Here is a 44,098-nt window from a genome sequence, read left to right as displayed (position 1 = left end):
TCACCGCGCTGGGCCACCAGTCGGTGCGCGGCCCCCGCCAGGCCAAGGTCAAGGTCATGGCCGAGGACGGCACGATCGAAGAGCGTGACGTCACCATCGGCATCAGCAACCGGGTGCATGCCGAGGTGCTGTCGGGCCTGAAGGAAGGCGACCGCGTGATCGCCGGCGTGCGCGAACCCGAGCGCCGTCCTGCCAACCCGACACAGGGCACGGGCCTGGGGCAGCCGCAGGGCATGGGTGGTCCTGGTGGCATGCCGGGTGGCGCCGCCGGTGGGGCGCGCCGATGAGCCAGCTGCCGCAGTCGCATGAGGCCGAGGCGCTGCGCGCCGCGCCGCAGAGCGCGGGCGTGCCGCTGATCGACCTGAGCGGCATCACCAAGACCTACCACAACGGTGACCTGTCGGTCGAGGTGCTGCACGGCATCGACCTGCAGATCTACCCCGGTGAGCTGGTGGCCATCATGGGCGCGTCCGGTTCGGGCAAGTCCACCCTGATGAACATCCTGGGCTGCCTTGACAAGCCCACCACCGGCCGCTACCTCTTCATGGGCCGCGATGTCTCCGAACTGGAGCGCGACGAGCTCGCCGAGCTGCGCCGCGATGCCTTCGGCTTCGTGTTCCAGAGCTACAACCTCATCGCCACCGGCACCGCGGCGGACAACGTCGAGGTGCCCGCCGTCTACGCGGGCATCCCCCCGGCCGAGCGCCATCAGCGTGCCAGCGAATTGCTCGGCTCGCTGGGCCTGGGCGAGCGCATGCACCACCGGCCGAACCAGCTCTCGGGTGGCCAGCAGCAGCGCGTGTCGATCGCCCGCGCCTTGATGAACGGCGGCCGCGTGATCCTCGCCGACGAACCCACCGGCGCGCTGGACAGCAAGAGCGGCGCCGACGTGATGGTCCTGCTCAAGGAGCTGGCGGCGCAGGGGCACACGGTGATCCTCATCACCCACGCCGCCGAGGTCGCGCAACACGCGCAGCGCGTGATCGAGATCAAGGACGGCCACATCCTGGCCGACCCGGGCCCACGCCCGCCCGAAGGCCAGGCCGCGCTGGCGGCGCAGAACTGGACGGCGCGCGCCGGCCGCATCTCGCACCTGAGCGATGTGGTCGAGGCCGCCAAGACCGCGCTGCGCGCCCTGCGCGCCAACGTGTTCCGCGCCATCCTCACGCTGCTGGGCATCGTGATCGGCGTGGCCTCGGTGATCGCCATGCTGGCCATCGGTGACGGCGCCAAGCAGGTGGTGATCGACCGCATCAGCGCCATGGGCTCCAACCTGTTGCTGGTGCGCCCGGGCGCGCCCAACCAGCGGGGCTTCTCCAACACCGCGACGCTGGTGCTCGCCGACGTGAACGCGATCGACAAGGAAGTGCCCAACGTGCTGGCGGCCGTGCCCGAGCAGAGCAGCAACGCGACCTTGCGCTATGGCGAGTCCGACTATTCGAGCAGCATCCTGGGCACCTCATCCAAGTTCCCGCTCGCGCGCCAGTGGAAGGTGCAGCGCGGCACCTTCTTCACGGACGAGGACGAGCAGGAATACGCCACCGTGGCGGTGCTGGGCCAGACCGTGGCCAAGGCCCTGTTCCCTGGTGGCGAGGAGCCGCTGGGCAAGTTCGTGCTGGTGAACAACCTGATCTTCCAGGTGGTGGGCGTGATGAGCACGCGCGGCGCCTCGCCCAACGGGCAGGACCAGGACGACGTGGTGCTGGTGCCCTACGCCACCAGCCAGTTGCGCCTGTCGGGTCAGCGCTTCCTGCGCAACGTGACGGTGGCGGTGTCCGACGTGAGCCGCATCGACGAAACCCAGTCGGCGGTGGAATCCCTGCTGGCCGAGCGCCATGGCGTGATCGACTTCCAGATCCGCAACATGGCGTCGATCATCGACACCGCGACCGAGACGCAGAACACCATGACCATCCTGCTGGGCTCGATCGCGGCGATCTCGCTGCTGGTCGGTGGCATCGGGGTCATGAACATCATGCTGGTGAGCGTGACCGAGCGCACCCGCGAAATCGGCATCCGCATGGCCACGGGCGCGCGCATGCGCAACATCCTCCAGCAGTTCCTGATCGAGGCGCTGGTGGTCTCCGCGCTGGGCGGCCTGATCGGCGTCGTCATCGGCCTGGGCGTGGCCTTCGTGATCGGTGCCACCGGCACGGCGGTGCAGTTCTCCGTCACCCCGGTCGTGCTGGCGTTCGGCTGCGCCTTCGCCACCGGCCTGATCTTTGGCTACCTGCCCGCGCGCAAGGCCGCGCGGCTCGACCCCGTCGTGGCCCTGTCTTCCGAATGAACACCGTGATGAAACCGTCAATGTTCCCCTTGGCCAAACCGCTGCTCCTGGCCGCCGTGCTGGCCTTGCAGGCCTGTGCCAGCACCGAGCCGGCGCGTGGGCCGGTGGTCGAGATGCCCGCCGCCTTCGCGCCCGCGCTGCCCGCGACCGACGCGCCGCAGCTGACCACCGCCTGGTGGCAGTCCTTCGGCTCGCAGCCGCTGGAGCGCCTGATCGAAGAGGCGCAGGCCGGCAGCCCGGACCTGCGCATCGCGATCGAACGCATGCGCCAGGCCGACATCGCCCTGCAGCAGGCGGGCGTCTCGCGCCTGCCGTCGGTCAACGGCAGCCTGGGCAGCACGGCCGGCCGGACCGACGCGCCGGGCACCGCGTCTACCTCCCGCGAGTCGAGCAGTGCCGGGCTGTCCGTCAGCTACGAGGTTGATCTCTGGGGCCGCATCGCGGCCGGCGTGCGCGCGGGCGAGGCCTCGTTCCAGGCCAGCCAGTACGACTGGAAGACCGCGCGCCTGACGCTGCTCACGGCCGTGGCCAACAACTATTTCCTGTGGCTCAACACCGCCGAGCGCCTGCGCATCGCGCGCGAGAACCTGGCCATCGCCGAGCGCGTGCTGGCGATCGTGGAAGCGCGCCAGCGCAACGGCGTGGCCACGGCGCTGGAAGTGTCGCAACAGCGCACGACGGTGCTGTCGCAGCGCACGGCCTTGTTGCCCATCGAATTGCAGCAGCGCCAGACCGCCACCGCGCTCGCGCTGTTGCTGGGACGCGTGCCGCAAGGCTACGCGCCTGAAGCGGGTGAATTCACGCAGCTGCGTGTGCCCGCGCTGTCGCCGGGCCTGCCGTCCTCGCTGCTCACGCGCCGCCCCGATCTGGCGTCCGCGGAAGCGCAGCTGGCCGCGTCCGATGCCAACGTGGAAGTCGCGCGCAAGGCGCTGCTGCCGAGCCTGTCGCTGTCGGCGTCGGGCAGCCTGGGCACCTCGGCCCTGATCAGCCTGGCCGACCCCACGCGCAGCGTGTCGCTGGGCATTTCGCTGGCGCAATCGATCTTCGATGGCGGGCGCCAGCGCCTGCAGATCCGCAGCACCGAGTCCCAGCGCGTGGTGCTGATCGAGAACTACGGCAAGGCCATCCGCACCGCGCTCAAGGAGGTGGACGACGGCCTGGGCAACGTGGCGCGCAGCGAGCGCCAGGAAGCGCTGCAGCGCGAGGTGGTGGCGCAGGCGCGCCGCTCGCTGCAGCTGGCCGAGCTGCGGTATCGCGAGGGCAGTGGCGATCTGCTCTCGGTGCTGGACGCGCAGCGCACCCTGTTCGCCGCCCTGGACGCCCTGGCCACGCAAAGCCTCTCGCGCCTGACCGCCGCGCTGGACATGTACAAGGCCCTGGGCGGTGACTGGGCCGGTCCGCCGCCGCCGATTTCCTGAAAAACAGAAGCAGGACAGCAACTTTTTGCGGGGCTCCGAGGGCTTTTCTAAATGAGAATAGTTATAATTCTCAGGCTGATGAGCGCAGGCGGTTTCCGCCCTCGCGATGTCCCGCCTTCCGTTGGCTTCCGATCCGTTTCTGCGTTGTCTCTACTCCCGTGAAGAACCCCCCAGCCGCCCAAGCGGCGTCCAACCGTGCCTACTGGCTCAAGACCCTGCACCAGTGGCACTGGATCAGTTCGGCGCTGTGCCTGATCGGCATGCTGCTGTTCGCCTTCACGGGCATCACCCTCAACCACGCGGCCGACATCGCGGCCGCTCCCCAGGTGCAGCAGAAGCTGGTGCAATTGCCCGCCGAACTGCAGACGGCGCTCGCACCCAAGGACGACGAGCCTGACAACGCGGTGCTGCCGCCCGAGGTGCACCGCTGGCTGGCCGAGGCGCTGGACGTGCCCCTGCCCGGCACCACCGCCGAGTGGTCGCCCGAAGAGATCTACCTTTCGCTGCCGCGCCCCGGTGGCGATGCCTGGCTGCGCATCGAGCGCGAGTCGGGCAGCGTGGAGTACGAGCGCACCGACCGAGGCTGGATCTCCTACCTGAACGACCTGCACAAGGGCCGCCACACCGGCCTGGCCTGGAAGTGGTTTCTCGACATCTTCTCGGTGGCCTGCCTGGTGTTCTGCATCACCGGCCTGTTCATCCTCAAGTTCCACGCGACAAGCCGCCCCACGACCTGGCCCATGGTCGGCGCGGGCCTGGTGATTCCCTTGTTGCTCGTGATCCTGTTCATCCATTGATTGCCGAAGGAGCTGCGTTCCCATGTTGATCCGATACGCCACCGCCATTTCCGCGGCTGGGTTTGCCTTCCCCGCCCTGGCCGCCGACATGGCGCTCAAAGTCGAGATTCCGCGCTTGACCGTGGCGGAGTACCACCGCCCCTACGTGGCGATCTGGATCGAGAAGAACGACCAGTCCTTCGCGGGCAACCTCGCGGTCTGGTACGACATCAAGATGCGCAACAACGAGGGCACCAAGTGGCTCAAGGACATGCGCGCCTGGTGGCGCAAGAGCGGCCGCGAGCTCACGATGCCGGTGGACGGCATCAGTGGCGCCACGCGCGCGCCCGGCGAGCAGTCGGTGCAGTTCGCCGACAGCACCGCGCTGGGCAAGCTGGCCCCGGGTGAATACAGCCTCGTGCTCGAAGCCGCGCGCGAAGTGGGTGGCCGCGAAGTGGTGAAGGTGCCCTTCGTGTGGCCCCCCAAGGCCGCCACCACCACACAAGCGCGTGGCGAACACGAACTCGGCGCGATCAGCGTCACCGTCAAACCCTGACCCCGACTGGAGACCCTCATGAAAACCACCACCGTTCGCGCCCGCGTTCTCACCCTGGCCGCCGCGGCCGTGCTGGCCCTGCCGGCCGCCGTGCATGCGCACCGCTCCTGGCTGCTGCCCTCGGGCACCATCTACTCGGGCCAGCTGCCCTGGGTGTCGGTCGATGCCGCCGTCTCCAACGACATCTTCTATTACGAGCACAACGCCGCCGGCCTGGACAACCTCGTGGTGATCGGTCCCGATGGCCAGCCAGTGCAGGCCGAGAACCAGGCCAAGGGCCGCTACCGCAGCATGTTCGACGTGAAGCTCGACAAACCCGGCACCTACCGCCTCGCGCTGGTGAACGACGCCCTCATCGCCAGCTTCAAGGTGGGCACCGAGAGCAAGCGCCTGCGCGGCACCGCCGAGTCGCTGGCCAAGGAAATCCCTGCCAATGCGGAAGACCTGCGCGTGAGCCAGTCGCAGAACCGCGTGGAGACCTTCGTGACCTCCGGCAAGCCCACCACCGAAGCCCTCAAGCCCACGGGCCGCGGCATCGAGTTGGTGCCGGTGACGCACCCGAACGATCTGGTGGAAGGCGACACCGCCACCTTCCGTTTCATCGACAACGGCAAGCCCGCGGCCGGTTACGCGGCCACCGTCATCCTGGCCGGCCTGCGCTACCGCAGCGAGCTGGGTGAAATCCGCACCACGACCGACGACAAGGGCGAGATCAAGGTCAAGTGGCCAGCGGCCGGCATGTACTGGGTGAACATCGCGCCGCCGCGCGCGCCTGGCATGGGCGGTCCCGGCGGCGCTGGCGGTCCTGGCGCCGGTGGCCCCGCTGCGCCTGCCGCCGCGGGCGCAGCCCCTGCCGCCGACGCACCGCGTCCCGCGCCCACGGGCCCGGCAGGCACGCTGGCCGAGCCGGTCCGCCGCTCGGGCTACAGCCTGACGCTGGAAGTCCTGCCCCGTTGATGCCCCGGCGCAAGCCGGCATGCCCCAGACCATGCAGATGGCTGGGGTTGTTTTTTGGTTTTCTGACCCACGCAACATGAACCGTGTGCTGGTGCCCCTGGAGCTGGATGCTTCGATGCCCATGCTGGGTGCCCAGGCACACTGCCTGGACGGCCAGACCATGGGCACGACCTGGCAGGTGCGGTGGGTGGCGGCCGGTGCCTCGCCCAGCGAGCTGGTGCGCGTCGCCGTTCAGGACGAGCTGGATCTGGTCGTGGCCCAGATGAGCACCTGGCTGGAGAGCGCCGACCTGGAGCGCTTCAACCGCGCCCCGGCCGGCACGTGGCACACCGTGCCCGAGGCCATGGCCGAGGTGCTGGCGGCGGCCCTGTGGCTGGCCGAGATTTCCGGCGGTGCGTTCAACCCTGCTGCGGGCGCGCTGGTGAACCTCTGGGGCTTCGGCCCCAGCCCGCGCTACACCGACCCCGGCTTCACCCCTCCCACGGAGGGCGCGGTGCAGCACGCCCTGGCGCTCAACGACTGGCGCGCCCTGCAATGGCAAGCGGCCAGCCGCCAGCTTCACCAGCCCGGTGGCGTGCGGCTGGACTTCTCGGCGATCGCCAAGGGTTACGCGGTGGACCGGGTGTCGCGGCGGTTGAGCGGCATGGGCTTGCCCCACAGCCTGGTGGAGGTGGGGGGCGAGCTGCGGGGCCAGGGCTTGCGGCTGGGTGGCCAACCCTGGTGGGTGGACCTCGAATCGCCGCCCACCGCGCCTGGACAGGCACCGCTGCCCACCACACGCGTGGCCCTGCATGGGCTGTGCGTCGCCACCTCGGGCGATTACCGGCGCGTGTACACACACGATGGCGCGCGCTGGCCGCACACCATCGATCCGCGCAACGGCCGGCCGCTGGCGAATGGTCTGGCGTCCGTGAGCGTGCTGCACACCGAATGCCTGTGGGCCGATGCCTGGTCCACCGCGCTGACCGTGCTCGGAAGAGAGCAGGGCCTGGCCCTGGCCACCGCGCACGGCATCGCGGCCTTGTTCGTGCAGCGCGAGCCCGATGGCCGATTGACCGAAACCCTCACACCCGCGATGAAGGAACTCGCCGGATGACCAGCGAAAAATGGCTCTACGCCCTGGCCACGCTGCTGTGCTACGCCCTGCTGTGCGGCGCCATCGCCTGGCAGCACCGCAACCGGCAGCGCGCCGCGCAGCGCCGGGTGGATGCGCTGCTGCCGGCCACGCCAGGTGTGCCCGCGTGGTGGGTGGCGTACGCGAGCCAGACCGGCCAGGCCGAAGAGCTGGCCTTGCAGACCGCGCAGGCCTTGCACACGGCGGGCGTGCCGGTGCGCCTGGCGCCGCTGAGCCAGATCAGCCTGGCCGACCTGCAGCAGGCCGATCGCCTGCTCTGCATCGCGAGCACCTACGGCGAGGGCGATCCGCCCGACAGCGCCGTGCTGTTCGCCCGGCAGGTGATGGCCAACGCGGGTGTGACGCTGTCGCACCTGCACGTGGGCCTGCTCGCGCTGGGCGACAAGACCTACGCCCACTTCTGCGGCTTCGGCCGCCAGCTGGACCAGTGGCTGATGGACCGCGGCGCGCAGGCCCTGTTCGAGCGCATCGACGTGGACAAGAGCGATCCCGACGCGCTGCAGCGCTGGCGCCAGCACCTCGCGCACCTGGCCGGCACCAGCGACCTGCCGGATTGGGAGGCACCGGCCTTGCAGCCTTGGCGGCTGCGCGCGCGCCAGCACCTCAACCCCGGCAGCGCGGGCGAGGAGGTGCATCACCTGGAACTGGTGCCTGCTGAGGCCGGCGCGGCGTTGCCCGAGTGGCAGGCGGGCGACCTGGTGCAGGTGGAGGTGCCCACCGCGCCGGGCGAACCGCGCGACTACTCCATCGCTTCCGTGCCGCAGGACGGCGCCGTGCACCTGCTGGTGCGCCGCACGCGCCGCGCCGACGGCAGCCCCGGCCTGGCCTCGGGCTGGCTGACGCAAGCTGCGCAGACCGGCGACACCGTCACGCTGCGCGTGCGCTCGCATGGCGGTTTTCGCATTGGTGACAACGCTCAGCGTCCGTTGATCCTGATTGGCAACGGCACGGGCCTGGCGGGTTTGCGCGGGCACATGCGGGCGCGTATTGCGGCGGGGAAGGGGCAGGTGCCCATGTGGTTGTTGTTCGGCGAACGCAACGCGACGTGCGACGCGCACTACCGCGACGAGATCGACGCCTGGCAGCGCGATGGCTGGCTCCGCCGTGTGGACTGGGTGTTCTCGCGCGACCAGGCCGAGCGGCGCTATGTGCAACACGCCTTGGCCGAGGCCGCAGCGGACGTGAAGGAATGGGTCGGGCAGGGCGCTGCGGTGTACGTGTGCGGCAGCCTTGAAGGCATGGCCGGCGAAGTCAACGGCACGCTGCAGACCATCCTGGGCGAAGAGGCGCTGCAGCAGCTCACCGCCGACGGTCGCTACCGCCGCGACGTGTATTGAACCGGGTGGCGCATCCGGCGCGGGGGGATCAAGTCTCTGCCCATTGCTGCAACAGCTTGTGGTAGTGGCCGGTCAGCGCCACCACCTCGGCGGTGTCGCCCAGCTGGTTGCGCAGCTTGAGGATGGTCATGTCCAGATCGAACAGCATCGAGCGCCGCCACGCGTCGCGCACCAGACTTTGCGTCCAGAGGAACGAGGCCACGCGCACGCCGCTGGTCACCGGCTCCACGCGGTGCAGGCTGGTGGACGGATAGACGATCGCGTCGCCCGCATCGAGCTTGATCTCGTGCATGCCGAAGCTGTCCTCGGCGATCAGCTCGCCGCCTTGGTACTCGTCGGGTGAACTGAGGAACACGGTGGTGGACACGTCGGTGCGCACCTTCTGGCCGCTGAAGCGGTCGGTCTGGATCGTGTTGTCGATGTGGTTGCCATAGTGCCCACCGCCTTCGTAGCGGTTGAACATCGGCGGCAGCATGGTGGCTGGCAGCACGGCCGAGACGAACAGCGGATGGCGTTGCAGCGCCTGCGCGATGCGCTGCGAGAGCGGCGCGAACACGGGGGACGCGGTGTCGAGCTGCAGGTTGCGCTTGACGTTGGCCGCCTGCGGACCGGTGGAGCGCAGACCGTCCACCCAGCCCTGGGTGTCGAGCACCTGGCGGATCTCGGCCACTTCGGCTGGTGTGAGGACCTGGGGAATGTGCAGCAGCATGGACAGGGTTCCTGAAACGGGAAAAGGCCCGCCATGGGGCGGGCCTTTTCGATGGTAGCGTTCTGACGGGTGGTCGGGATCAGAACTTGACGTTGGCGGTCAGCGCAGCGGAGCGGGGCAGGCCCAGCGCCAGTCGGCCACCACCGTTGTTCAGGGCCATCAGGTATTCCTTGTCGAACAGGTTGTAGACGTTCAGGCGCAGGCTGACCTTGTCGGTGAGTTGGTAGGCGACCATCGCGTCGGCGACCCAGGACGAGGGGATGTTGGGCACGTTGCCCGTGCCGCCCACGGTGACGACGCGCTTTTGCTCGGAGGTGTAGCGAGCACCCAGGCCCAGCGTCAGCTTGTCCAGTTGGTACGAGCTCCACACGGTGGCGGTCAGGTCGGGCGACCAGCGCACGCCGTCGGTGACCGTGACCACGCCGGTGGTGGCGTTGCGCGAGCGCTGACTGAGCGCCTTCGTGCTGGTCTTGGCCAGGCCGGCCGTGATCTGCCAGAAGTTGGTGATCTGGCCCACGGCCGACAGCTCAAGACCTTGCACACGCGTTTTGCCGTACTGGAACACCTGGCCGGTGATGGGGTCTTGCGACGTCTGGCCATCGTTCTCGGTGCGGAACACGGCCGCGGCCACGTTCATGCGCTTGTTCAGCAGTTCCCACTTCGTGCCCAGTTCGATCGTGTCGGTCTTTTGCGGATCCAGCGTCGAATTGGCCTGGTTGCCTGCGGCGTTGCTCAACTGGAAGTTGCTGGTACCGGGCGGGGTGGCCGAGGTGGCGTACGAGGCGTAGACGCTGCCGTTTTCCGCCGGCTTGTAGACGCTGCCGACGCTCCAGCTCACGAGGCTGCGCGAATCGTCCAACAAGGTGCGAACGCCCCCTGAGGTGACGTTGTCGGTGCTCAGCTTGTAGACGTCCACACGCAGACCACCGTTGATCGACCAACGCTCGTTGAGCTTGGCGTTGTCAAACGCATAGGCGCTGATGGTGTTGGTGGTGCCGCCCGTTTCGCCTCCCGTGCGCCCGCCGAAGTTGGCCATGGTCTGGAACGGGTTCGGGTTGTACAGGTTGGCTGATGGCGTCGTGCCCACGGCGGTGCCATGGTCGAAGGAGTTCTGCTTTTCATGCAGCAACTCGACACCGGCTGCCAGGGAGTGCTCCATGCCGCCCGCCTTGAACTCGGTGTTCACGCTGGTCTGGTTGGCGAGGATGGTGTTTTCCTGATCGACGCGCTGGCGTGAGCGGGCCACCAGCCAGGTGGCCGGGTTGGCGGCCACCACGGCCGGGTTCACAGCGGTGGCGGCGGTGTTCGTGGCGGTGATGCCAATGATGCCGGTCAGCGTGCGGTCCATGTGGGTCTTGCCGAAACGCGTGATGTTGCGGATCGTCGTGCCTTGGCCCAGGTCGTGCTCGATCTTGGCCGTGATCATGTCGGCATCGACCTTTTCCTGGTCGTTGGGGCTGCCATAGAAGTTCTCGCGGCGCACCTTGGCGCCCAGCGGCGAGGTGAATCCTTCGTAGCCGATGGCGGGAATGCCGCCGTCCGGCACGTTCTTCTGGCGCAGGTGCTGGCTGAAGAGGTGCAGGCGGGTGGGCGTGCCCAGGCCGGTGACGTAGGACAGGCCCACGCCATAACCCTTGTTCTCCACATAGTCGCGGCCATCCACGCCACTGTCCTGCACCATGGCGTTCAGGCGGAAGGCGGAGGTTTCGCTCAGTTGCTTGTTCAGATCGACGGTGGCGCGCTTGCGGCTGGCGGTGCCGACCGTGCCGGAGGCGCTGCTTTCGTCACCCAGATGGGCCTGCTTGGAGATCAGGTTGATGAAGCCCGACGCAGCGCCACGGCCGGTTTCTGCACCGGCGGCGCCCTTGACGATCTCCACCTGTTCCAGGTTGAAGGTGTCGCGCGTGACGGCGCCGAGGTCGCGGATGCCGTCGACGAAGGTGTTCTGCTGCAGCGAGAAGCCGCGCAGCTGGAAGGTGTCGCCGGCCGAGGTGTTGCCGTTCTCACCCATCTGCATGGTGATGCCGGGGGTGTTGCGCAGGGCTTCCATCAGCGTGACCGCGCCTTGCTCTTCCAGCACTTCCTTCTTGATGATCTGGATGGTCTTGGGCGTGTCCACCAGCGGGGCCGTCATCTTCTCGTTGGCCGATTTGTCGGCCTTGTACGGCACCTCGGGGGCTTCCTTGACGGTCACCGTGGGCAGGGTGGTGGTCTGCTGCGCCATGCCGGCGGCAGGAACGGAGGCGGCCAGGAGGGCCAGGAGGTGGACGGGTTTGCTGTGCTTGCGGCTGCGGATATGGGCCATGGGTGAGTCCTTGCGGTGCGGGTGCGATGGTGTGTTGGCTGGCAGGCGTCCACATCACACCGGCACGGTGCAAGGGCACGGCAGGTCGTCGGGGGCTTTGGCTGGCTTCGGCCGGGATTATCACAAATAAAAATCATTCCTATTCACAATTTTTCCATTTTGTTGTGAATTGGCGTCAGGAACGACGAAAGGCGCCAGGGCCCTGAGGCCGTGGCGCGGGGTCGCTGAACGGGTCAGCGATTGAGGAAAAGCGCGTCAGAACCGCGCGTTCAGGCTGATCCAGAAATTGCGAGCCTTGGCCTTGACGTTGTAGTCGTCGCGGAAGACCGGCTGCTGGCCCCCCACGCAGGTGTTGCCGCTGGTGCAGCTCGTGAAGCTGGTGCTGTAGCTCGTGAAGTCGTGGTCCAGCAGGTTGTTGATGCGGGCGTTGAGCGTCACGTTCTTGCTGATGCGGTAGCTGCCACCGAGGTGCAGCATGTTGTAGGCCTTGTAGTACATCGCGCTGTTGGTCGGCGCGTCCCAGCCGCGGTAGCGGTCGGACACCGCCTCCAGGTTCAGGAACAGTTCCAGCGAAGGCGTGGCCGACCACGAGAGGGCAGCGTTGGCCATGTGCTTGGCGCTTTCCGACAGGGGGCGGCCGATGGCTGCACCGGTCTTCTGTTCCGAGTCGGTGTAGGTGTAGTTGGCGCGCACCATCCACGTCGGCGAGAGGCGGTAGCGGCCGGCCAGCTCCAGGCCCTTGAGTTCCGCGCGGCTGATGTTCTGCGTCTGGCTGAAGGAAGCGAAGCCCAGGTCGCGCCAGCCCAGTCCGACGTCGGCACAGGGCACGCCAGGCGCCGCGCCTTCGCAGTTGGCGATGGTCGGGCCGCCGCTGTCGATCTTGTCCTTGAAGCGGTTCTGGAACACCGTGGCGTTGAAGCTGTGGCCGTTCGTGCTGTTGAAGTAGGCCGCGAGTTCGCCGTTGACGCTGGTCTCGGGCTTCAGATCCGGATTGCCCACGAAGGGCGAGGTGCCCTGGCCACCGAAGCCGGTGATGCCTGGGAACAGCTGGCTGGTCTTGGGCGTCTTGTAGCCCGTGCTCACGCCACCCTTGAAGGTCCACGAAGGATTGGCCTCCCAGACACCGTACACGCGCGGGCTGGTCTGTCCGCCGAAGATGTTGTGGTTGTCGTGGCGCAGGCCCGTGGTGAGCGTGAAGCCGGGGCGCAGCTGCCAGTTGCCTTCGGCGAACACCGAGGTCATCTCGTGCTTCTGCACGGTGCCCGGCTGCGGGTTGTTGCCGAACATGCCGAAGGTGCCGTCCTCCATTTCGCCGTCGATGTACTGGCCGCCCACCACGACGAGGTGGTTGCCCAGCGGGATGTCGAGCTTGCCGTCCAGCGTGTACTGGCGGGTCTCCATCACGCGCGCGGGGCGCGGCAGGAAGGACTCCAGCGTGGCGCGTTGCGCGGGCGTCATGTTGTTGAGCTTGGCCGTGGCGTTGGCGCCGGGCACCGCGGCCCACAGGGCCTGCAGGCGCGCCCGCTCCTCGGGGGAGAAGGGCAGGGTGCGGCCCTTGTTGGCCGTGTCCACGTAGGACAGCGAGATCTCGCTGTTGCCGATGTCCCACTTGCCCTTGTGCGTCAGCGACCACTGGTCGCGCGTGAACTTCTGTTCAGGCAGGTAGCCCACCTGGGGTGCTGCGAACGTGGCGTTGTTCGAGCGCCAGATCGTGGCGATGCTGTCCACCGTGCCCAGAGGGAAGCTGCCGTCGGCTTCGGGGCGGTTGTTGTAGGTCTGGCGTGAAGTGTCGACGTCGAACAGGAATTCGTGGCGGGCGCTGGGCGTGAGCGCCAGGCGCATGCCCAGGCTCTGGTTCTTGTTGTCCACCGTCTTGCCGCCGCCGCCGAAGCCCAGGGCGCGCGGGCGCACGGCGCCGTTGGGATACACCACGTCCGCGTACTCGGGGCGTGATGCGTCCCGGTCGTACAGGCTGCCGCGCAGCTGGAAGCCGAGCACGCCGGGCTTGATCGGGCCCATGAGGTTGAAGTCGGTGGTCTTGTCGTCACCGAAGTCGCTGTTGCCCTGCACGGTGAAGGACTGCGTGACCGAGCCGGTCCATTGGTCGGGGATCTTGCGCGTGATGATGTTGATCACGCCGCCCAGCGCGTCCGCGCCGTACAGCGTGGACATGGGGCCGCGGATGACTTCGATGCGCTCGATCGTCTCGATCGGCGGGATGTGGTTGAACTGGTTGCCGCCGAAGGAGTTGGGGTACAGGTCGCCGTTGTTGTTCTGGCGCTTGCCGTCGATCAGGATCAGCGTGTAGTCGGCGCCCATGCCCCGGATGCTGATGGTGCCCTGACCGGTTTTGTCCGTGGTCTCGCCCACGTCCACGCCCTCGATGTCGCGCACGGCATCCAGCAGGGTGGTGTAGGGGCGCTTCGCGAGCTCTTCGCGCGTCACCACCGAAATGCTGGCGGGCGCATCGGCAATCTTCTGTTCGACGCCAGAGGCGGACACCACGACTTCGGACAGCGAGCCCTCGGCTTGCTGGGCGTGGGCCGCGCCCAGGCTCAGCGCGTACAGGCTGCAGGCCACGGCGGTGGCTTGCAAGGGGAAGCGGTAGCCCGACGAAACGCCGCGCTGGCCAGCCGACGGGGTGGATGCTCTCGACATCGAAAATCCTTACGTATGCATGCGTTGATGGAGTTGGCTGGCATGCATCCACTCGGTATCGCGCGCATCACACAAGGGACGGGGGCTGGGGAGGGGCTGGCTGGCTACTTTTCTTATTATTACAAATGAAAACCATTCTTGTTAAGTTTTTGATAATTTTTTTGTGATAGCTCGTTCGGTGCCTGCCGTAAAGCTTCCGGCGGGAACGCGGTTTGCCCTCTGAAATCTCGCCAAAACGCTGCTGTCGCCGGAATGTGGTAAACACGAACGGCCCTCATCGGGCGAGTTGCTGCACAGCAACAAGAAAAGCTATCGGGTGGATAAACACTATCAATCCCGAAGATTGGTAGTTATTTGCTATCATTCACCCCATGGCGATACGGAAAACCCTTTCTGATCGCCGCCTCTTTCTCAACCCCAACCCAAGGAAAACCATGTCCCTGATCAATACCACCGTCCAGCCTTTCAAGACCACGGCCTTTCTGAACGGCAAGTTCATCGACGTCAGCGACGAGACGCTGAAGGGCAAGTGGTCGGTGCTGATCTTCATGCCCGCTGCCTTCACCTTCAACTGCCCCACCGAAGTGGAAGACGCGGCCGAGAACTACGCCGAATTCCAGAAGGCCGGTGCCGAGGTCTACATCGTCACGACCGACACGCACTTCTCGCACAAGGTGTGGCACGAAACCTCGCCCGCCGTGGGCAAGGCCAAGTTCCCGCTGGTGGGCGACCCGACCCACGTGCTGACCAACGCTTTCGGCGTGCACATCCCTGAAGAAGGCCTGGCGCTGCGCGGCACCTTCATCATCAACCCCGAAGGCACGATCAAGACCGCCGAGATCCACTCCAACGAGATCGCCCGTGACGTGAAGGAAACGCTGCGCAAGCTCAAGGCCGCCCAGTACACCGCCGCCCACCCCGGCGAAGTGTGCCCGGCCAAGTGGAACGAAGGCGCCAAGACCATCGCTCCTTCGCTGGACCTGGTCGGCAAGATCTGATCCTCCGTTCCATCCGCGATGAGGCCCAGCCTCTCCGGTTGCACGTCGAAGAACCCGCGGGCCCAGAAGGCCCGCCGGGTGGACCCCTGGCCGCCTTTCAATCCCTGAGGAGGCCGGTTCTCAAAGTCGCTTAGATAAAGGAAATACAACATGTTGGACGACACCCTCAAGGCTCAACTCGGCGCTTACCTCGAGCGCGTGACACAACCTTTCGAGATCGTCGCCTCCTTGAGCGACTCTGAGAGCTCCCGGGAAATGCTTGATCTGCTGCAGACCATCCAGGCGCTGCGCAGCGACAAGATCACCCTGAAGACCGACGGCCAGGATGCGCGCCGGCCTTCGTTCACCCTGCAGCGCGCGGGCAGCGACACTTCGCTGCGCTTCGCCGGACTGCCGCTGGGCCACGAGTTCACCTCGCTGGTGCTGGCCCTGCTGTGGACCGGCGGCCACCCGCCCAAGGTCGAGCAGGACGTGCTCGAACAGATCCAGGCGCTGGACGGTGACTTCAATTTCGAGGTCTACATGTCCCTGACCTGCCACAACTGCCCGGACGTGGTGCAGGCACTGAGCCTGATGGCGATCCGGAACCCGAAGATCAAGACCACGGTCATCGAAGGCGGTGCCTTCCAGGACGAGGTGACGGCGCGCGAGATCATGGCCGTACCCATCGTGTTCCTCAACGGCCAGGTGTTCGGTTCGGGTCGCATGACGGTGGAAGAGATCGTCGGCAAGCTGGACGTGAACGCCGATGCGCGCGAAGCCGCGAAGCTCAACGCCAAGGACCCGTTCGACGTGCTGATCGTCGGCGGCGGCCCGGCTGGTGCCGCGGCGGCGGTGTACGCCGCCCGCAAGGGCATCCGCGTGGGCGTGGCGGCCGAGCGTTTCGGCGGCCAGGTCAATGACACGATGGCGATCGAGAACTACATCAGCGTGCTCGAAACCGACGGCCCGAAGTTCGCCGCCGCGCTCGAAGCGCAGGTGCGCCACTACGACGTGGACATCATGAACCTGCAGCGCGCCGACAAGCTGATCCCGGCGAGCGAGCCCAACGGCCTGGTGCAGGTGCAGATGGCCAATGGCGCGGTGCTGAGCGCGCGCAGCGTGATCCTGTCCACCGGCGCGCGCTGGCGCAATGTCAACGTGCCCGGCGAGGCCGAGTACCGCAACAAGGGTGTGGCTTACTGCCCGCACTGCGACGGTCCGCTGTTCAAGGGCAAGCGCGTGGCGGTGATCGGTGGCGGCAACTCGGGTGTCGAGGCCGCGATCGACCTGGCCGGCATCGTGCAGCACGTGACGCTGATCGAGTTCGCCGATGCGCTCAAGGCCGACGCCGTGCTGGTGAGCAAGCTCAAGAGTCTGCGCAACGTGGACATCCACGTGAATGCGCAGACGACCGAGATCACCGGCGCCGACGGCAAGGTGAATGGCCTGAGCTACAAGGACCGCGCGAGCGGCGACGTGAAGCACGTCGAACTCGAAGGCGTGTTCGTGCAGATCGGCCTGGTGCCCAACACCGAGTTCCTCAAGGGCACGGTGGAGCTGAGCCGCTTCGGCGAGATCGTGGTGGACGCCAAGGGCCACACCAACGTGCCCGGCGTGTTCGCGGCGGGTGACTGCACGACGGTGCCGTACAAGCAGATCGTGATTGCCGCCGGTGAGGGTTCGAAGGCCGCGCTCAGCGCCTTCGACCACCTGATCCGCCAGCCGGTGGTGGCACCGGCCGAGGCCGTCGCGGCCTGATGCGACGAAGCCAGAGCCGAGGCGGCGCCTCGGCCTGGCTTCTGCCCCTCAATGCGCGGCGGCCGCCGCAGCGCCGATGCCCGTCTCCGAGCGCACCTGCTGGGCCAGGAAACCGGCGCGGTCCACCCGCGCGCGCTGGCTCTTGTCCAGCACCGAGAACAGCCAGATGCCGATGAAACCGATCGCCATCGAGAACAGCGCCGGCGAGGTGTAGGGGAACAGCGCCGAACCCTTGGGGTTGCCCAGCGTGGCTTCCCACACCGAGGGCGAGACCACGGTGAGGGCCACCGAGGACACCAGACCCAGGAAACCGCCGATGACCGCGCCCTTGGTGGTGCAGTCTTTCCACAGCACGCTCATGAAGAGCACGGGGAAGTTGGCCGAGGCCGCGATGGCGAAAGCCAGCGAGACCATGAAGGCGATGTTCTGCTTTTCGAAGGCGATGCCCAGCACCACCGCGACAACGCCCAGGCAGAGCGTGGTGATCTTGGACACCCGCAGCTCGGCGGCCGAGTCGGCCTTGCCTTTCTTCAGCACGGTGGCATAGAGGTCGTGCGACACGGCCGAGGCGCCCGAGAGCGTGAGGCCGGCCACCACGGCCAGGATGGTGGCGAAGGCCACGGCCGAGATGAAGCCCAGGAACACGTTGCCGCCCACGGCGCTGGCCAGGTGCACAGCGGCCATGTTGTTGCCGCCGAGCAGGCCGCCCTTGGCATCGAGGAACTGCGGGTTGGTCAGCACGAAGGTGATGGCGCCGAAGCCGATGATGAAGGTCAGCAGGTAGAAGTAGCCGATCCAGCCGGTGGCCCACATCACGGACTTGCGCGCTTCCTTGGCGCTGGGCACGGTGAAGAAACGCATCAGGATGTGGGGCAGGCCGGCGGTGCCGAACATCAGCGCCATGCCGAAGCTGATGGCCGAAATCGGGTCCTTGACGAAGTTGCCCGGGCCCATGATGGACTGCCCGATGGAGGCCGCGGCCTCGGCCACCTTGCCGTCCTTGAGCGCGAGTTCGGTCTTGATCTTCACCGCACCGGCGAACATGGCTTCGGGGCTGAAGCCGAAGTGCAGCAGCACCATGAAGGCCATGAAGGACGCGCCGCCGAGCAGCAGGCAGGCCTTGATGATCTGCACCCAGGTGGTGGCGGTCATGCCGCCGAAGAGCACGTAGACCATCATCAGCGCGCCCACGATCACCACGGCGATCCAGTACTCCAGGCCGAACAGCAGCTTGATCAGTTGCCCCGCACCCACCATTTGCGCGATCAGGTAGAACGCGACCACCACCAGCGTGCCCGAGGCCGCGAAGATGCGGATGGGCGCCTGCTGGAAGCGGAACGCGGCCACGTCGGCGAAGGTGAACTTGCCCAGGTTGCGCAGGCGCTCTGCCATCAGGAAGGTGATGACGGGCCAGCCCACCAGGAAGCCGATGGAGTAGATCAGGCCGTCGAAGCCCGAGGCCATCACCGCCGCGGAGATGCCGAGGAACGAAGCCGCCGACATGTAGTCGCCCGCGATGGCCAGGCCGTTCTGGAAGCCCGTGATGCAGCCGCCGGCGGTGTAGAAGTCGGACGCGGAGCGGGTCTTGGCGGCCGCCCATTTGGTGATGTACAGCGTGCCCAGCACGAAGAGGCCGAACATGCCGATGGCGGTCCAGTTGGTGGCCTGTTTGTCGGCCTGGCCGAGGTCGGCGCCGGCGGCCCAGGCCGCGACGGACACGCTGGCCAGGGCCAGCAGGGTGAGCACGCGCCTCATTTCCGCACCGCCTTGGCCACGGCCGCGGAGAGTTCGTCGAACTCGGTGTTGGCGCGCTTGACGTAGACCGCCGTGATGACGATCGTGAAGACGATGACGCCAAAGCCCAGCGGGATGCCGACGGTCATGACGCCATCGCCCGTGAGCCGCGACAGCAAGGCCTTGTCAAAGGCCACCAGCAGGATGAAGCCGTAGTACACGACCATCATCGCCAGCGTCAGCCACCAGCCGAAGCGCGATCGTTTGGCCTTGAGTTGAAGGTAGGCGGGGTTGCTCGCGATCTGTTGAACCAGACTCTCGTCCATGCATGTCTCTCGGGTTGATTTCGGGTGACATGGAGCGTAGGACCTGGCACTTACGGAGCACTGACCCCGGGCTGACGCGGGGCTGACCCGCGCCTTGTTCCTGGCTTACTTCGGCTGTTCGGCCGGCGCGGGTGCGGCGGGGGTGGCAGGTGCCGCTGCCGGTGCGGCAGGCGCCGCCTGCTCGGTGTGCGGTGCATCCATGCCGTGCTTCTCACCGCCCATGTCGATGTCGCCACCCTTCATGAGTGCAAAGAGGGCGACGGCGGCGAAGATGACGAAGGCGATGAAGATCTTGATCATGTCTCGAATAGGTGTTGGCGTCTGCCGTGAAGGCAGGGGAGGGCGGGAACGGGCAGGGCCCGCCAGCCCATTTTTCGGGCACTGGCTGACGTCTTTCTGACAGCGCCCGAGCCGAGCCCTCAGTACTCCAGGCGCTCGGGCCGGATCTCCTGCAGGATCGTGGTGGCGATTTCCTCGATCGACTTCGTGGTGGTCGAGAGCCAGCGGATGCCTTCGCGGCGCATCATGGCCTCGGCCTCGGCCACTTCCATGCGGCAGTTGTCGAGTTGCGCATAGCGCGAGTTGGGCCGGCGCTCGTTGCGGATCTCGCTCAGCCGCTCGGGCGCGATCGTCAGACCGAAGATCTTCTTGCGGTGCGGCACCAGGGCAGGGGGCAGCTGGCGGCGCTCGAAGTCTTCCGGGATCAGCGGGTAGTTCGACGCCTTCAGGCCGTACTGCATCGCCAGGTAGAGCGAGGTCGGGGTCTTGCCGCTGCGGCTCACGCCGACCAGGATCACGTCCGAGCCCTCCAGGTCCTTGTGGCTCTGGCCGTCGTCGTGGGCCAGCGAGAAATTGATGGCCTCAATTCGGTCGTGGTAGGCCTGGCTCTTGGAGGCGTCCGAGAAACGGCCCACGCGGTGGTTGGACTTGATGCCGAGCTCGTGCTCCAGGGGGGCGACGAAGGTGCCGAACATGTCCAGCAGCACGCCCTTGCACTGGGTTCGGAACACCGACAGCACGTCCATGTCGACCACCGTCGTGAACACCAGCGGTCGCTTGCCTTCGACGTCGGCGACGTGGTTGATCTGGCGCACCGCCTGGTGCGCCTTGTCCACGCTGTCCAGGAAAGGCAGCCGGACCCGGCGCATGGTGGCCTCGAACTGGTTCAGGATGGCGTTGCCGAAGGTTTCGGCCGTGATGCCGGTGCCGTCCGAGATGAAGAAGACCGTTCGATTGGGCATGTGGGCCGCGTCCTTACAATGCTGGGTGTTGTGTCTGCGCCAGCCATTATCCTGCCGCAGGCGCCCCCGTATCTGCTTCCCTGCCCGGCGTCGGACCCACAACAGAACAACAGGTCGCCCCGCTGGCGCTTGGAACCCCGGTTTTTCAACCTTAGGAGCTTTCCCATGTCCCAGCTGTTTGGAGCGACCGATCTGGTCGTGCCGTTCGAAAAACTGCGAATGAGCGATGTCGAGTCCGTCGGCGGCAAAAATGCCAGCCTCGGCGAGATGATTTCGCAACTGCCCACCGGCGTGAAGGTGCCGACCGGCTTTGCCACCACGGCGCACGCCTTCCGCGAATTCCTCAAGCACGACGGCCTGACCGAGCGCATCAACGCCCGGCTGGACCAGCTGGACACCGAAGACGTGCGGGCTCTGGCTCAGGCCGGTGCCGAGATCCGCGCCATGGTCGAAAACCAGCCGTTCCCGGCCGACCTGGAAAAAGCGATCCGCGACGCCTTCGTGACCCTGAGCGCCGGCAACGCCAAGGCCTCGTTCGCGGTGCGCTCCTCGGCCACGGCCGAAGACCTGCCCGACGCCTCGTTCGCCGGCCAGCAGGAAACCTTCCTCAACGTGGTGGGCATCGAAGAGGTGCTGCACAAGATGAAGGAGGTGTTCGCCTCGCTGTACAACGACCGCGCCATCAGCTACCGCGTGCACAAGGGCTTCGCCCATGCCGACGTGGCGCTCTCCGCCGGCGTGCAGCGCATGGTGCGCTCCGACACCGGCGCGGCCGGCGTCATGTTCACCATCGACACCGAGAGCGGCTTCGAGGACGTGGTCTTCATCACCTCCAGCTACGGCCTGGGCGAAACGGTGGTGCAGGGCGCGGTGAACCCGGACGAGTTCTACGTGCACAAGCCCATGCTCAAGGCGGGCAAGCGCGCGCTGATCCGCCGCAACCTGGGCTCCAAGCTGATCCAGATGGTGTTCAGCACGCCCGAGGAAAAGGCCGGCAGCGGCAAGCTGGTGAAGACCATCGATGTGCCGGTGGAGCAGCGCAACCGCTACAGCCTGTCCGATGCCGACGTCGAACAGCTGGCGAAATACGCGCTGGTGATCGAGCAGCACTATGGCCGCCCGATGGACATCGAGTGGGGCAAGGACGGCACCGACGGCCAGATCTACATCCTGCAGGCCCGGCCCGAGACGGTGAAGAGCCAGAGCGCCGGCAAGACCGAGGTGCGCTACAAGCTCAAGGGCAAGGGTGCCGTGCTGGCCAGCGGTCGCGCGATCGGCCAGAAGGTGGGCACCGGCCCCGTGCGCCTGGTGCACAACATCAGCGAGATGGACAAGGTGCAGCCCGGCGACGTGCTGGTGACCGACATGACCGACCCGAACTGGGAACCGGTGATGAAGCGCGCCAGCGCCATCGTGACCAACCGGGGCGGGCGCACCTGCCACGCCGCCATCATCGCGCGCGAGCTGGGCATCCCGGCCGTGGTGGGCTGCGGCGACGCGACCGACCTGCTCAAGGACGGCACGCTGGTCACCGTGAGCTGCGCCGAGGGCGACACCGGCAACATCTACGACGGCCTGCTGGAGACCGAAATCACCGAGGTGCAGCGCGGTGACATGCCGCCGCTGGACGTGAAGATCATGATGAACGTGGGCAACCCCCAGCTGGCCTTCGACTTCGCCCAGATCCCCAACGGCGGGGTGGGCCTGGCGCGGCTGGAGTTCATCATCAACAACAACATCGGCGTGCACCCCAAGGCCATCCTCGACTACCCGAACATCGATGCCGACCTGAAGAAGGCGGTGGAGTCCGTCGCGCGGGGACATGCCTCGCCGCGCGCGTTCTACGTCGACAAGGTGGCCGAAGGCGTGGCCACGATCGCGGCGGCTTTCTGGCCCAAGCCCGTCATCGTTCGCCTGTCCGACTTCAAGAGCAACGAGTACCGCAAGCTGGTGGGCGGCTCGCGCTACGAACCCGAGGAAGAGAACCCCATGCTGGGTTTCCGGGGTGCGGCGCGCTACGTCAGCCACGAGTTCCGCGAAGCCTTCGCCATGGAGTGCGAGGCGCTCAAGCGCGTGCGCGAGGACATGGGCCTGAGCAACGTGCAGGTGATGGTGCCCTTCGTGCGCACTCTGGCCCAGGCCGAGCGCGTGACCGGGCTGCTGGCCGAAAAGGGCCTGGCGCGCGGCGTGAACGACCTCAAGGTCATCATGATGTGCGAGATCCCTAGCAACGCGGTGCTGGCCAAGCAGTTCCTGCAGTTCTTCGACGGCTTCTCGATCGGCTCCAACGACCTGACGCAGCTCACGCTGGGCCTGGACCGCGATTCGGGCCTGGAGCTGCTGGCGCACGACTTCGACGAGCGCGACCCGGCCGTCAAGGCCATGCTGACCATGGCCATCGGCGCCTGCAAGGCCGAAGGCAAGTACGTGGGCATCTGCGGCCAGGGCCCCAGCGACCACCCCGATTTCGCCGAGTGGCTGCGCGACGAGGGCATCAGCTCGATCTCGCTCAACCCGGACAGCGTGATCGACACCTGGAAGCAGCTGGCCAAGGAGTGATCGCCTCGCTGCTGCGAGCAAATACCTAGGCGGCGCGAGCCGCCCGGGTGCGATGATCCGGTGATGTCCGAGCGCCCCACGACCGACGAACACGACCGCCGCGCCCTGGCGCTCAAGGCGGTGCTGTTGTCGGTCATGGTGCTGGCCTCGTTCGGGGTCTGCTTCTTCGCGCGTGAGCTGAGCGTCGTCGTCATGGGCTGGCCGTTGCACTTCTGGATGGCGGCCCAGGGCGCGGTCCTGGTGTTCATCGTCATCGTGGTGGTCTATGCCAGCGTCATGAGCCGTCTGGAAGCCGAGGAGGCGCGCGGCGAGGCGAGCGAGGCCAGTGATGCCTGACAGCCCGGCCTACGCGGCCTACAAGCGCCGGCTGCACCGCATCCTGGCGTTCTACATCCTCGCCCTGATCGCTTTCCTGCTGCTGATGGCCTGGGCCGAGCAGAGCGGCCTGTCCCGGCGCTGGCTGGGCCCCATCTTCCTGTTCTCCACGGTGATGATGTACGGCGGCATCGGCATCTATGGTCGCACCGCCGACCCCGAGGAGTACTACGTGGCCGGGCGGCGCATTCCGCCGGTCTACAACGGCATGGCCGCCGCCGCCGACTGGATGAGCGCGGCCTCCTTCATCAGCCTGGCGGGTGGGCTCTACCTGCAGGGCTTCGGGGGCACCGAAACGCAGGCCGGCGGGCTGGCCTATGTGCTGGGCTGGACGGGTGGCTTCTGCCTCGTGGCACTGCTCATCGCGCCCCATCTGCGCAAGCTCAACCTGTACACGGTGCCGGACTATTTCAAGGAACGGTTCGGTGGGCGCTGGCCCCGGCGCATCGCGGCGTTTTCGGCCGTGCTGTGCTCCTTCACCTACGTGGTCGCGCAGATCTACGGCATTGGCCTGGTGGCCTCGCGGCTGACCGGTGTGCAGTTCGAGATCGGGATCATGCTGGGCCTGGGTGGGGTGGTGCTGTGCTCGTTCCTGGGCGGCATGCGGGCCATCACCTGGACCCAGGTGGCGCAGTACATCATCCTGCTGCTGGCCTTCCTCATCCCTGTGTCCTGGCTGGCCTACAAGCAGCTAGGCAACCCGCTGGCGCCCCTGGTGTACGGCGAGCAACTCGAGAAGATCGCCCAGCTCGAGCACGATCTGATGGCCTCGCCGGCCGAGAAGCAGGTGCAGGACGAGTTCGCACGGCGTGCTCGCGAGTACGCCGTGTGGCTGCAGGACGTGGAGGGCACGCTCAAGCGCGAGCGCGCCGCCAAGCAGGAGCGTGTCCGCGCGCTCAAGTCCCAGAACGCCGGCATGGAGCTGGTGGTCGCGGCCACGCGCGAACTGGCGGCCTTGCCCCATGACGTGGCGACGGCGCGGGAACGGTGGACGCGCGCCATGCAGGAAAGCGAGGAGCGGTCCCGGCCGCTGGGTGGGCTCATGCCGCACAGCCAGGCCTTCGCGGGCGATCCGGACGGCACGCCGGCCGAGCGCGAGACCTTCCAGTCCTCGCGCGCGAACTTCCTGGCCCTCATGTTCTGCCTGATGGTGGGCACGGCGGGGCTGCCGCATTTGCTCACGCGCTACTACACCACGCCATCGGTGGCGACCGCGCGTTCCTCGGTGGCGTGGTCGCTGTTCTTCATCACCCTGCTGTACCTGAGCGCGCCCGCGCTGGCGGTGCTGGTGAAGTACGAGGTGATGCAGAACGTGGTGGGCAGCAGTTTCGATGCCTTGCCGCCCTGGATCGCGCAGTGGTCGCGCATGGACGGTTCGCTGGTCTCGGTGAGCGACATCAATGGCGACGGCATCCTGCAGTTCAGCGAACTCCGCCTTGGCGCCGACGTGATCATGCTGGCCACCCCCGAGCTCGGTGGCATGCCCTATGTGGTCTCGGGCCTGGTGGCCGCCGGGGGGCTCGCGGCCGCGCTGTCGACCGCCGATGGCCTGCTGCTGACGATCAGCAATTCGCTGGTGCGCGACACCTACTGCCACGAGGTCAAACGCATCGTCACGCCCGAGCAGCGCGTGATCCTCTCCAAGTTCGCCTTGCTCAGTGTGGCCACGGTGGCGGCCTTCGTCGCGGCGCTCAAGCCCGCCGAAATCCTGCCCCTGGTGGCGTCCTCGTTCTCGCTGGCCGCCTCCGCCTTCGTGCCCGCCATGATCATGGGCATCTTCTGGTCCCGCACCACGGGCCCGGCCGCGGTGGCCGGCATGTTGATCGGCCTGGGCACCACGGTGCTCTACATGATGATCAACGCCCCCTCCGTGCGCGCCTTTTTCGCCATGCCTGCGGGGCAAGACCTCTGGTTCGGCATCCAACCTCTGTCGGCGGGGGTCTTCGGTGTGCCGGTGGGCTTTGTGGTGATCGGTCTTCTGAGCTTGTTGCAGCGCCGCAAGGGCGCCAGCGCTTAGGGGTTTACACCAGTTCCGAGGGTGCTGGCGTGCCCAGGACACCCTCTGTCAGTTTCTTGTCAGACGCTCCTAAAACACTGCGATGGCATCTTGTGCCAGCCATCTAACTTAGGAGACTTCAACATCATGGCAACTTCGACGGCCAGTGCTTCTGCACCGATGACCAAGGAGGAGAGAAAGGTGATCTTCGCCTCTTCTCTAGGGACGGTTTTCGAGTGGTATGACTTCTATCTCTACGGCTCGCTCGCGGCCATCATCGCGCGCCAGTTCTTCTCCGGCCTGGATCCAACATCCGCCTACATCTTCGCCTTGCTGGCCTTCGCGGCGGGCTTCCTGGTGCGGCCGTTCGGTGCGATCTTCTTCGGCCGACTGGGCGACATGATCGGGCGCAAATACACCTTCCTGGTGACCATCCTGATCATGGGCGCGTCCACGTTTATCGTGGGTCTGCTGCCCAGCTACGCGTCCATCGGCCTGGCCGCTCCCGTCATCCTGATCATCCTGCGCATGCTGCAAGGCCTGGCGCTGGGTGGTGAGTACGGCGGTGCCGCGACCTATGTGGCCGAACACGCGCCGCACGGCAAACGGGGCGCCTACACGGCATGGATCCAGACCACGGCCACGCTGGGTCTGTTCCTATCGCTGCTGGTGATCCTGGGCGTGCGCACCGCGATGGGCGACAAGGAGTTCGGCGAATGGGGCTGGCGCATTCCGTTCCTGGTGTCCATCCTGCTGCTGGGCATTTCGGTCTGGATCCGCTTGAGCCTCAATGAGTCGCCGGCGTTCCAGAAGATGAAGTCCGAAGGCAAGACCTCCAAGGCGCCGCTGACCGAGTCCTTCGGCCAATGGAAGAACCTGAAGGTCGTGATCCTGGCGCTGCTTGGCCTGACCGCCGGCCAGGCCGTGGTCTGGTACACGGGGCAGTTCTATGCGCTGTTCTTCCTGACCACGATCGCCAAGGTGGACGCCACAACCGCCAACCTGATGATCGCCGCCTCGCTGTTGATCGGTACGCCGTTCTTCATCTTCTTCGGCACGCTGTCCGACAAGATCGGCCGCAAGCCCATCATCATGGGCGGCTGCCTGATCGCTGCGCTGACCTACTTCACCGTCTTCCCGATGTTGCTCAACTACGCCAACCCGGCGCTGGTGGCGGCTCAACAGGCGAACAAGGTCACCGTGACGGCCGATCTGAAGGAGTGCTCGTTCCAGGGCAGCCCGATTGCACGCGACATCGATTTCCGTACCTCGTGCGACATCGCCAAGCGCGCACTCACGCAGGCGTACATCCCGTACACCAGCGTGCAGGGTCCGGCCGGTGCACCCGCGACGGTGACGCTGGGCGACAAGGTGCTGAACTCGCCGGTGGGCGTGCTCAACGAGAAGCGCGATGCCTTTGCGGCTGACAGCGCGAAGGCCATTGGTGACTTCCGCAAGGCACTGACCGACACCGCCAAGGCCGAAGGCCTGACCACCCCTGCGGATCCCGCCAAGATGAACAAGGGCATGGTCCTGCTGATCCTGGTGTTCCTCGTGATCCTGGTGACCATGGTGTACGGCCCGATCGCCGCGATGCTGGTCGAGATGTTCCCCACGCGCATCCGCTACACGTCGATGAGCCTGCCGTACCACATCGGCAACGGCTGGTTTGGCGGCTTGCTGCCCACCACGGCCTTCGCCATGGTGGCCGCCACCGGCGACATCTTCTACGGTCTCTGGTACCCGGTGATCGTGGCGGCCGGCACGTTCATCATCGGCATGATCTTCATCCGCGAGACCAAGGACGTGGACATCTACGCCAAGGACTGAGGTTGAGCAGGGTCGCGCCCGCCCGCGGGCGGGTGCGACTTTCTTCACAGAGCCCGCCCCGTGCGGGCTTTTTCATGGGCGCTCCGGTATGGATAAACCCCAATTCAAATGCCGCCAGTCGCATGTAAAGCTCGTTTCATCCAACTTCCGCGTTGAGTCATCCCGGTGACCGGTACAAACCACCCCCGGTGGAGCTTCCTCGAGAGAACCCATGAGCATTGTGAAAACCGAAACCGGCCTGCAGGTCATGAAAGACCGATCGGTGCCGCTGACGCCGCGACAACGGTCGGTCTTCATCCTCGTGGATGGCCGGCGTTCCATGGCGGAGCTGCTGGCGGCATCGGCCGCCATGGGGGTGTCCCAGGAAGACGTCGAGCACCTGTTCGCGCTCGGATTGATCACCGATTCGGCACCCAAGCCCTCGGCCGCGGAGCAGGCGGTGGCCGCGGCCCACGACGAAGTGCTCAAGGAGCACAACTCGCGCAGTTCGGTGCAGCGCTATCAGGATGCCTATCCCATCGCCACCCGGCTCACCGCCAGCCTGGGCTTGAGGGGGTTTCGCCTGAATCTGGCGGTGGAGGCCGCCGGCAACTACGAGCAACTGCTCGAGCTGGCTCCCAGGATCCGCGAGGCCGTGGGTCCCGAGAAGTTCGTGCCCCTGGACAAGGCGCTGAACAACCGCTGAAGCAGCTGGGGTACCGAAAAGCCGCGATTTGCTATAATCGTGAGCTTTTCGCCTTGCCACACCGCTTCCAGACGCGGCGGGTGGCTGAATCCCGCCGTGGCTCCCCACGGCTCATCCTCAAGGAGTGTCTATGCGTCACTATGAAATCGTTTTGCTGATCCATCCGGACCAAAGCGAACAGGTTCCGGCCATGCTGGAGCGTTACAAGGGCATGATCACCACCGGTGGTGGCAAGATCCACCGTGTTGAAGACTGGGGCCGCCGCCAGATGGCTTACCAGATCAACAAGCTGTCCAAGGCCCACTACCTGTGCGTCAACATCGAGGCCGATCAGGCCGTGATGTCCGAACTGGAACACGCGTTCAAGTTCAACGACGCCGTGCTGCGCCACCTCACCGTGCTGCGCAAGAAGGCCGACACCGGTCCGTCGGCCATGATGAAGTCGGTCGAGCGCGAAGAAGCCCGCAAGCTTCAACAGCCGGCCACGCACCAGTCGCAGGAGCAGGCCGCCGCCTAAGTCTGTGGCGCCAATCGTCATCGGGTGAACCGTCTTCAATTGTCCGCCGTGGTGGTGCAGGTGCAGAGCCTGCGTTACACACCGGCAGGCATCCCGGCCGTCAACCTCGTGCTTGAACACGAGTCCCAGGTCGTCGAGATGGACACCCCCAGACAGGTGAAATTGCAGCTGAGGGCCGTGGCCTTCGGTGCCCAGGCCGAAATCCTCTCCCGACAGGGCCTGGATGCGGCTTGTGAGTTTCACGGTTTCATGACGAATGCGCGCAATGGCAAAGGCGTGGTGTTCCACATCCAAGATTTCAGCAAAACATAGGAAGGCCCATCATGGCTGCACCCAAACGTTTCAACAAAGACAAGCGCCCGAAGCGCAACACCCAGTCGCTGCTCTTCAAGCGCAAGCGCTTCTGCCGCTTCACCGTGGCCAACGTCGAAGAAGTCGACTACAAGGACGTGGACGTCCTGCGTGACTTCATCGCCGAAAACGGCAAGATCATTCCCGCGCGCCTGACCGGCACCCGTGCGTTCTACCAACGCCAGGTCAACACCGCCATCAAGCGCGCGCGCTTCCTGGCCATGCTGCCCTACAGCGACCAGCACCGCGTCTGAAAGAGAGCCTGACATGCAAATCATCCTGCTCGACAAAGTGATCAACCTCGGCGCCCTCGGCGATGTGGTCAAGGTCAAAGAGGGCTATGCCCGCAACTTCCTGATCCCCACCGGCCGTGCCCGCCGTGCCACCCAGAGCGCCATCGCTGAATTCGAAGCCCGCCGTGCGGAACTCGAAAAGGTGGCGGCGGCCAAGCTGGCCGAAGCCCAGGCCCTGGGCGAGAAGCTCGCTGCCGTGACGGTCAAGCTGTCGCAAAAGGCCGGCGTGGACGGCCGCCTGTTCGGCTCCGTGACCAACCACGACGTGTCCGAAGAGCTGAACAAGCAAGGCTTCGCTGTGGCCAAGTCGCAAGTGCGCATGCCCAACGGCCCCCTCAAGAACGTGGGCGACTACACCGTCAGCGTCAACCTGCACACCGACGTGACGGTCGACGTCAACGTCTCGGTGCTCGGCGAAACCGCCTGAGTTCCGCGCAGCGTTCTGCAAAAAGCCGCTGCCTTCGGGCAGCGGCTTTTTTTTGCGCGGCGCGGGCGGGTTATCCCGCCTTCTGCACGCGATTCACACCGGATTTCCACAGGGTTGTCCACCCCTGATCCATCCCCTGGGGCGTACCATCGCTCTTTAGCTGCGATACCTCCATGTCCACTGCCTTTTCCAGTCCCTTCCCCGACTTTGATGCGGGCTTTGAAGACCCTGTGGGTGATCGTCAGGTCGCCCAGTTGCGCGTGCCCCCGCATTCCATCGAAGCCGAATCCAGTGTGCTGGGCGGCCTGCTGCTCGACAACGGCGCGTGGGACCGTGTGGCCGACCTGATCAACGACTCCGATTTCTATCGGCACGAGCACCGGCTGACCTATTCTGCGATCGCGACCCTGGTCAACGGGAGCAAGCCTGCCGACGTGGTGACGGTGTTCGAGCACTTGCAGAACCTGGGCAAGGCCGAAGAGGCGGGTGGGTTGGCGTACCTCAACTCGCTCGCGCAGTACGTGCCGAGTGCGGCGAACATCCGCCGCTATGCCGAGATCGTGCGCGAGCGCGCGATCCTGCGCAAACTCGTGACCGCCAGTGATGAGATCGCGACCGCCGCCTTCAATCCGCAAGGACGGCCGGTCGCCAAGATCCTGGACGAGGCCGAGCAGAAGGTCTTCAAGATCGGCGAGGAAGGCTCCCGGATGAAGGAGGGCTTCCAGAGCATGGACAAGCTCGTGGTGGACCTCCTGGACCGTGTGCAGGAGATGGCCGACAACCCGGCGGACGTGACGGGTGTTCCCACCGGGTTCATCGATCTGGACCGCATGACCTCGGGCCTGCAGGCGGGTGACCTCGTGGTGCTGGCGGCGCGTCCCTCCATGGGCAAGACCGCGTTCGCGATCAACATCGCCGAGCACGTGGCCCTGAACGAAGGGCTGCCTGTGGCCGTGTTCTCCATGGAAATGGGCGCATCGCAGCTGGCGGTGCGTGTGGTCGGCTCCATCGGCCGGATCAACCAGGGGCATCTGCGCACCGGCAAGCTCACCGACGACGAGTGGCCCCGCCTGACGGAGGCGATCGAAAAGCTGCGCACCGTGTCGCTGCACATCGACGAGACGCCGGGTCTCACGCCCAGCGAGCTGCGCGCCAATGCCCGCCGATTGGCCAGGCAGTGCGGCAAGCTGGGTCTGATCGTGGTCGACTACCTGCAGCTCATGAGTGGCTCCGGCGCGTCCGGGGGCGACAACCGCGCCACCGAGCTGGGCGAAATCTCGCGGGGGTTGAAGATGTTGGCCAAGGAGCTGCAATGCCCGGTGATCGCGCTCTCCCAGCTCAACCGGTCGGTCGAGCAGCGCACCGACAAGCGCCCCATGATGTCGGACTTGCGTGAGTCCGGTGCCATCGAGCAGGATGCGGACATCATCATGTTCATCTACCGCGACGAGTACTACAACCGCGAGAACTGCAAGGAGCCGGGTGTGGCCGAGATCATCATAGGCAAGCAGCGCAACGGCCCCACCGGCGTGGTGAAGCTGGCCTTCCTGAACATGCTCACCCGTTTCGAAAGCCTGGCAGGCGGTGGCATGGGCGGTGGCAGCGATTACTGACGACAGGTGACGCGCATGAAAAAACCCGGCCAAGGCCGGGTTTTTTCATGGCGAAAAGCCTTCAGGTCAGAGCACTTCGCTGGCGAAATCGGCCAGGCGCGAACGCTCGCCGCGCGCCAGCGTGATGTGTCCGCCATGCGGCCAGCCCTTGAAACGATCGACCGCGTAGGTCAGGCCCGACGAACCCTCGGTCAGGTAGGGCGTGTCGATCTGTGCGAGGTTGCCCATGCAGATGATCTTCGTGCCCGGGCCGGCGCGGGTGATCAGCGTCTTCATCTGCTTGGGCGTCAGGTTCTGCGCCTCGTCGATGATCACGTAGCGGTTCATGAAGGTGCGGCCGCGCATGAAGTTCATGCTCTTGACCTTGATGCGGCTGCGGATGAGCTCATTGGTGGCAGCGCGCCCCCACTCGCCGGCATTGCCGCCATCGCCCTTGGCCAGGAACTCGAGGTTGTCGTCGAGCGCACCCATCCAGGGGCCCATCTTTTCCTCTTCGGTGCCCGGCAGGAAGCCGATGTCCTCACCCACGCTCACGGTGGCGCGCGTCATGATGATCTCGGTGTAGCGGCGGTCGTCAAGCACCTGGGTCAGGCCGCTGGCCAGCGCCATCAGCGTCTTGCCCGTGCCCGCGGTGCCGGCCAGCGTGACGAAGTCAATCTCCGGATCCATCAGCAGGTTGAGCGCGAAGTTCTGCTCGCGGTTGCGGCTGGTCACACCCCATACCGCATTTTTCAAATGGGTGTAGTCCTTCAGCGTCTTGAGCACCGCGGTCTTGTCGCGGATTTCGGTCACACGGGCGTACAGCGAGGGCTCGCCGGGCGCCTCGAAATACACGAACTGGTTGATGTAGAACTGGCCCACGGCAGGGCCGCTCACGCGGTAGAACGTGTGGCTGCCGCTCTGCCAGCTCTCGATGGTCTTGCTCTGGCGCGTCCAGAAGTCCTGGGGCAGGGCCAGGGCGCCGGCGTAGAGCAGTTCCCCGTCGTCCAGGGTCTTGTCGTTCTGGTAGTCCTCGGCGGCCAGGCCCAGCGCGCGCGCTTTCACTCGCATGTTGATGTCTTTCGACACCAGGATGACTTCGCGTTGCGGATGCCGTTCGCGCAGGGCATGCACCACGCCCAGGATCTGGTTGTCGGCCTTGCCCTGGGGCAGGCTGGAAGGCAGGGCGTTGTCCAGCGGCTCGGTCTGGAAAAACAGCAGGCCACGGGCCGACTGATGGCCGGTGGCCGAGAGCTTGAGGCCCTTGGCCATGTCGCCACCTTGCTGGGCCACCAGGGCGTCGAGCGTGCGGCTGGTCTGGCGGCCGTTGCGGGCCACCTCGGTCATGCCCTTTTTGTGGCCATCGAGTTCTTCGAGCACGATCATGGGCAGGAAGATGTCGTGTTCCTCGAAGCGGAACAGGCTCATGGGATCGTGCAGCAGGACGTTGGTGTCCAGCACGAACAGCCGCGCCGGCCCGTTGCCGGCCTTGCCTGCGGTGCGCCGGCGGTTGCTGGCCACCGGTGCCACGGGGGCCCGGGGTTCGGCGGGCGCCTCGGGGACGGGCTGGCGCACCTCGGGGGCTTTGGCCACCACCGGCGCGGGCGGGCGCACGGGTGCCTTCGGCACTTCGGCACGTGCAACGGCAGCTGTCGTCGAGGGTTTTCGACCCCGCCCATTGCCCTTCGGCGCCGAGCCCGCCGGGGTGGCGGGTGCAACCGGTGCGGACGGTTCCAGAACAGGGTTCAAGTCCAGTGGCTCTTCGGCGGCTCGAAGGGAGTAGGCGTCGGGGGCTAGCAGGGCTGCGCGTTTGGAGGGTGCGGGAGGCAGTGGCATGGAGGACTTGTGGTGTCAGCGCGGGGCCGGAAAACAAAAAGCCGCCGGGAAAACCGGGCGGCTTTGAGAGCTGCGGAGCTTGTCGAAAGAGGGTGGGGCTGAAAAGCTTCCCGTTGTCATGAATTCATTATGCACGAGTCGTGTGACCCGGAAATCCCTGCATCAGCGTGGTCCCACTCCCTCGATTCAGGGGGTCAGGGCGCCTTCTTGAGCGCCTTGACCGCCTTGAGCACGTCTTCCACGTGACCAGGCACTTTCAGGCCGCGCCATTCCTGCTTGAGCACGCCATCCGGGCCGATCAGGAAGGTGCTGCGCTCAATGCCCTTGACCTTCTTGCCGTACATGATCTTGTTCTTCACCACACCGAACATGTGGCACATCTTCTCTTCGGTGTCCGCGATCAGCTCGAAGGGCAGTTCGAGCTTGGTCTTGAAGTCGTCGTGCGACTTCATGTTGTCGCGCGACACGCCGAACACCTGCGCGCCGGCCTTGACGAAATCCTTGTATTTGTCGCGGAACTGCATGGCCTCGGTCGTGCAACCGGGGGTGTTGTCCTTGGGGTAAAAATACAGAACGATGGTCTGGCCAAGGTGGGTCTGGTTGCTGACCTTCACGCCACCGGTGGCCTGCGATTCAAATTCGGGAATGGGTTTGTTGACAACGACTGCCATACTGCGTGGACCCCTGACGTAAGTTGGTGGTGATTCGTTGGCTTCCCGGGTGCTTCACGGCATGCCCTGCACTGGACATGCAAAAGGGGGCCGTGGCAGGAAACAATCCGCTATTTTACCCTGATTGCGCCATTCCGTCACGGTTTGGCTGGAGAGGGGAACGAGGGCGTTTCAGGTTTCGATCAAAAGCGCCGCCACGACGCGGCGGCCTTCGCCAGCCAGGATGTTGTAGGTGCGGCAGGCCGCGGCGGTGTCCATGGTTTCCACGCCGATGCGGCGCTCCATCAAACCCTGCAGCAGCGCGGGCCGCACGAAGCGCAACCGGGAGCCACTGCCGAACACCACCAGTTCAGGTGCTTCGGGCATGACGCTGGCCAACTGCTCGAAGTGCGTGGCGGTGAGGTCTTCGAAGCGCTGGCATTCCCAGGGAATCAGCTGGCCCCCCGAGGCGAGCACAAGGCTGCCGGCATGGCGCTGGCCGTTCACGGCGATCCACCCCTCGCCGTAGGAGGTGATGGACTGTGTGTCCAGCTTGTCGGCGTGAAGTTTCATGGGAAGGCAGTGGATCAGAAGGGCTGGGGATCTGTGGTCAAATTGCAGGTTTTCCCTGCTGAAGAGACCGAATATAACGCCCGGTGCACCTCGGCGGGGCATGTTGGTCGTGACCCCACAACCCCCTCCGGAGGGCCTTTGAAAAGCATCCAGAAATCCGCCAAGCTTGCCAACGTCTGCTACGACATCCGCGGGCCCATCATGGACGCGGCGCGTCAGATGGAAGAGGAAGGCCACAAGATCATCAAGCTCAACATCGGCAACCTGGCGGTGTTCGGCTTCGATGCGCCGGAGGAGATTCAACAGGACATGATCCGCAACCTGCCGAACTCGGCGGGTTACTCCGACAGCAAGGGCATTTTCGCGGCGCGCAAGGCGGTGATGCACGAAACGCAGAAGCAGGGCATCAAAGGCGTGGCCCTGGAAGACATCTACCTCGGCAACGGCGCGAGCGAGCTCATCGTGATGGCGACCAACGCGCTGCTGGACAACGGCGACGAGCTGCTGCTGCCGGCACCGGACTACCCGCTGTGGACGGCCGCGGCCAGTCTGTCGGGCGGCACGCCGGTGCACTACATGTGCGAAGAGTCCAACGGCTGGATGCCGGACATCGACGACATCCGCCGCAAGATCACGCCAGCGACCAAGGGCATCGTGGTGATCAACCCGAACAACCCCACGGGTGCGCTGTACTCCGACGATCTGCTCAAGGCCATCGTGGAACTCGCGCGCGAGCACGGGCTGGTGATCTTCGCCGACGAGGTGTACGACAAGGTGCTGTACGACGGTGCCAAACACACGGCCATCGCCAGCCTGTCGGACGACGTGCTCACGCTGACCTTCAATTCACTGTCCAAGAGCTACCGGTCGTGCGGCTACCGCGCGGGCTGGCTCGTGGTCTCGGGCAACAAGAAGCCCGCCAAGGACTACATCGAGGGCCTGAACATGCTCTCGAACATGCGCCTGTGCGCCAACGTGCCGGGCCAGTGGGCGATCCAGACCGCGCTGGGCGGGTACCAGAGCATCAACGACCTCGTGTGCGAAGGCGGTCGCCTGCGCCGCCAGCGCGACCTCGCCTACGAACTCATCACCGCCATTCCGGGCGTGAGCTGCGTCAAGCCCTCTGCCGCGCTCTATATGTTCCCCAAGCTCGACCCGAAGATGTACCCGGTCGAGGACGATCAGCAGATGTTCCTGGAACTGCTGCAGGAAACGCGCGTGATGCTGGTGCAGGGCACCGGGTTCAACTACCCGGACAACCAGCATTTTCGCATCGTGTTCCTGCCGCACGAGGACGACCTGCGCGAGGCCATCCACCGCGTGGCCAAGTTTTTCGAGGGCTGGCGAAAACGCCACGGTACCTGATTTTTCCGTTTCCCAACCATGACCGACATGAAACCGATCCAAGTAGGCCTCCTGGGCATAGGCACCGTAGGCAGTGGCACGTTCAACGTGCTTCAGCGCAACCAGGAGGAGATTCGCCGGCGCGCCGGTCGTGGCATTGAAATCACCATGGTGGCCGACCTGGACGTGGCCCGCGCGCAGTCCATCGTGGGTCCGGACGTGAAGGTCGTGAACGACGCGCGCGCCGTGATCGCCAACCCCGAGATCGACATCGTGATCGAGCTCATCGGCGGCTACGGCATCGCCAAGGCCCTGGTGATGGAAGCCATCGCCGCTGGCAAGCACGTGGTCACCGCGAACAAGGCCCTGCTGGCCGTGCATGGCACCGAGATCTTCGCGGCCGCTTCGGCCAAGGGCGTGATGGTGGCCTTCGAGGCGGCCGTGGCCGGTGGCATTCCCATCATCAAGGCGCTGCGCGAAGGCCTCACCGCCAACAGCATCCAGTGGATCGCCGGCATCATCAACGGCACGACCAACTTCATCCTTTCCGAGATGCGCGACAAGGGCCTGGACTTCGCCGTCGTGCTCCAGGAGGCGCAGCGCCTGGGTTACGCCGAGGCCGACCCGACCTTCGACATCGAAGGCGTGGACGCGGCGCACAAGGTCACGCTCATGAGCGCGATCGCCTTCGGCATTCCCGTGCAGTTCGACAAGGCCTATGTGGAAGGCATCACCCAGCTGGGCGCCACCGACATCAAGTACGCCGAACAGCTCGGCTACCGCATCAAGCTGCTGGGCATCACCAAGCGCACGGCGCAAGGCATCGAGCTGCGTGTGCACCCGAGCCTGGTGCCGAGCAAACGCCTGATCGCCAACGTGGAAGGCGCGATGAACGCCGTGGTGGTCAACGGCGACGCCGTGGGCACCACGCTCTACTACGGCAAGGGCGCGGGCAGCGAGCCCACCGCCAGCGCCGTCATCGCCGACCTGGTGGACATCACCCGCCTGCACACGGCCGACCCGCACCACCGCGTGCCGCACCTGGCCTTCCAGCCCGACGCCTTGAGCGATCTCACCGTGCTGCCCATGAGCGAGGTGGTGACGAGCTACTACCTGCGCCTGCGCGTGGCCGACCAGGCCGGCGTGCTGGCCAAGGTCACCGGTTTGCTGGCCGGCGCCGGCATCAGCATCGACGCGGTGCTGCAGCGCGAGGCCGACGAGGTGAGCGGCGAAGGTGGCACCTCCACCGACCTCATCATCCTCACGCACGACACGCGCGAGGGCACCATGAACGACGCCCTGGCGCAACTGCAGACGCTGCCCACCGTGCTGGCGCCCATCGTGCGCATCCGCAAGGAAGAGCTCAACTGATGCGTTACCTCTCGACCCGCGGCCATGCCGACCGCAAGCGCTTCTGTGAAATCCTGCTGGAAGGCCTGGCGCCCGACGGCGGCCTCTACCTGCCCGAGCGTTACCCGCAGGTCGATGTCATTGCGCTGCAGCGCCTGCGCGAGTCGTTCAACGGCGGCCGGCCCGGGGGCTACGCCGCGCTGGCGTTCGAGATCCTGTCGCTCTACATCGACGACATCCCCGCCGCCGACCTGCGCGCGCTGTGCGAGAAGACCTACACCGAGGCGGTCTTCGGCACGCCGCAGATCGTGCCGCTGAAGAAGCTCGAAGACGGCTTCTACCTCGAAGCCTTGTCCAACGGCCCCACGCTGGCCTTCAAGGACATGGCGATGCAGTTGCTCGGCAACCTGTTCGAGTACGAGCTGGCGCGCCGCGGTGAAGAACTCAACATCCTGGGCGCGACCTCCGGCGACACCGGCAGCGCGGCCGAGTACGCCATGCGCGGCAAGCACGGCGTGCGCGTGTTCATGCTCAGCCCGCACGGGCGCATGAGCCCGTTCCAGCAGGCGCAGATGTTCAGCCTGATGGACGAGAACATTCACAACATCGCGATCGAAGGCGTGTTCGACGATTGCCAGGACATCGTCAAGGACGTCAGCAACGACCTCGCGTTCAAGCGCGCCCACAAGATCGGCACCGTCAACTCGATCAACTGGGCCCGCCTGCTGGCCCAGGTGGTCTACTACTTCGCTGGCTATTTCCAGGCCACCACGAAGGACACCGAGCAGGTCTCGTTCACCGTGCCCAGCGGCAACTTCGGCAACGTGTGCGCGGGCCATGTGGCGCGCCAGATGGGCTTGCCGATCCGCACGCTGGTGGTCGCCACCAACGAAAACGACGTGCTCGACGAGTTCTTCCGCACCGGCGTGTACCGCGTGCGCGGCAGCGCCGACACGCACGAGACCTCTAGCCCGTCGATGGATATTTCCAAGGCCAGCAACTTCGAGCGCTTCGTGTTCGACCTGCTCGGGCGCGACGGCGATCGCGTCAAGGCCTTCTTCGGTGAAGGCCTGTCGCGCGAGGGCCGCTTCGACCTGAGCACCGACCCGGTGTTCGCCGAGGCCGCGAGCCACTATGGTTTTCGCAGCGGCAAGAGCACGCATGCCAACCGGCTCGACACGATTCGCGACGTGTACCAGCGCCACCGCCTGATGATCGACACCCACACCGCCGACGGTGTGAAGGTGGCGCGCGAACACCGTGAAGCCGGCACCCCCATGGTGGTGCTGGAGACCGCGTTGCCCATCAAGTTCGCCGAAACCATTGTCGAAGCCCTGGGCCGCCAGCCCGATCGCCCGGCGCAGTTCCAGGGCATCGAAGACCTGCCCAAGCGGGTGAAGGTCATGCCGGCCCGCACCGCCGACGTGCAGGCCTTCATCGCCGAGCACTGCGCCCGCGCATGAAGGTGGTCGGATTCGCGGGCTACTCCGGATCCGGCAAGACCACGCTGGTCGAACAACTGATTCCCGCGCTGCAGCTGCGCGGGCAGCGCGTCTCGGTGGTCAAGCACGCCCACCATGACTTCGATATTGACCACCCGGGCAAGGACACCTGGCGCCACCGCGAGGCCGGCGCCTTCGAGGTGCTGGCCGCCTCGCCCCGGCGGCTGGTGATCATGCGCGAGCTGCAGGATCGCGTGGAGCACTCGGTGCACAGCCTCATCGCCGAGCTGCACCCCGCGGTGGACTGGGTGCTGGTCGAGGGTTTCAAGGACAGCGACCTCGCCAAGGTCGAGGTCTGGCGCCAGGCCCATGGCAAGCCGGTGCGTTACCCCGCCGACGATCGCATCGTTGCCGTCGTGACCGACAGCCCGCAGGCCTTGCCCGCACCCACCCCACGCACGGTGCTGGATTTGAACCACCCCGATGACGTGGCGCTCTGGTTGCTCGACAATGCAGACCGCTTCGCCTACCAGGCCCATCCGCCTTCCACGACGCCATGAACGCCTCCCAACCTCCCGCACGCGCACCGCTGATGTCGCTGGCCGACGCCATGACCGACCTGCTGGGCCGTGTCGAGGCGCTGAGCGCGACCGAGACCGTCGCCACGTTCGACGCCGACCGCCGCGTGCTCGCGCAAGACCTGGTCTCGGCCCTGCAGGTGCCGCCGAACGACAACTCGTCCATGGACGGCTACGCGGTGCGCGTGGCCGATGTGACCGAGCCGGGCCAGGTGCTGCGCGTGAGTCAGCGCATCGCCGCCGGCCACGCGGGCCAGCCTCTGGAGCCGGGCACCTGCGCGCGCATCTTCACCGGCGCACCCATGCCCGCCGGGGCCGATGCCGTGGTGATGCAGGAAGACACCATCGAGGTGGGGGGTGACATCCACGCCGTGCACATCCAGGCGGTGCCCGAGGCGGGCCAATGGGTGCGCCGCGCGGGCGAAGACGTGACGCGCGGCGCCGTGGTGCTCGCCCGGGGCGAGCAGCTCTCGCCCGCGAGCCTGGGCCTGGCCGCGAGCCTGGGTCTGGCACACCTGCTGGTGAACGCGCGGCCGCGCGTGGCGCTGTTCTCCACCGGCGACGAACTCGTGATGCCGGGCGAGGTGCCGCCCGAAGCCATGAAACCTGGCGCGATCTACAACTCCAACCGGTTCTTCCTGCGCACGCTGCTCCAGCGCATGGGCTGCGAGGTGAGCGACCTCGGCATCGTGCCCGACCGGCGCGAGGCCACGCTGGCCGCGCTCAAGACCGCCGCCGACCACCACGACCTGATCCTCACCAGCGGCGGCGTGTCGGTGGGCGAGGAAGACCACATCAAACCCTCGGTGCAACAGCTCGGCAGCTTGGACCTGTGGCAGATCGGCATGAAGCCGGGCAAGCCCTTCGCGTACGGCACGGTGCGGCGCGATGGTGGCGCGGGTGCGGCGGCGGGCGTTGCCTGCCATTTCATCGGCCTGCCGGGCAACCCGGTGTCCAGCTTCGTCACCTTCCTGCTGCTGGTGCGGCCCTTCCTGCTCAAGCTGCAAGGTGTGCCCGCGAACCGCTTCCAGGCGCTGCCGCCGGCCACCACGCTGCCCGCTCATTTCACCGTGGCGCGGGCCGACAAGCGCCGCGAGTTCCTGCGCGTTCGCCGCAACGCCGCGGGCGGGCTGGACCTGTTCCCCAACCAGAGTTCGGGTGTGCTCACCTCCGCCGTCTGGGGCGATGGCCTGGTCGACAACCCGGCCGGTACCACCATCGCCCACGGCGACCCCGTGTCCTACATCTCCTTTGCGGACCTGCTCGCATGAAAGTTCAGTTGCGCTACTTCGCCGCCATCCGCGAGGCCCTGGGCATGGGCAGCGAAGCGGTGGACACCCAGGCCACCACGCTCTCGGCCTTGCGCGCCGAGCTCGTGGCGCGCGGGGGCGCGTACGCGGACGTGCTGGCGCCGGGCCGGGCGGTGCGCGTGGCCCTGAACCAGGCCATGAGCGAGGAGTCCGCCCCACTCACCGAGGGCGCCGAGGTCGGGTTCTTTCCTCCCGTCACGGGTGGTTGAAATGGCGCCCCGCGTCCGCATCCAGACGGAAGACTTCGACCTCAGCACCGAGGTCGCTCAACTGCGCCTGCAGGACGCGCGCGTGGGCGCCGTCTGCAGCTTCATCGGCACCGTGCGGGACCGCAACGACGGCCAGAGCGTGAGCACGATGGAGCTGGAGCACTACCCAGGCATGACCGAAAAATCGATCGAGGCCATGATCGATGAGGCCTTCCAGCGTTTCGATCTGTACGGCGCGCGCGTGATCCACCGCGTGGGCCTGCTGCAGCCGCTGGACCAGATCGTGCTGGTGACCGTGACCTCCGCGCACCGGGGCGAAAGCTTCCAGGCCTGCGAGTTCCTCATGGACTACCTCAAGACCCAGGCGCCGTTCTGGAAGAAGGAACAGACGCCCGAGGGCGCGCGCTGGGTCGACGCCCGCGTGAGCGACGACGCGGCGCTCGCGCGCTGGGGCATCGAGGCGCGCAACGGTTGACATGACCCGCGCCGCCGACATCGAAGCCATCGAACGCGCCACGCTGCAGGCGGTGGCGCCGGCGGTGGTGGAAGCGCTGCCCGGCTGGTTGTTGCCCATGGACAGCGGCACCGTGGGCCGCGCGCGCAGCGCCGTGCCCCTGCACCATGCAGCGCCCGACCTTGGCTTGCTGGCCTCGATCCTGGCGCGGTACGAGGCCCGTGGCTTCACCCCCGCGCTCCGCCTGCCGGACCTGCCCGCGTTCGAGCCCTTCCAGCAGGCCTTGCGGCAGCAGGGTTTCGTGCGCCGGCAACCCACGCTGACGCAGACCGCCCCGATCGAGGCGCTGCTGAACGCCGAGGCCGATCCGGCCGCTGTCCTGGCCGATGTGCCCGACGCGGCCTGGATGGCCATGTTCCTGGGCGAGGGCCTGGACCCGGTGGATGGGGCCAGCCGTGCCCGCTCGCTGAGCCGCGCCACGGGCACGCGGTATGCCAGCCTGCGCGAGAACGGCCACACGCTGGCCTGTGGCGCGGCCTCGTTCGGCCACGGCTGGCTGGGGGTGCACGGCATGCGCACCGCGGCCGCGCAGCGCGGCCGCGGCCTGGCTGGGCGCTTGCTGCGCGCGATGGCGCAGGAGGCCGCGCAACGCGGCATTCCGCAAGCCTTCCTGCAGGTCGACGCCAGCAACGCACCGGCGCTCGCGCTCTACCAGAGGCTGGGCTTTTCCACGGCCTGGGCTTACGCTTACTGGCGACGGCCCGACCCTGCGTCGGTTTGATCGGCGTCAACCCGGGTGGCGGCAGCGGGTGCCGCGCCTTGAAAACCCGGGGATCAGCGCCATGTGTGATGCAGTTCTGAATTCACGGAGAGCCTTTTCATGCGTCTCGACAAACTCACCACCAAGTTCCAGGAAGCCCTCGGCGAAGCGCAAACCCTGGCCCTGGGCGCCGACAACGCCTACATCGAACCCGCCCACCTGTTGCTGGCCTTGCTGCGCCAGGCCGACGGCCCGCAGTCGCTGTTGCAGCGCGCGGGCGTGAACGTGCCGGGCCTGGCCAAGGCCGCGGAAGCGGCGGTCAAGCGCCTGCCCGAAGTGCAGGGGCAGGACCAGGTGCAGGTCGGCCCCGAGCTGGCCAAGCTGCTGCAGGCCACCGAAAAGGAGGCAATCAAGCGCGGTGACCAGTTCATCGCCAGCGAGCTCTTCCTGCTCGCCGTGGCCGACAGCAAAGGCGAACTCGCCCGCATCGCCAATGAAAACGGCCTGAACCGCAAGAGCCTGGAAGCGGCCATCACCGCCGTGCGCGGCGGGCAGAAGATGGACAGCCCCGAGGCCGAAGGCCAGCGCGAAGCCCTCAAGAAATACACGCTGGACCTCACCGAGCGCGCCCGCCTGGGCAAGCTCGACCCGGTGATCGGCCGCGACGACGAGATCCGCCGCGCCATCCAGGTGCTGCAGCGCCGCACCAAGAACAACCCCGTGCTCATCGGCGAACCCGGCGTGGGCAAGACCGCCATCGTCGAAGGCCTGGCGCAGCGCATCGTGGCCGGTGAAGTGCCCGACTCGCTCAAGGGCAAGCGCGTGCTGAGCCTGGACATGGCCGCGCTGCTGGCCGGCGCCAAGTTCCGCGGCGAGTTCGAGGAGCGCCTCAAGACCGTGCTCAACGAACTGGCCAAGGACGAGGGCCAGACCATCGTCTTCATCGACGAGCTGCACACCATGGTGGGCGCGGGCAAGGCCGAAGGCGCGATGGACGCGGGCAACATGCTCAAGCCGGCCCTGGCGCGCGGCGAACTGCATTGCGTGGGCGCCACCACGCTTGATGAATACCGCAAATACATCGAGAAGGACGCCGCGCTGGAGCGCCGCTTCCAGAAGATCCTCGTGGGCGAGCCCAGCGTGGAGGCGACCATCGCCATCCTGCGCGGCCTGCAGGAGAAGTACGAAGTGCACCACGGCGTGCAGATCACCGACCCGGCCATCGTGGCCGCGGCCGAACTCAGCCACCGCTACATCACCGACCGTTTCCTGCCCGACAAGGCGATCGACCTGATCGATGAGGCCGCGTCCAAGATCAAGATCGAACTCGACTCCAAGCCCGAGGTGATGGACCGGCTCGACCGCCGCCTGATCCAGCTGCAGATCGAGCGCGAAGCCGTGCGCCGCGAGAAGGACGAGGCCTCGCAGAAGCGCTTTGGCCTGATCGAGGAAGAGATCGCGCGGCTGGAAAAAGAGATCTCCGACTACGACGAGATCTGGAAGGCCGAGAAGGCCGCCGCGCTCGGCTCCAAGGACGTGATGGAAGAGATGGATCGCATCCGCTCGCAGATCAAGACCTTCACCGACAAGGGCGATTTCAACAAGGTCGCCGAGCTGCAGTACGGCAAGCTGCCCGAGCTGGAAAAGCGCCTGAAGGACGCGCAGGCCGTCGAGTCGGGCAAGGCGCTGAACAAGGACGGCAAGGGTCGCCCACAGCTGCTGCGCACGCAGGTCGGCGCCGAAGAGATCGCCGAGGTCGTGGCGCGCGCCACCGGCATTCCGGTGTCCAAGCTCATGCAGGGCGAGCGCGACAAGCTGTTGCTGATGGAAGGCAAGCTGCACGAGCGCGTGGTCGGCCAGGACGAGGCCATCGGTGCCGTCGCCAACGCCATCCGCCGTTCGCGCTCGGGCCTGTCCGACCCGAACCGCCCGACCGGCTCCTTCCTGTTCCTCGGCCCCACGGGCGTGGGCAAGACCGAGCTGTGCAAGGCGCTGGCCGGTTTCCTGTTCGACAGCGAAGACCACCTCATCCGCATCGACATGAGCGAGTTCATGGAGAAGCACTCGGTCGCGCGCCTGATCGGCGCGCCACCCGGCTACGTGGGTTACGAGGAGGGCGGTTACCTCACCGAAGCTGTGCGCCGCAAGCCTTACAGCGTGGTGCTGCTCGACGAGGTCGAGAAGGCCCACCCCGACGTGTTCAACGTGCTGCTGCAGGTGCTCGACGACGGCCGCCTGACCGATGGCCAGGGCCGCACCGTGGACTTCAAGAACACCGTGATCGTCATGACGAGCAACATCGGCTCGCACATGATCCAGGCCATGGTCGGCGCGCCGTACGACGAGGTGAAGGAAGCGGTCTGGGACGAACTCAAGAACCACTTCCGGCCCGAGTTCCTCAACCGCATCGACGAGACGGTGGTGTTCCATGCGCTCGACGCGAAGCACATCGAATCGATCGCCGCGATCCAGCTCAAGGTGCTCGAAGCGCGCCTGGCCAGGATGGACCTGCACCTGGATGTCTCGCCGGCGGCCCTGGCCGAGCTGGCCAAGGTCGGCTTCGATCCGGTCTTCGGCGCGCGCCCGCTCAAGCGCGCGATCCAGCAGCGCATCGAGAACCCGCTCTCGAAGTTCCTGCTCGAAGGGCGCTACCCACCGAAGTCGTCCATTCCGGTGGACGTGGACCCGGTGCAGAACCCCGGCGTGTTCGAGTTCGGCGACGGCGTCGTGCAGGCCTGAGGCCGGGGGGCTCCTCCGTCCGTCGTGGATGGGGGAGGGGCTCTACCCTTG

Annotated in this window: 39 protein-coding genes; 29 read left to right on the top strand and 10 right to left on the bottom strand. The window is 66.3% G+C overall.

All coding sequences use genetic code 11. The features are described 5' to 3' along the window. From AC3WPZ_RS16325 to AC3WPZ_RS16290, 8 genes are all read left to right on the top strand, one after another. A partial coding sequence (locus AC3WPZ_RS16325; protein WP_492440552.1) for a permuted SH3 domain-containing protein occupies positions 1–287 on the top strand: 287 nt, incomplete at its 5' end. Then, entirely contained in the window at positions 284–2,287 is a 2,004-nt protein-coding gene (locus AC3WPZ_RS16320; protein ID WP_444686845.1) for a MacB family efflux pump subunit, read from the top strand. The genes AC3WPZ_RS16325 and AC3WPZ_RS16320, both read left to right, overlap by 4 nt. A gap of 8 nt (positions 2,288–2,295) precedes the next feature. Then, a complete protein-coding gene (locus tag AC3WPZ_RS16315) occupies positions 2,296–3,705 on the top strand; it encodes an efflux transporter outer membrane subunit (protein ID WP_444687488.1) in 1,410 nt (469 codons plus the stop codon). A gap of 158 nt (positions 3,706–3,863) precedes the next feature. After that, entirely contained in the window at positions 3,864–4,502 is a 639-nt protein-coding gene (locus AC3WPZ_RS16310) for a PepSY-associated TM helix domain-containing protein (RefSeq protein ID WP_382320426.1), read from the top strand. Positions 4,503–4,524: 22 nt separating this feature from the next. Further along, positions 4,525–5,037: a DUF2271 domain-containing protein gene (locus AC3WPZ_RS16305; protein WP_291118744.1), complete on the top strand. Its 513-nt coding sequence runs from the start codon at positions 4,525–4,527 to the stop codon at positions 5,035–5,037. A gap of 18 nt (positions 5,038–5,055) precedes the next feature. Next, positions 5,056–5,994, top strand: coding sequence for a DUF4198 domain-containing protein (locus AC3WPZ_RS16300; RefSeq protein WP_382156934.1), 939 nt, complete (start codon positions 5,056–5,058; stop codon positions 5,992–5,994). A gap of 76 nt (positions 5,995–6,070) precedes the next feature. Next, the gene (locus AC3WPZ_RS16295; protein WP_444686844.1) at positions 6,071–7,090 is read left to right on the top strand and encodes an FAD:protein FMN transferase; all 1,020 of its coding nucleotides are present in this window, start codon (positions 6,071–6,073) and stop codon (positions 7,088–7,090) included. Beyond that, the gene (locus AC3WPZ_RS16290) at positions 7,087–8,466 is read left to right on the top strand and encodes a sulfite reductase subunit alpha (RefSeq protein ID WP_444686843.1); all 1,380 of its coding nucleotides are present in this window, start codon (positions 7,087–7,089) and stop codon (positions 8,464–8,466) included. Before AC3WPZ_RS16295 ends, AC3WPZ_RS16290 begins: the two co-directional genes overlap by 4 nt. Positions 8,467–8,494: 28 nt before the next feature. Here the strand turns inward: AC3WPZ_RS16290 and AC3WPZ_RS16285 are convergent, their stop codons facing one another. The 3 genes from AC3WPZ_RS16285 to AC3WPZ_RS16275 form a co-directional block, all read right to left on the bottom strand. Next, positions 8,495–9,175, bottom strand: a complete 681-nt coding sequence (locus tag AC3WPZ_RS16285; RefSeq protein WP_444686842.1) for a Fe2+-dependent dioxygenase — start codon at positions 9,173–9,175, stop codon at positions 8,495–8,497. 79 nt (positions 9,176–9,254) lie between these two features. Beyond that, positions 9,255–11,480 (bottom strand): catecholate siderophore receptor Fiu, encoded by a 2,226-nt coding sequence (locus tag AC3WPZ_RS16280; protein ID WP_444686841.1) that lies wholly within the window; start codon positions 11,478–11,480, stop codon positions 9,255–9,257. A gap of 255 nt (positions 11,481–11,735) precedes the next feature. After that, positions 11,736–14,138: a TonB-dependent receptor domain-containing protein gene (locus tag AC3WPZ_RS16275; RefSeq protein ID WP_444686840.1), complete on the bottom strand. Its 2,403-nt coding sequence runs from the start codon at positions 14,136–14,138 to the stop codon at positions 11,736–11,738. 434 nt (positions 14,139–14,572) lie between these two features. Here AC3WPZ_RS16275 and ahpC point away from each other — a divergent pair, with 434 nt between their 5' ends. Both ahpC and ahpF read left to right on the top strand, forming a co-directional pair. Beyond that, positions 14,573–15,136, top strand: a complete 564-nt coding sequence (ahpC, locus tag AC3WPZ_RS16270; protein ID WP_291111412.1) for an alkyl hydroperoxide reductase subunit C — start codon at positions 14,573–14,575, stop codon at positions 15,134–15,136. A gap of 150 nt (positions 15,137–15,286) precedes the next feature. Then, positions 15,287–16,876, top strand: a complete 1,590-nt coding sequence (gene ahpF / locus AC3WPZ_RS16265; protein ID WP_382320416.1) for an alkyl hydroperoxide reductase subunit F — start codon at positions 15,287–15,289, stop codon at positions 16,874–16,876. Between the two features lie 48 nt (positions 16,877–16,924). Here the strand turns inward: ahpF and AC3WPZ_RS16260 are convergent, their stop codons facing one another. From AC3WPZ_RS16260 to ppsR, 4 genes are all read right to left on the bottom strand, one after another. Beyond that, a complete protein-coding gene (locus AC3WPZ_RS16260) occupies positions 16,925–18,631 on the bottom strand; it encodes a cation acetate symporter (protein WP_444686839.1) in 1,707 nt (568 codons plus the stop codon). After that, a complete protein-coding gene (locus tag AC3WPZ_RS16255) occupies positions 18,628–18,936 on the bottom strand; it encodes a DUF485 domain-containing protein (RefSeq protein WP_444686838.1) in 309 nt (102 codons plus the stop codon). The genes AC3WPZ_RS16260 and AC3WPZ_RS16255 overlap by 4 nt, the downstream gene beginning before the upstream one ends. Positions 18,937–19,041: 105 nt before the next feature. Next, a complete protein-coding gene (locus AC3WPZ_RS16250; protein WP_444686837.1) occupies positions 19,042–19,236 on the bottom strand; it encodes a hypothetical protein in 195 nt (64 codons plus the stop codon). Between the two features lie 119 nt (positions 19,237–19,355). After that, positions 19,356–20,177: a posphoenolpyruvate synthetase regulatory kinase/phosphorylase PpsR gene (gene ppsR / locus AC3WPZ_RS16245; protein WP_291111404.1), complete on the bottom strand. Its 822-nt coding sequence runs from the start codon at positions 20,175–20,177 to the stop codon at positions 19,356–19,358. Between the two features lie 165 nt (positions 20,178–20,342). On the opposite strand from ppsR, the gene ppsA reads away from it, so the two are divergent. The 10 genes from ppsA to dnaB all read left to right on the top strand — a co-directional run bounded on the left by ppsA (position 20,343) and on the right by dnaB (position 30,823). After that, on the top strand, positions 20,343–22,736 hold the full coding sequence (gene ppsA / locus AC3WPZ_RS16240) for a phosphoenolpyruvate synthase (protein WP_444686836.1): 2,394 nt from the start codon (positions 20,343–20,345) through the stop codon (positions 22,734–22,736). A 63-nt stretch (positions 22,737–22,799) separates the two neighbouring features. Next, a complete protein-coding gene (locus tag AC3WPZ_RS16235; RefSeq protein ID WP_382320408.1) occupies positions 22,800–23,072 on the top strand; it encodes a DUF4212 domain-containing protein in 273 nt (90 codons plus the stop codon). Continuing rightward, positions 23,065–25,128 carry a VC_2705 family sodium/solute symporter gene (locus AC3WPZ_RS16230; protein WP_444686835.1) on the top strand — a complete coding sequence of 688 codons (2,064 nt, stop codon included), beginning with the start codon at positions 23,065–23,067 and terminating at the stop codon, positions 25,126–25,128. Before AC3WPZ_RS16235 ends, AC3WPZ_RS16230 begins: the two co-directional genes overlap by 8 nt. A gap of 126 nt (positions 25,129–25,254) precedes the next feature. Beyond that, positions 25,255–26,937 (top strand): MFS transporter, encoded by a 1,683-nt coding sequence (locus AC3WPZ_RS16225; protein ID WP_444686834.1) that lies wholly within the window; start codon positions 25,255–25,257, stop codon positions 26,935–26,937. A 211-nt stretch (positions 26,938–27,148) separates the two neighbouring features. Further along, complete coding sequence (locus tag AC3WPZ_RS16220; RefSeq protein ID WP_444686833.1) at positions 27,149–27,622, top strand: hypothetical protein; 474 nt, start codon at positions 27,149–27,151, stop codon at positions 27,620–27,622. A gap of 130 nt (positions 27,623–27,752) precedes the next feature. Beyond that, positions 27,753–28,139: a 30S ribosomal protein S6 gene (gene rpsF / locus AC3WPZ_RS16215; RefSeq protein ID WP_291111398.1), complete on the top strand. Its 387-nt coding sequence runs from the start codon at positions 27,753–27,755 to the stop codon at positions 28,137–28,139. Positions 28,140–28,178: 39 nt separating this feature from the next. Next, on the top strand, positions 28,179–28,451 hold the full coding sequence (gene priB / locus AC3WPZ_RS16210) for a primosomal replication protein N (RefSeq protein WP_382320404.1): 273 nt from the start codon (positions 28,179–28,181) through the stop codon (positions 28,449–28,451). Between the two features lie 11 nt (positions 28,452–28,462). After that, positions 28,463–28,744: a 30S ribosomal protein S18 gene (gene rpsR / locus AC3WPZ_RS16205; RefSeq protein WP_068166407.1), complete on the top strand. Its 282-nt coding sequence runs from the start codon at positions 28,463–28,465 to the stop codon at positions 28,742–28,744. Positions 28,745–28,757: 13 nt separating this feature from the next. Next, positions 28,758–29,210 (top strand): 50S ribosomal protein L9, encoded by a 453-nt coding sequence (gene rplI, locus AC3WPZ_RS16200; RefSeq protein ID WP_382156962.1) that lies wholly within the window; start codon positions 28,758–28,760, stop codon positions 29,208–29,210. 173 nt (positions 29,211–29,383) lie between these two features. Next, positions 29,384–30,823 carry a replicative DNA helicase gene (gene dnaB / locus AC3WPZ_RS16195; RefSeq protein WP_291111389.1) on the top strand — a complete coding sequence of 480 codons (1,440 nt, stop codon included), beginning with the start codon at positions 29,384–29,386 and terminating at the stop codon, positions 30,821–30,823. Positions 30,824–30,889: 66 nt separating this feature from the next. On the opposite strand, the gene AC3WPZ_RS16190 is transcribed toward dnaB, so the two are convergent. From AC3WPZ_RS16190 to AC3WPZ_RS16180, 3 genes are all read right to left on the bottom strand, one after another. Next, positions 30,890–32,638 carry a PhoH family protein gene (locus AC3WPZ_RS16190; protein WP_444686832.1) on the bottom strand — a complete coding sequence of 583 codons (1,749 nt, stop codon included), beginning with the start codon at positions 32,636–32,638 and terminating at the stop codon, positions 30,890–30,892. A 194-nt stretch (positions 32,639–32,832) separates the two neighbouring features. Continuing rightward, positions 32,833–33,309, bottom strand: a complete 477-nt coding sequence (locus AC3WPZ_RS16185; protein ID WP_291111385.1) for a peroxiredoxin — start codon at positions 33,307–33,309, stop codon at positions 32,833–32,835. A gap of 171 nt (positions 33,310–33,480) precedes the next feature. After that, entirely contained in the window at positions 33,481–33,861 is a 381-nt protein-coding gene (locus AC3WPZ_RS16180) for an Mth938-like domain-containing protein (RefSeq protein ID WP_382320402.1), read from the bottom strand. A 138-nt stretch (positions 33,862–33,999) separates the two neighbouring features. Here AC3WPZ_RS16180 and AC3WPZ_RS16175 point away from each other — a divergent pair, with 138 nt between their 5' ends. The 9 genes from AC3WPZ_RS16175 to clpB all read left to right on the top strand — a co-directional run bounded on the left by AC3WPZ_RS16175 (position 34,000) and on the right by clpB (position 44,047). Next, on the top strand, positions 34,000–35,226 hold the full coding sequence (locus AC3WPZ_RS16175; RefSeq protein ID WP_382156968.1) for a pyridoxal phosphate-dependent aminotransferase: 1,227 nt from the start codon (positions 34,000–34,002) through the stop codon (positions 35,224–35,226). Between the two features lie 27 nt (positions 35,227–35,253). Continuing rightward, the gene (locus tag AC3WPZ_RS16170; RefSeq protein ID WP_382320398.1) at positions 35,254–36,576 is read left to right on the top strand and encodes a homoserine dehydrogenase; all 1,323 of its coding nucleotides are present in this window, start codon (positions 35,254–35,256) and stop codon (positions 36,574–36,576) included. After that, positions 36,576–38,018, top strand: a complete 1,443-nt coding sequence (gene thrC / locus AC3WPZ_RS16165; protein ID WP_492440546.1) for a threonine synthase — start codon at positions 36,576–36,578, stop codon at positions 38,016–38,018. Before AC3WPZ_RS16170 ends, thrC begins: the two co-directional genes overlap by 1 nt. Continuing rightward, positions 38,015–38,557, top strand: coding sequence for a molybdopterin-guanine dinucleotide biosynthesis protein B (gene mobB / locus AC3WPZ_RS16160; RefSeq protein WP_382320395.1), 543 nt, complete (start codon positions 38,015–38,017; stop codon positions 38,555–38,557). Before thrC ends, mobB begins: the two co-directional genes overlap by 4 nt. Then, positions 38,554–39,846, top strand: a complete 1,293-nt coding sequence (locus AC3WPZ_RS16155; protein ID WP_382320393.1) for a molybdopterin molybdotransferase MoeA — start codon at positions 38,554–38,556, stop codon at positions 39,844–39,846. The genes mobB and AC3WPZ_RS16155 overlap by 4 nt, the downstream gene beginning before the upstream one ends. Then, on the top strand, positions 39,843–40,094 hold the full coding sequence (locus AC3WPZ_RS16150; RefSeq protein ID WP_382156978.1) for a MoaD/ThiS family protein: 252 nt from the start codon (positions 39,843–39,845) through the stop codon (positions 40,092–40,094). The genes AC3WPZ_RS16155 and AC3WPZ_RS16150 overlap by 4 nt, the downstream gene beginning before the upstream one ends. A 1-nt stretch (position 40,095) precedes the next feature. After that, a complete protein-coding gene (locus AC3WPZ_RS16145; protein WP_382320391.1) occupies positions 40,096–40,569 on the top strand; it encodes a molybdenum cofactor biosynthesis protein MoaE in 474 nt (157 codons plus the stop codon). Between the two features lies 1 nt (position 40,570). Further along, positions 40,571–41,329 (top strand): GNAT family N-acetyltransferase, encoded by a 759-nt coding sequence (locus tag AC3WPZ_RS16140; protein ID WP_492440544.1) that lies wholly within the window; start codon positions 40,571–40,573, stop codon positions 41,327–41,329. 99 nt (positions 41,330–41,428) lie between these two features. After that, positions 41,429–44,047, top strand: coding sequence for an ATP-dependent chaperone ClpB (gene clpB, locus AC3WPZ_RS16135; RefSeq protein ID WP_382156984.1), 2,619 nt, complete (start codon positions 41,429–41,431; stop codon positions 44,045–44,047). Positions 44,048–44,098 lie beyond the last annotated feature (51 nt).

It is taken from the genome of Hydrogenophaga sp. FW305-3-2-15-A-LB1, assembly GCF_058787875.1.
Note: the sequence above shows the minus strand (reverse complement) of the source record. Positions and strands in the feature narration are given on the sequence as shown.

Coding starts and splice junctions, on each gene's coding strand:
- AC3WPZ_RS16320 (WP_444686845.1), top strand. CDS start 284: ATGAGCCAGCTGCCGCAGTCGCATGAGGCCGAGGCGCTGCGCGCCGCG.
- AC3WPZ_RS16315 (WP_444687488.1), top strand. CDS start 2,296: ATGAAACCGTCAATGTTCCCCTTGGCCAAACCGCTGCTCCTGGCCGCC.
- AC3WPZ_RS16305 (WP_291118744.1), top strand. CDS start 4,525: ATGTTGATCCGATACGCCACCGCCATTTCCGCGGCTGGGTTTGCCTTC.
- AC3WPZ_RS16300 (WP_382156934.1), top strand. CDS start 5,056: ATGAAAACCACCACCGTTCGCGCCCGCGTTCTCACCCTGGCCGCCGCG.
- AC3WPZ_RS16295 (WP_444686844.1), top strand. CDS start 6,071: ATGAACCGTGTGCTGGTGCCCCTGGAGCTGGATGCTTCGATGCCCATG.
- AC3WPZ_RS16290 (WP_444686843.1), top strand. CDS start 7,087: ATGACCAGCGAAAAATGGCTCTACGCCCTGGCCACGCTGCTGTGCTAC.
- AC3WPZ_RS16285 (WP_444686842.1), bottom strand. CDS start 9,175: ATGCTGCTGCACATTCCCCAGGTCCTCACACCAGCCGAAGTGGCCGAG.
- AC3WPZ_RS16280 (WP_444686841.1), bottom strand. CDS start 11,480: ATGGCCCATATCCGCAGCCGCAAGCACAGCAAACCCGTCCACCTCCTG.
- AC3WPZ_RS16275 (WP_444686840.1), bottom strand. CDS start 14,138: ATGTCGAGAGCATCCACCCCGTCGGCTGGCCAGCGCGGCGTTTCGTCG.
- ahpC (WP_291111412.1), top strand. CDS start 14,573: ATGTCCCTGATCAATACCACCGTCCAGCCTTTCAAGACCACGGCCTTT.
- ahpF (WP_382320416.1), top strand. CDS start 15,287: ATGTTGGACGACACCCTCAAGGCTCAACTCGGCGCTTACCTCGAGCGC.
- AC3WPZ_RS16260 (WP_444686839.1), bottom strand. CDS start 18,631: ATGAGGCGCGTGCTCACCCTGCTGGCCCTGGCCAGCGTGTCCGTCGCG.
- AC3WPZ_RS16255 (WP_444686838.1), bottom strand. CDS start 18,936: ATGGACGAGAGTCTGGTTCAACAGATCGCGAGCAACCCCGCCTACCTT.
- AC3WPZ_RS16250 (WP_444686837.1), bottom strand. CDS start 19,236: ATGATCAAGATCTTCATCGCCTTCGTCATCTTCGCCGCCGTCGCCCTC.
- ppsR (WP_291111404.1), bottom strand. CDS start 20,177: ATGCCCAATCGAACGGTCTTCTTCATCTCGGACGGCACCGGCATCACG.
- ppsA (WP_444686836.1), top strand. CDS start 20,343: ATGTCCCAGCTGTTTGGAGCGACCGATCTGGTCGTGCCGTTCGAAAAA.
- AC3WPZ_RS16235 (WP_382320408.1), top strand. CDS start 22,800: ATGTCCGAGCGCCCCACGACCGACGAACACGACCGCCGCGCCCTGGCG.
- AC3WPZ_RS16230 (WP_444686835.1), top strand. CDS start 23,065: ATGCCTGACAGCCCGGCCTACGCGGCCTACAAGCGCCGGCTGCACCGC.
- AC3WPZ_RS16225 (WP_444686834.1), top strand. CDS start 25,255: ATGGCAACTTCGACGGCCAGTGCTTCTGCACCGATGACCAAGGAGGAG.
- AC3WPZ_RS16220 (WP_444686833.1), top strand. CDS start 27,149: ATGAGCATTGTGAAAACCGAAACCGGCCTGCAGGTCATGAAAGACCGA.
- rpsF (WP_291111398.1), top strand. CDS start 27,753: ATGCGTCACTATGAAATCGTTTTGCTGATCCATCCGGACCAAAGCGAA.
- rpsR (WP_068166407.1), top strand. CDS start 28,463: ATGGCTGCACCCAAACGTTTCAACAAAGACAAGCGCCCGAAGCGCAAC.
- rplI (WP_382156962.1), top strand. CDS start 28,758: ATGCAAATCATCCTGCTCGACAAAGTGATCAACCTCGGCGCCCTCGGC.
- dnaB (WP_291111389.1), top strand. CDS start 29,384: ATGTCCACTGCCTTTTCCAGTCCCTTCCCCGACTTTGATGCGGGCTTT.
- AC3WPZ_RS16190 (WP_444686832.1), bottom strand. CDS start 32,638: ATGCCACTGCCTCCCGCACCCTCCAAACGCGCAGCCCTGCTAGCCCCC.
- AC3WPZ_RS16185 (WP_291111385.1), bottom strand. CDS start 33,309: ATGGCAGTCGTTGTCAACAAACCCATTCCCGAATTTGAATCGCAGGCC.
- AC3WPZ_RS16180 (WP_382320402.1), bottom strand. CDS start 33,861: ATGAAACTTCACGCCGACAAGCTGGACACACAGTCCATCACCTCCTAC.
- AC3WPZ_RS16170 (WP_382320398.1), top strand. CDS start 35,254: ATGAAACCGATCCAAGTAGGCCTCCTGGGCATAGGCACCGTAGGCAGT.
- thrC (WP_492440546.1), top strand. CDS start 36,576: ATGCGTTACCTCTCGACCCGCGGCCATGCCGACCGCAAGCGCTTCTGT.
- mobB (WP_382320395.1), top strand. CDS start 38,015: ATGAAGGTGGTCGGATTCGCGGGCTACTCCGGATCCGGCAAGACCACG.
- AC3WPZ_RS16155 (WP_382320393.1), top strand. CDS start 38,554: ATGAACGCCTCCCAACCTCCCGCACGCGCACCGCTGATGTCGCTGGCC.
- AC3WPZ_RS16150 (WP_382156978.1), top strand. CDS start 39,843: ATGAAAGTTCAGTTGCGCTACTTCGCCGCCATCCGCGAGGCCCTGGGC.
- AC3WPZ_RS16145 (WP_382320391.1), top strand. CDS start 40,096: ATGGCGCCCCGCGTCCGCATCCAGACGGAAGACTTCGACCTCAGCACC.
- AC3WPZ_RS16140 (WP_492440544.1), top strand. CDS start 40,571: ATGACCCGCGCCGCCGACATCGAAGCCATCGAACGCGCCACGCTGCAG.
- clpB (WP_382156984.1), top strand. CDS start 41,429: ATGCGTCTCGACAAACTCACCACCAAGTTCCAGGAAGCCCTCGGCGAA.